The 56498-nt window shown below is 60.0% G+C and carries 59 protein-coding genes and 1 tRNA gene (2 of these 60 only partly in view); 29 read left to right on the top strand and 31 right to left on the bottom strand.

Features of this window, described 5'->3' with window-relative positions; all coding sequences use genetic code 11:
* The 3 genes in view from K3728_16720 to murQ are tightly spaced (at most 37 nt apart) and all read right to left on the bottom strand, a layout consistent with a single transcriptional unit that may run on beyond the window.
* Positions 1-632, bottom strand: partial view of an ABC transporter permease gene (locus tag K3728_16720; protein UWQ95302.1) — the 5' portion only. The gene continues 331 nt to the left of window position 1, outside the view; the window shows 632 of its 963 coding nt (coding positions 1-632); the start codon lies at positions 630-632; its stop codon lies beyond the left edge, outside the window.
* A gap of 27 nt (positions 633-659) precedes the next feature.
* Positions 660-2177 carry an ABC transporter substrate-binding protein gene (locus tag K3728_16715; GenBank protein ID UWQ95301.1) on the bottom strand — a complete coding sequence of 506 codons (1518 nt, stop codon included), beginning with the start codon at positions 2175-2177 and terminating at the stop codon, positions 660-662.
* Positions 2178-2214: 37 nt separating this feature from the next.
* Entirely contained in the window at positions 2215-3147 is a 933-nt protein-coding gene (gene murQ, locus K3728_16710) for an N-acetylmuramic acid 6-phosphate etherase (GenBank protein ID UWQ95300.1), read from the bottom strand.
* A gap of 28 nt (positions 3148-3175) precedes the next feature.
* Between murQ and K3728_16705 the strand changes: the two genes are divergently transcribed.
* Positions 3176-4096 (top strand): MurR/RpiR family transcriptional regulator, encoded by a 921-nt coding sequence (locus tag K3728_16705; GenBank protein UWQ95299.1) that lies wholly within the window; start codon positions 3176-3178, stop codon positions 4094-4096.
* Between the two features lie 80 nt (positions 4097-4176).
* Here K3728_16705 and ccrA read toward each other — a convergent pair whose 3' ends face one another.
* From ccrA to K3728_16690, 3 genes are all read right to left on the bottom strand, one after another.
* On the bottom strand, positions 4177-5472 hold the full coding sequence (ccrA, locus tag K3728_16700) for a crotonyl-CoA carboxylase/reductase (protein UWQ95298.1): 1296 nt from the start codon (positions 5470-5472) through the stop codon (positions 4177-4179).
* Between the two features lie 123 nt (positions 5473-5595).
* Positions 5596-6072 (bottom strand): hypothetical protein, encoded by a 477-nt coding sequence (locus tag K3728_16695; GenBank protein UWQ95297.1) that lies wholly within the window; start codon positions 6070-6072, stop codon positions 5596-5598.
* The gene (locus tag K3728_16690; GenBank protein UWQ95296.1) at positions 6069-7487 is read right to left on the bottom strand and encodes a 1-acyl-sn-glycerol-3-phosphate acyltransferase; all 1419 of its coding nucleotides are present in this window, start codon (positions 7485-7487) and stop codon (positions 6069-6071) included. The genes K3728_16695 and K3728_16690 overlap by 4 nt, the downstream gene beginning before the upstream one ends.
* A 292-nt stretch (positions 7488-7779) precedes the next feature.
* On the opposite strand from K3728_16690, the gene K3728_16685 reads away from it, so the two are divergent.
* The 4 genes from K3728_16685 to K3728_16670 all read left to right on the top strand — a co-directional run bounded on the left by K3728_16685 (position 7780) and on the right by K3728_16670 (position 11848).
* Positions 7780-9744, top strand: coding sequence for a protein meaA (locus tag K3728_16685; GenBank protein UWQ95295.1), 1965 nt, complete (start codon positions 7780-7782; stop codon positions 9742-9744).
* Between the two features lie 111 nt (positions 9745-9855).
* Complete coding sequence (locus tag K3728_16680; protein UWQ95294.1) at positions 9856-10173, top strand: H-NS histone family protein; 318 nt, start codon at positions 9856-9858, stop codon at positions 10171-10173.
* Positions 10173-10877 (top strand): purine-nucleoside phosphorylase, encoded by a 705-nt coding sequence (gene deoD, locus K3728_16675; protein UWQ95293.1) that lies wholly within the window; start codon positions 10173-10175, stop codon positions 10875-10877. Before K3728_16680 ends, deoD begins: the two co-directional genes overlap by 1 nt.
* Complete coding sequence (locus K3728_16670; protein ID UWQ95292.1) at positions 10874-11848, top strand: aldo/keto reductase; 975 nt, start codon at positions 10874-10876, stop codon at positions 11846-11848. Before deoD ends, K3728_16670 begins: the two co-directional genes overlap by 4 nt.
* 120 nt (positions 11849-11968) lie before the next feature.
* Here K3728_16670 and K3728_16665 read toward each other — a convergent pair whose 3' ends face one another.
* Together K3728_16665 and K3728_16660 are read right to left on the bottom strand one after the other, a co-directional pair.
* On the bottom strand, positions 11969-13138 hold the full coding sequence (locus tag K3728_16665) for a type III PLP-dependent enzyme (protein ID UWQ95291.1): 1170 nt from the start codon (positions 13136-13138) through the stop codon (positions 11969-11971).
* Positions 13139-13495: 357 nt separating this feature from the next.
* Positions 13496-14350: a DUF1989 domain-containing protein gene (locus tag K3728_16660; protein UWQ95290.1), complete on the bottom strand. Its 855-nt coding sequence runs from the start codon at positions 14348-14350 to the stop codon at positions 13496-13498.
* A 62-nt stretch (positions 14351-14412) separates the two neighbouring features.
* Between K3728_16660 and K3728_16655 the strand changes: the two genes are divergently transcribed.
* On the top strand, positions 14413-15096 hold the full coding sequence (locus K3728_16655) for a DUF1868 domain-containing protein (protein ID UWQ97600.1): 684 nt from the start codon (positions 14413-14415) through the stop codon (positions 15094-15096).
* A 2-nt stretch (positions 15097-15098) separates the two neighbouring features.
* Here the strand turns inward: K3728_16655 and K3728_16650 are convergent, their stop codons facing one another.
* The 11 genes from K3728_16650 to K3728_16600 all read right to left on the bottom strand — a co-directional run bounded on the left by K3728_16650 (position 15099) and on the right by K3728_16600 (position 23964).
* Complete coding sequence (locus K3728_16650) at positions 15099-15746, bottom strand: divalent cation transporter (GenBank protein ID UWQ97599.1); 648 nt, start codon at positions 15744-15746, stop codon at positions 15099-15101.
* Positions 15747-15800: 54 nt separating this feature from the next.
* Positions 15801-16595, bottom strand: a complete 795-nt coding sequence (locus K3728_16645; protein ID UWQ95289.1) for a succinate dehydrogenase iron-sulfur subunit — start codon at positions 16593-16595, stop codon at positions 15801-15803.
* Positions 16596-16598: 3 nt separating this feature from the next.
* Positions 16599-17939: an O-antigen ligase family protein gene (locus K3728_16640; GenBank protein ID UWQ95288.1), complete on the bottom strand. Its 1341-nt coding sequence runs from the start codon at positions 17937-17939 to the stop codon at positions 16599-16601.
* A gap of 13 nt (positions 17940-17952) precedes the next feature.
* Entirely contained in the window at positions 17953-19785 is a 1833-nt protein-coding gene (sdhA, locus tag K3728_16635) for a succinate dehydrogenase flavoprotein subunit (GenBank protein UWQ95287.1), read from the bottom strand.
* 10 nt (positions 19786-19795) lie between these two features.
* Complete coding sequence (gene sdhD, locus K3728_16630) at positions 19796-20167, bottom strand: succinate dehydrogenase, hydrophobic membrane anchor protein (GenBank protein ID UWQ95286.1); 372 nt, start codon at positions 20165-20167, stop codon at positions 19796-19798.
* A gap of 11 nt (positions 20168-20178) precedes the next feature.
* A complete protein-coding gene (gene sdhC / locus K3728_16625) occupies positions 20179-20562 on the bottom strand; it encodes a succinate dehydrogenase, cytochrome b556 subunit (GenBank protein UWQ95285.1) in 384 nt (127 codons plus the stop codon).
* 230 nt (positions 20563-20792) lie between these two features.
* A complete protein-coding gene (locus K3728_16620; GenBank protein ID UWQ95284.1) occupies positions 20793-21215 on the bottom strand; it encodes a DoxX family protein in 423 nt (140 codons plus the stop codon).
* Between the two features lie 90 nt (positions 21216-21305).
* Positions 21306-22337 (bottom strand): MaoC family dehydratase, encoded by a 1032-nt coding sequence (locus K3728_16615; protein ID UWQ95283.1) that lies wholly within the window; start codon positions 22335-22337, stop codon positions 21306-21308.
* Positions 22337-22540, bottom strand: a complete 204-nt coding sequence (locus K3728_16610) for a DUF1737 domain-containing protein (GenBank protein UWQ95282.1) — start codon at positions 22538-22540, stop codon at positions 22337-22339. The genes K3728_16615 and K3728_16610 overlap by 1 nt, the downstream gene beginning before the upstream one ends.
* Positions 22541-22543: 3 nt before the next feature.
* On the bottom strand, positions 22544-23095 hold the full coding sequence (locus K3728_16605; GenBank protein UWQ97598.1) for an NnrU family protein: 552 nt from the start codon (positions 23093-23095) through the stop codon (positions 22544-22546).
* Positions 23095-23964 (bottom strand): CoA ester lyase, encoded by an 870-nt coding sequence (locus K3728_16600; GenBank protein ID UWQ95281.1) that lies wholly within the window; start codon positions 23962-23964, stop codon positions 23095-23097. Before K3728_16600 ends, K3728_16605 begins: the two co-directional genes overlap by 1 nt.
* A 254-nt stretch (positions 23965-24218) precedes the next feature.
* Here K3728_16600 and K3728_16595 point away from each other — a divergent pair, with 254 nt between their 5' ends.
* Both K3728_16595 and mdh read left to right on the top strand, forming a co-directional pair.
* A complete protein-coding gene (locus tag K3728_16595) occupies positions 24219-24533 on the top strand; it encodes a hypothetical protein (GenBank protein UWQ95280.1) in 315 nt (104 codons plus the stop codon).
* A gap of 116 nt (positions 24534-24649) precedes the next feature.
* Positions 24650-25612, top strand: a complete 963-nt coding sequence (mdh, locus tag K3728_16590) for a malate dehydrogenase (protein UWQ95279.1) — start codon at positions 24650-24652, stop codon at positions 25610-25612.
* A 31-nt stretch (positions 25613-25643) separates the two neighbouring features.
* Here mdh and K3728_16585 read toward each other — a convergent pair whose 3' ends face one another.
* Both K3728_16585 and K3728_16580 read right to left on the bottom strand, forming a co-directional pair.
* Positions 25644-26258 carry a sulfotransferase family protein gene (locus K3728_16585; GenBank protein UWQ95278.1) on the bottom strand — a complete coding sequence of 205 codons (615 nt, stop codon included), beginning with the start codon at positions 26256-26258 and terminating at the stop codon, positions 25644-25646.
* A gap of 62 nt (positions 26259-26320) precedes the next feature.
* On the bottom strand, positions 26321-27358 hold the full coding sequence (locus K3728_16580; protein UWQ95277.1) for a glycosyltransferase family 2 protein: 1038 nt from the start codon (positions 27356-27358) through the stop codon (positions 26321-26323).
* Positions 27359-27605: 247 nt separating this feature from the next.
* Between K3728_16580 and sucC the strand changes: the two genes are divergently transcribed.
* The 13 genes from sucC to K3728_16515 all read left to right on the top strand — a co-directional run bounded on the left by sucC (position 27606) and on the right by K3728_16515 (position 40735).
* The gene (gene sucC / locus K3728_16575) at positions 27606-28799 is read left to right on the top strand and encodes an ADP-forming succinate--CoA ligase subunit beta (GenBank protein UWQ95276.1); all 1194 of its coding nucleotides are present in this window, start codon (positions 27606-27608) and stop codon (positions 28797-28799) included.
* 3 nt (positions 28800-28802) lie between these two features.
* Positions 28803-29633, top strand: coding sequence for a glycosyltransferase family 25 protein (locus K3728_16570; GenBank protein ID UWQ95275.1), 831 nt, complete (start codon positions 28803-28805; stop codon positions 29631-29633).
* 89 nt (positions 29634-29722) lie between these two features.
* A complete protein-coding gene (locus K3728_16565) occupies positions 29723-30157 on the top strand; it encodes a succinyl-CoA synthetase subunit beta (protein UWQ95274.1) in 435 nt (144 codons plus the stop codon).
* A complete protein-coding gene (locus tag K3728_16560; protein UWQ95273.1) occupies positions 30154-30714 on the top strand; it encodes a hypothetical protein in 561 nt (186 codons plus the stop codon). Before K3728_16565 ends, K3728_16560 begins: the two co-directional genes overlap by 4 nt.
* A 36-nt stretch (positions 30715-30750) precedes the next feature.
* On the top strand, positions 30751-31632 hold the full coding sequence (sucD, locus tag K3728_16555) for a succinate--CoA ligase subunit alpha (protein ID UWQ95272.1): 882 nt from the start codon (positions 30751-30753) through the stop codon (positions 31630-31632).
* Entirely contained in the window at positions 31632-32096 is a 465-nt protein-coding gene (locus K3728_16550) for a DUF805 domain-containing protein (protein ID UWQ95271.1), read from the top strand. The genes sucD and K3728_16550 overlap by 1 nt, the downstream gene beginning before the upstream one ends.
* Entirely contained in the window at positions 32096-32680 is a 585-nt protein-coding gene (locus tag K3728_16545) for a DUF805 domain-containing protein (GenBank protein ID UWQ95270.1), read from the top strand. The genes K3728_16550 and K3728_16545 overlap by 1 nt, the downstream gene beginning before the upstream one ends.
* 79 nt (positions 32681-32759) lie before the next feature.
* On the top strand, positions 32760-35714 hold the full coding sequence (locus K3728_16540; GenBank protein ID UWQ95269.1) for a 2-oxoglutarate dehydrogenase E1 component: 2955 nt from the start codon (positions 32760-32762) through the stop codon (positions 35712-35714).
* 5 nt (positions 35715-35719) lie between these two features.
* Positions 35720-37237: a 2-oxoglutarate dehydrogenase complex dihydrolipoyllysine-residue succinyltransferase gene (odhB, locus tag K3728_16535; protein ID UWQ95268.1), complete on the top strand. Its 1518-nt coding sequence runs from the start codon at positions 35720-35722 to the stop codon at positions 37235-37237.
* A gap of 4 nt (positions 37238-37241) precedes the next feature.
* Complete coding sequence (locus K3728_16530; GenBank protein UWQ95267.1) at positions 37242-37724, top strand: hypothetical protein; 483 nt, start codon at positions 37242-37244, stop codon at positions 37722-37724.
* A 37-nt stretch (positions 37725-37761) separates the two neighbouring features.
* Positions 37762-38157 carry an MAPEG family protein gene (locus tag K3728_16525; GenBank protein UWQ95266.1) on the top strand — a complete coding sequence of 132 codons (396 nt, stop codon included), beginning with the start codon at positions 37762-37764 and terminating at the stop codon, positions 38155-38157.
* Between the two features lie 100 nt (positions 38158-38257).
* Positions 38258-39646, top strand: a complete 1389-nt coding sequence (lpdA, locus tag K3728_16520; GenBank protein UWQ95265.1) for a dihydrolipoyl dehydrogenase — start codon at positions 38258-38260, stop codon at positions 39644-39646.
* Between the two features lie 108 nt (positions 39647-39754).
* The gene (locus K3728_16515) at positions 39755-40735 is read left to right on the top strand and encodes a Hint domain-containing protein (GenBank protein UWQ95264.1); all 981 of its coding nucleotides are present in this window, start codon (positions 39755-39757) and stop codon (positions 40733-40735) included.
* Here the strand turns inward: K3728_16515 and K3728_16510 are convergent.
* Together K3728_16510 and K3728_16505 are read right to left on the bottom strand one after the other, a co-directional pair.
* Positions 40732-41382 carry a GntR family transcriptional regulator gene (locus K3728_16510; protein ID UWQ97597.1) on the bottom strand — a complete coding sequence of 217 codons (651 nt, stop codon included), beginning with the start codon at positions 41380-41382 and terminating at the stop codon, positions 40732-40734. The genes K3728_16515 and K3728_16510 overlap by 4 nt on opposite strands.
* Before the next feature lie 7 nt (positions 41383-41389).
* Complete coding sequence (locus tag K3728_16505) at positions 41390-42103, bottom strand: M48 family metallopeptidase (protein UWQ95263.1); 714 nt, start codon at positions 42101-42103, stop codon at positions 41390-41392.
* A gap of 126 nt (positions 42104-42229) precedes the next feature.
* Here K3728_16505 and K3728_16500 point away from each other — a divergent pair, with 126 nt between their 5' ends.
* From K3728_16500 to K3728_16490, 3 genes are all read left to right on the top strand, one after another.
* Positions 42230-42568 (top strand): FYDLN acid domain-containing protein, encoded by a 339-nt coding sequence (locus tag K3728_16500; GenBank protein UWQ95262.1) that lies wholly within the window; start codon positions 42230-42232, stop codon positions 42566-42568.
* A 90-nt stretch (positions 42569-42658) separates the two neighbouring features.
* Positions 42659-42734: transfer RNA gene (locus K3728_16495), tRNA-Ala, on the top strand.
* A 306-nt stretch (positions 42735-43040) separates the two neighbouring features.
* Entirely contained in the window at positions 43041-43661 is a 621-nt protein-coding gene (locus tag K3728_16490; protein ID UWQ95261.1) for a YdeI/OmpD-associated family protein, read from the top strand.
* Between the two features lie 46 nt (positions 43662-43707).
* Here the strand turns inward: K3728_16490 and K3728_16485 are convergent, their stop codons facing one another.
* Complete coding sequence (locus K3728_16485; GenBank protein ID UWQ95260.1) at positions 43708-45780, bottom strand: von Willebrand factor type A domain-containing protein; 2073 nt, start codon at positions 45778-45780, stop codon at positions 43708-43710.
* Positions 45777-46313 carry an RNA polymerase sigma factor gene (locus K3728_16480; GenBank protein UWQ95259.1) on the bottom strand — a complete coding sequence of 179 codons (537 nt, stop codon included), beginning with the start codon at positions 46311-46313 and terminating at the stop codon, positions 45777-45779. Before K3728_16480 ends, K3728_16485 begins: the two co-directional genes overlap by 4 nt.
* Before the next feature lie 248 nt (positions 46314-46561).
* Here K3728_16480 and K3728_16475 point away from each other — a divergent pair, with 248 nt between their 5' ends.
* The 3 genes from K3728_16475 to K3728_16465 are packed head-to-tail and all read left to right on the top strand — an operon-like array spanning position 46562 to position 48646.
* A complete protein-coding gene (locus tag K3728_16475) occupies positions 46562-47485 on the top strand; it encodes a sulfite exporter TauE/SafE family protein (protein ID UWQ95258.1) in 924 nt (307 codons plus the stop codon).
* The gene (locus K3728_16470) at positions 47482-48237 is read left to right on the top strand and encodes a TIGR02186 family protein (GenBank protein UWQ95257.1); all 756 of its coding nucleotides are present in this window, start codon (positions 47482-47484) and stop codon (positions 48235-48237) included. The genes K3728_16475 and K3728_16470 overlap by 4 nt, the downstream gene beginning before the upstream one ends.
* Before the next feature lie 25 nt (positions 48238-48262).
* On the top strand, positions 48263-48646 hold the full coding sequence (locus K3728_16465; GenBank protein UWQ95256.1) for a nuclear transport factor 2 family protein: 384 nt from the start codon (positions 48263-48265) through the stop codon (positions 48644-48646).
* A gap of 91 nt (positions 48647-48737) precedes the next feature.
* Here K3728_16465 and K3728_16460 read toward each other — a convergent pair whose 3' ends face one another.
* From K3728_16460 to K3728_16435, 6 genes are all read right to left on the bottom strand, one after another.
* Positions 48738-49466 (bottom strand): SDR family oxidoreductase, encoded by a 729-nt coding sequence (locus tag K3728_16460; protein ID UWQ95255.1) that lies wholly within the window; start codon positions 49464-49466, stop codon positions 48738-48740.
* Between the two features lie 82 nt (positions 49467-49548).
* Positions 49549-51096, bottom strand: coding sequence for an AAA family ATPase (locus K3728_16455; GenBank protein ID UWQ95254.1), 1548 nt, complete (start codon positions 51094-51096; stop codon positions 49549-49551).
* A 63-nt stretch (positions 51097-51159) separates the two neighbouring features.
* Positions 51160-51465, bottom strand: coding sequence for a hypothetical protein (locus tag K3728_16450; protein UWQ95253.1), 306 nt, complete (start codon positions 51463-51465; stop codon positions 51160-51162).
* 193 nt (positions 51466-51658) lie between these two features.
* Entirely contained in the window at positions 51659-52639 is a 981-nt protein-coding gene (locus K3728_16445; GenBank protein ID UWQ95252.1) for a succinylglutamate desuccinylase/aspartoacylase family protein, read from the bottom strand.
* Positions 52640-52715: 76 nt separating this feature from the next.
* Entirely contained in the window at positions 52716-53894 is a 1179-nt protein-coding gene (locus K3728_16440) for a M24 family metallopeptidase (GenBank protein UWQ95251.1), read from the bottom strand.
* A gap of 108 nt (positions 53895-54002) precedes the next feature.
* The gene (locus tag K3728_16435) at positions 54003-54518 is read right to left on the bottom strand and encodes a hypothetical protein (GenBank protein UWQ97632.1); all 516 of its coding nucleotides are present in this window, start codon (positions 54516-54518) and stop codon (positions 54003-54005) included.
* Positions 54519-54726: 208 nt separating this feature from the next.
* On the opposite strand from K3728_16435, the gene K3728_16430 reads away from it, so the two are divergent.
* Together K3728_16430 and K3728_16425 are read left to right on the top strand one after the other, a co-directional pair.
* The gene (locus K3728_16430) at positions 54727-56097 is read left to right on the top strand and encodes an aspartate aminotransferase family protein (protein UWQ95250.1); all 1371 of its coding nucleotides are present in this window, start codon (positions 54727-54729) and stop codon (positions 56095-56097) included.
* Between the two features lie 144 nt (positions 56098-56241).
* A protein-coding gene (locus K3728_16425) for a DUF4178 domain-containing protein (GenBank protein UWQ95249.1) crosses the window boundary here: on the top strand, positions 56242-56498 show its 5' end (the start). The gene runs 379 nt beyond the window's last position; 257 of the gene's 636 nt are visible here — the first part of the coding sequence; it begins with the start codon at positions 56242-56244; its stop codon lies off the right edge, out of view.

Raw genomic sequence — 56498 nt, 5'->3', positions numbered from 1 at the left:
AGAATATCCATCATGGCGGCCCGCGTGATACGGGTCACGGCGGCGGCGAAGGCGGTGCCAAGGGCGATGGAGGGCAAGATCATTTGGGCCAGATTGCCCAATGGGTTTTCCGAGAAAGTCACGAAGCGGCCCATCGTGGGCAAAACGCCGAAGCCCACGGAAAGGATATAGATCGACAGAAGCGCGACCACGAAATTGGGCATGGATTGCCCCATCATGGCGAAGATGCGCACAATCAGGTCAGACGGCTTGTTGGCCCGCGTCGCCGCGAAAACGCCTGCGGGTAGGCCAATGGCAAGGGCCACAACCATCGACATCAGCGCCAATTGCAGCGTCAGGGGGAAGCGTTCGAGGATGATATCCAGCACCGGCTGGCCGTAGGTGACCGAGATGCCAAGATCGCCCCGGAACAAGCCGCCAAGCCAGCGGAAATATTGCACGGCCCAGTTCTGATCGAGGCCGAAGTAGGCGGCAAGCGCCTCACGTTGGGCGGGGGTTAGCATCCCACCTTCGGTGCCCAACATTGCCGTGATGGCATCGCCGGGCACCAATCTGATGGCGACAAAGACGAAGACGGAGACACCCAACATGACCAGCGGAAAAACCGCGAGGCGTCCGAGAAGATATTTCATGTTGGGTGCCCTGCCTTTGCTTGCCGTCTATTCCGCCAACGTCACATCGACGAGGCCGAACAGCGTACCCGTGGGGGACGACACGAAGCCCGAAACACCTTCGGTCTGCGCGGTGTAGGTGTTGCCGGTGAACAGCCAGATCCAAGGCGACATTTCGGCCAGATGGCTTTCGAAGTTGCCAAAGATCTCGGCGCGGGCGGCCTCATCGGTTTCGGCGCGACCCTCATTCATCAACGTGTCCAAGGTGTCGTCGATGTAGTTGGCGACCCCTTGCAAGTTCCCGTCCCGTGTCCAGTAGCGGTTGTACATGGTGTAGGGGTCTACGCGGCCGCCGTTCAGGGCCACGGCCATGTCGAAGTCAGCGGCCAACCAGCGGTCAATATAAACGCTGAGTTCCAGCATCTCGATCTCGAGGTTGATGCCCACTTCGGATAGCTGCGACTGGATCACCTGCGCCACGGCCGAGGCGGTGGGCGGCTCGCCGTTGGCGGCAATCACGGTGGCGGTGAAACCATCGGCGTAGCCCGCTTCGGCCAGCAACTCGCGGGCCCGGTCCTGATCCTGCTCGTAACAGAACAAGCCGCTTGGGTCGGTGCGGTATGCCGGAGAGGTCAGCGGACCCGTCACTTCGCCTTCACCCAAAAGCGCTGCATCCAGCACGTCTTGACGATCAATGGCGCAGCCGATGGCTTGGCGCAGGGCCAATTCACCCATTGGCTCACGCGCTGCGTTCAATTGCAAAACGTAGTAGCTCAGCGTCGGGGCCGCGTTCAGTTGCAGGCCCTCGGTGCGGGGCACCAACGTGGCAACCAGCGGGTCGTTGATAAGCGCGAAATCCGCCTGACCGGCGCGCAGGGCGGCCAGCAAAGCGGTCTCGTCCGGCAGAACGGAGATGTTGATGCCGTCGTATGCCACATCGCCGCCGTGCCATGCGTCAAAGGCCGACAGGTTGGCGCTGGCGTTAGGTGTGCGTGCGTCCAGCGTGAACGGGCCAGAGCCGATAACTTGCGTGCCGAGTGTACCCGCTTCAATGGCCGAGGCCGGAACCACAGCCGCGTTGACGGAAGCCAAACCGTTGAGAAGCGGCGCGTTGGGGGCGTCCAGTTCAAAAATCACGGTGGCGTCGTCGGGCGTTTCGATATTGATGATTGAGGTGTAGTTCGCCCGCGCAATCGCGCCGGTTTCCTCGTCCAGAATACGCTCGAACGACGCGCGCACGTCGGCAGAAGTCACAGGCGTCCCGTCGTGGAACATCGCGTCGCCGTCCAGTTGGAAGGTCAGCTGCAAACCATCGTCGGAAAAGCTCCAGCTTTCGGCCAGCGCGGGTTGCAGCTCCAGTCCTTCGTCCAGACGCACCAGCGGCTCATACATCAGTTCCAACAGGCGGATCGTGGCAAAGCCCGGCTGCGTGTGCGGGTCAAGGCCCGTGGCGTCCTGAGACCATGCAAGGTCAAGGGTCTGCGCCGACAGCGGGGCCGCGAGCGCGGTGCTAAGCAACGCCAGTGCCCGTGCCGTTGTCTTGGCGGTGGATGTGATCGTTTTCATTCCAGATGTCTCCCTTAGGTTCATGTCATGAGTGAAGTCAGGCGGCGGAATTCTCTCCCGCTCGTTCAATAGCTTTGCGAAGGAAGCCCTGTTCGGACTCCAGATTGGCCCGTGCCGTGTCGGCATCAAGCCCGGTGATCTGCATCAAAATGGCCAGCTTCACGCTACCGCCGCTTTGGCGCAACAACTCTTGCGCTTCTTCCGCGCCGCAGCCGGTGGCATCGCACAGCATATCCGCCGCGCGGTCTGCGAGTTTTTGGTTCGAGATCGTGACATCCACCATCCGGTTGCCCCAAGTCTTGCCCAAGCGGATCATGCTGGCGGTGGTTAGCATATTCAGTACCATTTTCTGCGCGGTGCCGGACTTCAGCCTTGTTGATCCGGTCACGACTTCGGGTCCTACCACAGGCGAAATCGCGGCATCGGCAATATGCGCGATGGCCGATCCGGGGTTACACGACAGCGCTGCGGTGAAGGCGCCAAGATCCTTGGCATAGCGCAACGCGCCGATCACATAGGGCGTGCGGCCACTAACGGCGATGCCAACCACCACATCGCGGGAGGTCAGGTCGATGGCTTTCAGATCATCCGCACCCTTGGCTGCGTCATCTTCGGCGGCCTCTACCGGATGACGCAGGGCGGTGTCGCCACCTGCGATCAAGCCCACGACCATCTCGGGCGGCACCGAGAACGTCGGCGGACATTCCGAGGCGTCCAGCACCCCCAAACGCCCGCTTGTACCCGCGCCGATATAGATCAGCCGCCCGCCTTGGGTGATGGCGTCCACGATCCGATCGACGGTGGTGGCAATGGCTGGAAGGGTCTTGGCGACGGCATCGGCAACGCCGCGGTCTTCGTCGTTCATACACGCCACAATCTGCGCGGCGGACATCAGGTCGATGTCAGCGGTGCGCGGATTGCTCGCTTCTGACACAAGCGATGCAAGGTCTGTTTTGGCGGCGGTAGACACGGCAGCGACTCCCCTTCGTTGTCTTAGGGTGAATTTTTTATTCCACTATGTCAAATTTTTTGTGATAAGTTATTCCAAAGCGAGCAAACCCGAGGGCCCATCCTTGTCTATACTCACCTTGATGCAGGCCCAGTTGGGCACGTTGTCCGCTGGCGAGCAGCAAATTGCGAATACGATTCTAGGTGATCCCGATGCGATGGCGCGGCTGACCTCGATCGAACTGGCGCGAAAGTCGGGGCGGAGCCAATCTTCGGTGGTGAAGTTTTGCCAGAAGCTGGGGTTCTCGGGCTATCAGGACTTGCGGATGGAAATCACCCGGGCCGCAGCCGCGCAGGCAGTGCCCATTGATGCGGTGCACAGCACGATTGATACTGGCGACGACGCCCTGATGACGGCGCAAAAACTGCTGTCGAGCAAGATCAAGTCGTTGCAGGAAACCCTTGGAATCAATCCGCCCGCTCAACTAGATGCCGCGCGAGATGCGCTGAATGCAGCAGCAAGGGTGCAGCTTTCGGGGGTTGGGGCGTCATCGCTGGTGGCCCGTGACTTTGCCTATAAACTTCAGAAGCTTGGCATACCCGTTTTGTTTGATGCTGATAGCCACATCCAGATGGCCCATGCCGCAACGTTGACGCCCAAAGATGTGCTTGTGTCCCTATCGCAATCGGGCACCAGCCTAGAGACTTTACGGGTGGCGGAGACGGCGCTTCATCGGGGCGCGAGTATTCTGACCGTAACGGGATTGCAGCCGAACCCGCTGGCGGATTTAGCGGGCAATGCCCTGCGCACCGTGACCGATGAGGAGCGGGTGCGGTCATCGGCCATCACGTCGCGGGACGCGCAATTGATCCTTCTGGATCTGGTGTTTCTGCGTCTTGTACAAATCCGCGATGGAGCGGTCGATTTAATCAGCGGCGCGGCCGAGGCTGTGGCCCCACTAAAGGTCTGACCCGCTTCTGCCCCCCCACAAAAAAACCAAAGCCCGCGCGGGTGCACGGGCCTTGGCCAAGTGAACAACTTGAAGCGGCTTTACCCCGCGTTGGGGCCCGCCTCTAGCACGTCTTCCAACGTGCGCAGGCCCGTGCGGGGGGCTTGCACCAGCACCGACATATTGCCGGGCTTATGTTCGTTCCGCAGCATTTTCAGATGCGCGCCGGGCAGTTCATCCCATGGGAAAACCTCGGACATGCAGGGGTCCAGCCGCTGCTCGCACATCAGCTTGTTGGCAGAAGATGCTTGCTTGAGGTGCGCAAAGTGGCTGCCCTGCAAACGCTTCTGGTGCATCCACATGTAGCGCACGTCGAAAGTGCAGTTGAAGCCCGAGGTGCCCGCGCAAATCACCACCATGCCGCCCTTCTTGCAGACCAAGGTGGATACCGGGAAGGTCGCCTCGCCGGGGTGTTCAAACACCATATCAACGTTGTTGCCCTTGCCGGTGATGTCCCAGATCGCCTTGCCGAACTTGCGGGCGTCCTTGAACCACTCGGCATACTCGGGTGTGTTGACCGTGGGCAATTGCCCCCAGCAGTTGAAGTCGCGCCGGTTGATGACGCCCTTCGCGCCAAGCCCCATGACGAAATCACGTTTATCTTCGTCGGAGATCACGCCAATAGCGTTCGCGCCCGCCGTGTTAATCAGCTGGATCGCGTAAGAGCCAAGTCCGCCGGACGCGCCCCAGACCAGCACATTTTGGCCGGGCTTGAGGTCGTGGGGTTCATGGCCAAACAACATCCGGTAAGCGGTGGCGAGCGTCAGGGTGTAGCACGCGCTTTCTTCCCAAGTCAGATGCTTGGGGCGCGGCATCAGTTGCTGCGCCTGCACATTGGTGAACTGTGCGAAAGAGCCGTCCGGCGTCTCGTAGCCCCAGATTCGTTGAGAGGTCGAGAACATAGGATCGCCGCCGTTGCACTCCTCATCATCGCCGTCGTCCTGGTTGCAGTGGATGACGACTTCATCACCGACTTTCCAACGCTTCACCTTGTCACCTACGGCCCAAACGATGCCTGACGCATCGGAGCCCGCAATGTGGTAAGGTGCGCCGTGGCCGTCAAAGGGGCTGATCGGCTGGCCAAGGCCCGCCCAAACGCCATTATAGTTCACGCCTGCGGCCATCACGAGGACGAGCACTTCGTAGCTATCCAATACGGGCGTATCTACGACCTCAACCTCGAACGCCTTATCGGGCTCGCCGTGACGTTCGCGGCGGATCGTCCAAGCGTACATCTTGGGCGGGACATACCCCATGGGGGGCATTTCGCCCATCTCGTAGAGGTCTTTCATGGGCGCATCATAGGGCGCGGCTTGCGTGGGTGCGTCTAGGGCCATGGTACTCTCCGTCATATCTATGTCCTCGGCGTGATGCCGCGGTGCGGAATCAAATGCTGCTTGTGCGAGGGATATTGACGAGAGGGTAATATTGCAACCAAAAACTAGGGTAGTTACGTAATTTTATGTCGCGCTCGAATTGTTCTGGCGGAACCAGGCATTCATATGTCCGGCCATGACGGCGGCTTCAGGATTGCCAGAATAGCCCTTTTCCAGAATGACTTCGCTTCTGTCGGTCAGCACTATTTTCACGGTCTGGCATTCGTCGCTGTCGTGCAGCACGATCCGGGAGATTTCTGCAAAGGGGATGATTTTCACCTCTCGCCCCTTCAGCGCACGCCATTGGATCGTGGCGGTCTGGGTGGTGGCGTCAAACGTGGCAATCGTGGAGGCGTGGTAGAGGGCGATCAGTATTCCTACTCCCGTGAATAGGACGCCGAAGGCAAAAAGGATGGTCCTTCCAGTGCCGGGTTCCGACAAGATCGCCGAAAAAATCGGAGCGACACCGAAGACGGTGAATGCGAAAGCAAACACATCACCGATGAGGCGGCGTGGAAAGAAGACGCTCAAGACTGCTGGCGTATCGGTGGTGACTTTCATCGCCCTATTACTTTCTCCGTCTGGACGGGGGAGGGGGGCGTTTCGTGCGGGGGGTGATCCAGCAAGTGCGCCACGCTGGCCGCGTAGTAATCCACCACGGAGACGCCGCGTTCGGTCACGGTCAGCGTCTCGCCGTCCTGCTCCACGAAGCCGCGTTCCATCAAGGCGCGAAGGCCCGCTTCGATGGTGTAGTCCAGATCGTCGCGCGCGAGGTGTACGTTGGTTTCCCGGGCCAAGGCCCGGTCTACGCGCGTCTGGACGGCGTTCTTGAGCGAGGCGGCGGTACGGGCACCGCTTTTGAGGGCATGAGCCACAAGGGGGACGGGAACAATCGGGGTGACGGAGGCGATGCGCGCCATCAGCGCCTCGCCCAGGGCTTCTGCGTCGTCGGTGTGCTTGTGAGAGAGAAAGTCGTTCAGCGACAGGGGGGCGCCGAAGCTGACGGCGGCATAGCCGTAGCGGTGAAACTTGCCGGTGATCCGGTGCCAGATTTGGCGGCGCAGGTAGCGGTAGATCGGCAAGAGCGTGAAACGAAAGCCCGCAGTGCCGCCGGATTGCGCGGCGATCAGGTTCCGGTCCTCCATCACGCGGTCATAGTTGATTGCGACTGGTACAAAGGTCACGTTGCGCGATTTTCCCGGCGTGAAGCCGTCAAGAATATAAGAAATGAGCCCGAGTTTCGGAGGCCCCAATCCGCCGGTCCGAGACAGGCCACCTTCAGGGAACACCGCTTGGGTCACGCCGGCCTCGGTCGCCATCTGCACGTAGCGGGCGAGCACTTTGCGATACAGCGGGTTATTGTGGCGGCGGCGGATAAAGTAACCGCCGAGCGCGCGGACGAGGCCCCGCAGAGGCCAGACTCGGGCCCATTCACCGACGGCATAGGCAAGGGCAGAGCGTTCAGCGACAAGCCAGGTAACCAACACGTAATCCATATTGGAGCGGTGGTTCATCACGAAAATTACCGTGTCGTCAGCAGGTATGCCTTCAAGGGCATCGGCATTGGGGTCGGTCAGACGCACCCGGTAGAGCGATTGGCTCAGGAAACGCGCCGCCCGGATGGCGAAAGCAAAATAGGTGAAGGCCGAGAAGCCGGGAACGATTTCACGGGCGTAGCGCTCGGCCTGTTGCGCGGCGACATCTTCGCGAACACCCTTGGATTTGGCGTGCTCGATGATGGCGGCGGCGACCTCGGGGTCATAGACGAGGCGGCGCACGGTATCCATGCGGCGGGCCAGTTTGAACGGTTGGATCGGGGTCTTGAGCCGCTTGTTCAATTCGGCCACGGCATTTTCGAGGCGACGGCGCAGGAACCAGCGGACCGAGGGAAAGAGGAAGTGAGACGCGAAGGTGACGGCCGCGAACAGGAGGATCAGCACGAATAGCCAGAGGGGAAGTGTGATGGGCGTCGTCATATGCGGACGGTGTCAGGAAATGAGGGGCTGCGCAATTGGTGCAGGGGGTCTTGGTGCGGGGAAAATTTCTTTCCTTGTGGAGGTGTCGGCGGGGCGTAGAGAGGGGCTCTGCCCCTACGCCTCCCCCGGGGAGGCGTTTACCCCGGAGGTGTATGGCCAAGGTGAACGGGGCTGTTGCGCTGGTCAGCGCCGCGGTGCAGCTTTGCGCGCGCAGCGAATTGACAGAGACATTTTATTCCGCATACATGCGGATAGACGAAATGATATTGCTGATAGCGAGTCGGAGCCTCCCATGTCCCAAGCCCCTAAAGATCGCCCGTGGTTGATCCGAACCTATGCGGGACATTCCACGGCGGAGGCGTCGAACGCGCTGTATCGGGGCAATTTGGCGAAGGGGCAGACGGGGCTTTCCGTGGCCTTCGATTTGCCGACACAGACGGGCTACGACAGCGATCATGTTTTGGCCCGGGGCGAAGTTGGAAAAGTGGGCGTGCCGGTGAGCCATTTGGGCGACATGAGGGCGTTGTTCAAAGATATTCCGCTGGAGCAGATGAACACCTCGATGACGATCAACGCGACGGCGCCTTGGTTGTTGTCGCTTTATATCGCGGTGGCTGAGGAGCAGGGGGCGGATGTGCGCGCTTTGCAAGGGACGGTCCAGAACGATTTGATGAAAGAATACCTGTCGCGCGGCACCTATATTTGCCCCCCCAAGCCTTCGATGGCGATGATCGCGGATGTGGCTGAATATTGTTACAAAGAGGTTCCGAAGTGGAACCCAATGAATGTGTGTTCCTATCACCTGCAAGAGGCCGGCGCGACACCTGAGCAGGAACTGGCATTTGCCTTGGCGACAGCGGTTTCCGTCTTGGATGAATTGCGCCCAAGGGTGCCGGAGGAGGATTTCCCGACGCTGGTGGGGCGGATATCGTTCTTTGTGAATGCCGGCATTCGCTTCGTGACCGAGATGTGCAAAATGCGCGCCTTTGTCGATCTATGGGATGAAATTTGCGAACAGCGCTATGGGGTAAGCGACCCGAAGTTTCGGCGTTTCCGGTACGGTGTGCAGGTGAACTCTTTGGGGCTGACGGAACAGCAGCCAGAAAATAACGTCTACCGCATTTTGATCGAGATGTTGGCTGTGACGCTTTCCAAGAAGGCCCGCGCACGGGCAGTGCAATTGCCCGCATGGAATGAGGCGTTGGGGCTTCCGCGCCCTTGGGATCAGCAATGGTCCATGCGGATGCAGCAGATCATGGCGTTTGAAACGGACCTGCTGGAATACGGCGACTTGTTTGATGGTAACCCGGTTGTCGATGGCAAGGTCGAGGAATTGAAGCATGGAGCAAGGGCGGAATTGGCGAACTTGCAGGGCATGGGCGGTGCCATTTCGGCCATTGACTATATGAAGGGTCGATTGGTGGATTCCAACGCGGAGAGGGTCAATCGGATCGAGCGGGGGGAAACCGTGGTCGTTGGGGTGAATAAATACACCGCCTCCGAGCCGTCGCCCCTATTGGGAGAAGACGGCGGCATCATGGTGGTCGATCCGGCGGTGGAGCAGGATCAAATCGCCCGATTGGAAGAGTGGCGCAATAGCCGCGATGACAGCGCCGTAAAGGCGGCGCTGGAGGAGCTGGCGGTTGCAGCGCGGGAGGGGCGCAATGTGATGCCAGCCTCGATATCTGCTGCGAAAGCGGGGGTTACCACGGGTGAATGGGCCGGGGTTATGCGAACGGTTCACGGAGAATACCGGGGTCCGACAGGTGTTTCGGGGGCCGTTTCCAACAAGACGGAAGGACTCGAAGGTATCCGCGATGCTGTGGATGTAGTGAGTGACAAATTGGGACGGCGCCTCAAGTTTTTGGTGGGGAAGCCGGGGCTGGATGGCCATTCCAATGGCGCCGAACAAATCGCATTCCGGGCGCGCGATTGCGGCATGGATATAAGCTATGAGGGTATTCGCCTGACCCCGGCCGAGATCGTCGCCAGCGCAATAGCCGACAGCGCCCATGTGATCGGCCTTTCGATTCTATCGGGAAGCCATGTCCCGTTGATCAAAGAGGTGATGGAGCGGTTGCATCAGGAAGGAGTAGATATTCCCGTTTTGGTCGGAGGTATTATTCCCGATGAGGATCGCGCAACGCTATTGGGATATGGTGTGGCAAAGGTCTATACGCCCAAGGATTTTGAGCTGAACACGATCATGATGGATATCGTGGCTTTGGTTGATCCTTCCGCAATCGCCGCCCAGTAGCCTAGGCTTGACGCTGCTCAAAAAAGGACATGTCCTTTTGTTTACTTGCTTTTGAGAATTGAAAACGGCAAACGCCTTTCACTGGAAGCCAATAGTGAAGGGGAATTCGTTATGGCAACATCACTTGAAACAATGAGCCTGGAAGAGCTGCAAGCCCATCAACGGGAAGTGGAGGCTACGATTAAAGGCTATGAAAAGAAGCGCAAAGCAGATTGTCTTGCCGAACTGAAAGCCGTCGCCAAGAAGCACGGTTTCTCGCTTGATGAGTTTTTGGGCGGAAAAGCGTCATCGAAATCTGGTCCTAAAGGCGCGGCCAAATATGCTAATCCCGCGGACGCGAACCAAACCTGGACAGGTCGTGGTCGTCAGCCCAATTGGATCAAAGACGCATTGGCCTCGGGCAAATCTCTAGACGAGTTTGCGATCTGATGACGGTTCATATCGGAGCAAAGCCCGGAGATATCGCTGAAACTGTCTTGATGCCGGGCGATCCGCTGCGGGCGAAATGGGCGGCAGAGCGGTTTTTGGAAGATCCGGTCTGCATCAATGAAGTCCGAGGTATGTTGGGTTTCACGGGGACGTGGCGTGGAAATCGCGTCACGATTCACGGGTCCGGCATGGGCATGCCAAGCCTCTCGATCTATGCCAATGAATTGCTTCGCGATTACGGGGCGAAGACGTTGATACGGATCGGCTCGTGTGGGGCGATGCAGAAATCTGTGAAGCTAAGGGACGTGATCCTGGCGATGACGGCCTCGACCTTGTCGACGCCATCCTCGGGCATTTTCCGAGAACTGAATTATGCACCTTGCGCGGATTACGGTCTGCTTCAAGCAGCCTATCAGGCGGCGGAAGGCAAGGGCGCGGGCATTCATGTGGGCGGGATCTATTCGTCTGACGTGTTCTATGATGAGCGCCCTGATCTGAACGAGCAAATGGTGCGCCACGGAGTCTTGGCCGTGGAGATGGAAGCGGCAGAACTTTACACCTTGGCAGCACGCTATGATGCGCGGGCCTTGGCGGTTCTGACGGTGTCTGACCATCTGTTAACGGAGGAGGCGTTGCCGTCGGAAGATCGGCAATCCAGCTTCTCGGATATGGTCGAAATTGCGTTGGAAGCCGCGTTTTCATGATCAGGCGATTGGCCGGACATAACGTCGGGCCAATCGGCCTTGGATGCATGAGTTTCGGGGGCATTTATGGCGCCACCGACGAAAAAGAGAGCTTCGCCTGTATGCAGGCGGCGCTCGATCTGGGCGTGACCCATTGGGACGTGGCCGAAATCTACGGCGGCGGGGTGAGTGAAACGGTCATCGGAAGGTTTCTTGCCGCGACCGACGCGAAGGTCACGCTTGCCACCAAGGCGGGCATTTACACGAAACCGACCCGGCATTTCAGCAACGCCGCCAGCGATTTGCGGCGATCCCTTGAGGGGTCTTTGGCGCGTTTGGGCCGGGACCGGGTGGAGCTGTTCTATATCCATCGGCGCGAACACTCCCGCCCCGTGGAAGAGGTGATGGAGATCTTGGCGGGCTTCATGGCAGAGGGGTTGATCGGGGGCATCGGTTTCTCCGAAATCTCACCCGCGACCCTGAAACGTGCAGCGGCCGTGGGGCCAGTAGCGGCGGTGCAATCAGAGTATTCGCTTTGGTCGCGTCAGCCCGAGTTGGGCATGATCCAGGCTTGCGCTGAAGTAGGGGCCGCCTTTGTGGCGTTTTCGCCGTTAGGGCGCGGTATATTGAGCGATCATTTCCAAGGGAGAGAGAATTTTCCCGAAGGTGATTTCCGTTCGGGACAGCCAAGATTCCAAGACCCGAATTATCAGGCGAATTTGGCGGCGATTGAGGGCTTCAAGGCGCTTTGCACTGCGAAGGGTTGGTCCACGGCGGCGGTTGCCTTGGCGTGGACCTTGGCGCAGGGCGATCACGTGATCCCGATCCCAGGTACTCGGACTGAGGCACATTTGGCGGAACTGGCCGGAGCGGTGGAGATAGTGTTGAGCGCCGAGGATTTGGCCGAAATTGAGCGGATTTTGCCTGCGGGATTTGCCCATGGGGCAAGATATGCAGAGGCGCAATGGGCGGCTGTGGAGATCTACGGATAGCGTGGGTCTTGGGGCTGGTTTGGGCTCTTTGAGTTGTATTTGCCAAGATGAAGGCGAGCCGTAGTGCTCCCACGGAGAGGGGCGCGCGTTAACCTTAGCGGAGGGTTAACGCGCTTTTTGTTAGACGATCACGACATCGAGCGGCGGGAAGCCGTTGAAGCCGATGGAGGCGTAGGTTGTTGTGTAGGCACCGCAGTTTCTGATCCAGATACGATCCCCGGCTTTGAGGCCGAGGGGAAGGGCCACGGGGCGCTTTTCGTAGAGGACGTCGGCGCTGTCGCAAGAGGGGCCCGCCAAGATGCAGGGGCCGGTTGTTTCATGATCACGGTCGGTGGCGAATTGGTAGCGGATTGCCTCGTCCATGGTTTCGGCGAGGCCGGAGAATTTACCGATGTCCAAGTAGACCCAACGGTGCAGGTCATCGGGGGATTTGCGCGACACAAGGAGAACCTCCGCCGCGATCATGCCGGCTTCGGCAACGAGGCCACGGCCGGGTTCGGCCATGATGCGAGGCACGTCTTTGAAACGGGCGTGGACGAGTTCCATCACCTTGGCGGCGTAAGCCGTGGGGTGGGGGATGTCATCACCGTAGAAGGCGGGGAAGCCGCCGCCGATGTTCAGCAGGTCGAGCGCGAAACCAGCGGCATGGGCCGCGTCCCAGACGGCAGCAATGCCATCGAGGACCGGGGCCCACATCATGGGGTCACGGGTTTGCGAACCGACGTGGAAGCTGAGGCCCACGGGGCGCAGGCCGAGCACGCGGGCGTGGGCCATCAGGGCCAGGGCGTTGTCGCGGGTGGTGCCGAATTTGCGGGTCAGGGGCCAATCGGCGCCGGAGGCTTCCACCAACAGGCGGATGTAGACCTGAGCGCCGGGGGCGTGCGCCGCGATTTTGTCCAGTTCTTCGGTGGCATCTGCGGCGAAGACATCGACGCCGACGGCATGGGCGAAGGCGATGTCGGAGGGCTTTTTGACCGTGTTGCCGAAGGAGATATGTGAGGGGGCAGCACCTGCATCGAGGCACATCTGGATTTCCACGCGGGAAGCGGCGTCGAAACCGGAGCCTAGGGCGACGAGCCGAGAGAGGATCTCGGGCGCGGGGTTGGCTTTGACGGCGTAGTGGATGTGCGCTTGGCCCAAGCCTGCGGCGAGGGCGGTATATTGGTGCGCGACGTGGTTCACATCGAGGATCAGCGTTGGACGCTCGAACGTATGGGCGCGGGCGTAAGCCTCGGTCCGGGAAGGGGATGCAGAATGGGCGGGCGAAAGCCCGGGGAAAGTAGCGGTCATCACGTTCTCCAAGTGGACGGAACGCCCCATTCAAGGGGACGCGTTGCATACAAAGGGAGACGTTACCGTCGCTACGTAACTGCGATGGTTATCCCGATACGTCCCAAGAGAGGGAGCTACCGACTTACCATCCGTGACAGAGGCGCGTGCGTTGGCGTCTATCTCGCGCATTTGGGGCAAGTCTGGATTCGGATCAAGAGATTTTTTTCGTGTCGCGAAAATTCTTGGGAGGCGGGTCAAATCGGGCGCGGATCGAGGGCCGTTGGGGAGGTCAGGGGCGCTGCCCCTTATGCGCCCTCAGGGGTGCAAACCCCGGAGGTGTATTGCCAAGATGAAGGAGCGGCACAGTAGCGGTACTTAGCGGCCGTGGGTGCGGTCGTAGGGGTTGGCCGGTGGGGATTTATGGTGGGGCGTGTGAAGCGTGTCGAAGACCTCGATCCGGAGGGGGTAGCAGGGGGTGGAGTCCGACGAATGCTCGGCGCCGCAATCGCCACCGGGGCAGGCGGAGAGGGCGCCGAGCAGGTCGATCTCGGCCCGGAATTCGAGCGTATCGCCGGGGCGCACGGGCGAGGCTTTCATGAAGTACTGACCGGTGTCACGGGTAAAGCCGGTGCACATGAAGACGTTCAACACATCGTGGACGTGAAGCTCTGCCTCATGCAGGGGGATTTGCGCGGCCTCGGCTAGGGCGCGGGTCAGGTTGGAATGGCAGCAGTGGTGGTATTGATCGCCGCTGTTCAGGAGCGCGTTGGTGTAGGGATCGCAGCGGGTGCCGATGACATCGTGGACAGCGCCGCCGAAGCTATCGATGCCGTACCAATCGAGGCTGTCGTGGGTGATGGTGGCCATGGGGCGCAGGTAGGGCAGGTTAGACCAGAGCGTATCGCCTGTGGTCACATGGGTGCCGTGAAGAGCGCGGGTCTTGCCGGAAAAGAAGCGCTCGGAGAGGTCATGGGCGTTCCAGAGGTTAAGGTCCCCGACCTGGGGGCCATCGACCGAGGTGATGCGGATCGTTTGGCCTGCTTTGGCGTGGAAGCTGGCGGCCTCTCGCGGGGCGGCGGTGTGGGTTGTGACGGGCCCCGTGGGTGTGGCGGGGCCGAGGTTTTGCGGCTCTGGCAAGGTCTCGGGCGGATAGCAAACGACCGGTTTGACGGCTCGGCGCGTGGCAGCATCGGAAGGGGCGGGCGATTGTTTGGGACGGCGGTTGGGCATGGGCGGCTCCGTTTCTTTGGGCTAGGGTCACCCACGAAACCCGGAGGTGCAAGACCATGAAGTTGGAAGACTTTTCGCAAGGCGCGAATACGAAGCCGCCAAGTCGGTTAGGCCAGCGATACGATCACCAACGCTTCCTGCCGGATCCGGGGAATACAGTCGTGTGTCATCTGGATTTGGACACGGCGGGGGGCGCGGCGGTTCTGCTCGCCCGTCAGCGGATGCGGGCTTTGCCGGGGGCAGAGCGGTTGCTGTTCACCCCAGAAGACAGCATCCACATGACGGTGTTTGAGGGGGTCTTGGACGCGCGCCGTACGGCAGATGCGTGGCCTGCGGATATGGCGCGCGATGCTGATGTGGCCGAGGTGACAGCGGCGATGTGCCAGCGGTTGGCGACGTTCGATGCGCCAGCGCCTTTTGCCGTCGCAGTGGACGAGGTGCGGCTTGGCGGATTGGAGCTGCGCGGCGCGACCCCGGCCGATGAAGTCGCCTTGCTGGAATGGAGAGAGGCGCTGTCGAGGGCATTTGGGTATCGGCAAGCGGCCCATGACACCTATCGGCATCATATGACCTTCGCCTACATGCTGGATTGGTTGCCCGATGCTATTCTTCCCGACTGGAAGCAGGGATTGGCCGATATCCAAGCGGAATTACAGGCCGCTGCGCCGATCTTGCCATTGCGCCCCCCGGCCTTTTGCACGTTCAATGATATGACGTGGTTCGAGGAATTGCTGCCCCTCGCCTAGCGCTATCCGGCGGCCAGATGTCCGGCGAGGCCAAGGGCGAAGCCCGCTACGGCACCCAGGGCGGGCCGCGCCTCGTCCGTGCCTTTGGCGGCGGGGGCCACGTCTTGGAACACCAGATATAGGATGCCGCCGGCGGCGAATATCATGATGCCGCCAAGCAAGGCGCGTTGATCCGATAGCAGGGTCAGGCCGACGACGGCGCAAACTGGTCCGGTTAGGGCGAGGGCCGTAAATAGAAGCAAGGCGCGTGCCTTGGGGAAGGTGCCTGCGCGCAGAACCTCGCGGAAGGCCGAATAGCCCTCAGGCAGGTTTTGCAGGAAGATCATTGCCGCCAACACCCACGCTGTCGCCCGGTCGATCACGATCATCGCGCCAAGGGCGGCAGCTTCGGGCAGGTAATCCAGCAGCATCGCCAGAAGCTGAGCCCCCGCGCCTCCGGACCGGGCCACAAACTTGTCCACGAAAAAGAACGTCACGCCCCCGGTCAGCAGCAAAAGGCATGATAGCCAGGGCGGTAGGGTTTCGGCCCCTTCAGGGACCAGCACCAGAGCCACGGCGGAAACCAATGCGCCGCCGCCAAAGGCCGTGACCGCGTGGTTGATCGGCTCGGGCTCGTCCTTGCGAGAGGCCAGCCACGCCCCAAGGGGCATGGACAGGCCCGCAACACCCGCCAGAAGGACCGCAAGAAGAAGCGGCTCCACGGCTTAGATCGTCCGTTCGACCATCATCTTCTTGATCGAAGAAATGGCCTTGGCCGGGTTCAGACCCTTGGGGCAGGTCTTTGTGCAGTTCATGATCGTATGGCAGCGGTACAGCTTGAAGGGATCTTCCAGCTCATCCAGACGTTCGCCCGTGGCCTCGTCACGGCTGTCGATGATCCAACGGTAGGCGTGCAGCAGGGCGGCTGGCCCAAGATAGCGGTCGCCATTCCACCAGTAAGACGGGCAAGAGGTGGAGCAGCAGGCGCACATGACACACTCATAAAGACCATCGAGCTTTTCGCGATCTTCAATGGATTGCTTCCACTCTTTCTCGGGGCGGCTGGTCTTGGTTTCCAGCCATGGCATGATGGAGGCGTGCTGCGCGTAGAAATGCGTCAGGTCGGGGATCAAATCCTTAACCACGGGCATGTGTGGCAACGGATAAATCGCCACGTCGCCGCTGATTTCGTCCATCCCGTAGATGCAGGCGAGCGTGTTGATCCCTTTGGTCTTCACGCCGCCGATGTTCATGGCGCAAGAGCCGCAAATACCTTCGCGGCAGGACCGACGGAAGGTCAGCGTGGGGTCGATCTCGTTCTTGATCTTGATGAGCGCGTCCAGAACCATCGGGCCGCAGGTGTCCATATCGACCCAATAGGTGTCGAGAGAAGGATTTTTGCCGTCGTCGGGGTTCCAACGATAAATCTGGAACTTGCGTAGGTTGGTGGCACCCTCGGGCTTCGGCCACGTCTTGCCGCGCGTGATACGAGAGTTCTTGGGGAGGGTGAGTTCAACCATGATCTAGGTCTCCACTTGGGATGATGAATTTCGGCCCGCGCCGTACGCGCCAGTTTTGTCGAGCCGCAAACCAATTGGTGCGCCCTGGTCACTCGCGTCTCTCTCGCCGCGGAGCAGGTTTGCTTGTTGCGTCGTTTCAGAAAGCATTTTGGCAAGCAGCAGTGATACGAATACGTAAATCGGTAGGATGTCATCGGAACGTAAGAAAGTATCGCCAAGAATCGCGAGCGGCATAGGGAGTACAATGGCCAAACGGATCGTGTCTACACGAAGCCCCGCATTATGATTGCGCCCAGCAACAAGCGGGGCAAGCACAAATAATGTTCCAGACACGAGTGCTACTATGCCGCCCCAAATTGTCCAAGAGAGGTATTGATTGTGAACATGCGTGTGGTTGAAGGGGGCTGCCGCGTTTTCCTCCGCCCACATGCCATTGCCGAACCAAAGCGCCTCCCTTGCTGCGTCCAAACCAGCTTGAAGAAGGGCTACCCTAACCGAAACACTCGCGTCTAGTGTTGGTGGCACTGCATCCGCCCCTGTTTGCGCTGAGAAGCCCATGAAATGAGAAAGCGCCTCTAGCGCTGACACTAAGCGCTCGGCATTCCCGCATGAGTTGAGTCCATTTGCCATCACCGCCCAAGCAAGGCCAACAAAAACTGCGCCCAAAACGGAGATGGCACTCAAAAGCCCGTGTGCTCTACTGCGACGCCAAAGCGTAATGGCAAGAAACAGAAAGATCACCATTTGCCCAAGTGCAATGAAGCGAGATCCAGTATAGCCGAATGAGATAGCGATCGACATCGCAACAAGTCCCAGTCGGAGCCCTTGGCCAAAGCGGCTCGCTACTGACCAACTTGAGAACGACATCAGGGCGAATACTGATGCGAAAAGAGCGGGTACAAATACCATGCTTGATAAGCCGGCCACTCGACATTGCTCACCGTGGAGTTCCGTAAGGAAGTCGACGGTGAGGTAAGCAAATGCCAAAGCCGCCGCCGTGGGAACCAAGCGGTCAACTGACCCAGTCACATCCTTCATCGTAAGTGCGCTAGCCGCAATCAGTACCATTACGGCAAATGCAATTAGCCAAAAGGACAGATCGGCCGCATGATCGTTGGCGGTAACGCCTTCTGGGGGCGCATTCACCACCAGTAAAGCAGCCATAACCAAAGGATATTGAAGGATGGCCGCCCCCGTGACGAGAAGTCTTCCGTCGAGGGCTAAAGTGGTTCTAAGCCGCGTGACCGAAACCAAACTGGCCATGAACAGGATTGCGAATAGGCCATGCCCGTAGTTTCCGAGCGAGGGCCAGAAAGGAGAAAGCCCTACGGTAATCGCATTCAACCAACTCACAGGTTCAATACACCCGTGCCTTCGGCTTGATCTTGTCCATATCAATGCCGCCAGCATCTGTGCCGCTCAAGGGTTCTAGCCCCACGGCGCGGTAGCTACGCTCGACCTTGTTGCCATCGACCACGGCCAGCGAATGCTTGCGCCAGTTTTTGTCGTCGCGATCTGGGTAGTCCTCGTGGGCATGGGCGCCGCGGCTTTCCTTGCGTGCTTCTGCTCCGGCGATTGTGGCCAAGGCATTGGGCATCAGGTTTGTCAGCTCCAGCGATTCCATCAGGTCCGAGTTCCAGACCAATGACCGGTCCGTCACAGCGATGTCGTCCATCTTACCCGCCACGACTGTCATTTTCTCTAACCCTTCGGCCAGCGTCTTGTCGGTACGGAACACGGCAGCGTCGGCCTGCATGGTCTTCTGCATCTCCAACCGCAACTCGGCCGTTGGGATTGCACCATTGGCGTAGCGGACATCGTCAAACCGCGCGAGTGCCTTGTCGATCTGGCTTTGCGGCACATCGGGGTTCGGCGCGTTCGGGTCCACGATTTCACCGGCTTTGATTGCCGCCGCGCGGCCAAAGACCACCAAATCGATCAGCGAGTTCGAGCCCAACCGGTTTGCCCCATGGACCGAGGCACAGCCCGCCTCGCCCACAGCCATCAGGCCGGGGACGACTTGGTCAGGATTATCTGCGGTGGGGTTCAAGACCTCGCCCAGATAGTTCGTGGGGATGCCGCCCATGTTGTAGTGAACTGTTGGCAGAACCGGGATCGGCTCTTTCGTCAGGTCAACTCCCGCAAAGATTCGAGCACTTTCGGAGATGCCGGGCAGACGCAGGTCCAGCGTTTCCTTGGGCAGGTGGTTCAGGTGCAAGTGGATGTGATCCTTGCCCGCGCCCACACCGCGCCCTTCGCGGATTTCCATCGTCATGCAGCGCGAAACAACATCGCGCGACGCGAGATCTTTATAGGTAGGCGCATAGCGTTCCATGAAACGCTCACCCTCAGAGTTGGTCAGGTAACCGCCTTCGCCCCGTGCGCCTTCAGTGATCAGGCAGCCAGATCCGAAGATGCCCGTGGGGTGGAATTGTACGAATTCCATGTCTTGCAGGGGCAGACCCGCGCGGGCAACCATGCCGCCGCCGTCGCCGGTACAGGTATGCGCCGAGGTGGCCGAGAAATAAGCCCGGCCATAACCGCCGGTGGCCAGTACGCACATCTTGGAATGGAAAACGTGCATTGTGCCGTCGTCCAGTTTCCAAGCCACGACGCCCACACATTGGCCGTCTTCGTCCATCAGCAGATCGGTGGCGAAATACTCGATGAAGAACTCAGCGTTGTTCTTCAGGGATTGGCCGTAAAGCGTGTGCAAGATCGCATGGCCAGTCCGGTCCGCAGCGGCGCAGGTCCGCTGCACCGGGGGGCCTTCGCCGAATTCCGTGGTGTGACCGCCAAAGGGGCGCTGGTAGATCTTGCCGTCTTCGGTGCGCGAGAACGGCACACCGTAGTGCTCCAGCTCATAGACCGCCTTTGGGGCTTCACGCGCCAGATATTCCATTGCATCCGTGTCGCCCAACCAGTCCGAGCCCTTCACGGTGTCGTACATATGCCAGTGCCAGTGATCGGGGCCCATGTTGGACAGCGAGGCCGCGATACCGCCCTGCGCCGCAACGGTGTGCGACCGCGTCGGGAACACCTTGGAGATACAGGCCGTCTTCAAGCCCTGCTCGGCCATGCCAAGGGTCGCCCGCAGGCCGGAGCCGCCCGCGCCGACGACAACAACGTCATAGGTGTGATGGGTCAGCGCGTATGCGGGGCCCGTTGCCGGGGATGTCGTGTCATTCATCGTGGAAACCTCAAAGCGCGATTTGCATCAGGGCAACAAGACCACCAGCGGCCAGCCCGTAACAGATAATGGTGGTCGCGATGATCGCGGCCTTTTTGGTCATGCCGTGGGTGTAATCCTCGATCATGATCTGCATCCCGAAACGCAGGTGATGCATCCCCACCACCAGATATGCGGCGACGATCAGCGCGGGGACCGGCTTGCCCAGGGTCGCAATAACCTCGGCGTGGTCGCTGCCAAGGGCAGAGCCGATGATGCCCAGAAAGAAAGGTGTCAGAACCAGAAGCGCCACGGAGGTGACAGTCATCGTCCAATGTTGCGCGGTGCCGCCCTTAGCAGAGCCGAGGCCGGAAACGCGCTTGCGGTCAGTAAGAAATGCCATGTCGATGCCCCTTAAATCGCGATCAGCGTCAGGAAGGTGAGGGCGACAGAGCCAATCAACATGCCCCAGCCCATCTTGTCAGACGTATCCGCGTCCAATCCGTAGCCCGCGTCCCAAACCAGATGCCGAACCCCTCCGAGGGCGTGGTACCAAAGGCCAAGAACGGACAATGTCATGACGATATCGCCAAGGACGCTGGTGACGAGGCCATCAATCGTGGCGAAATACTCTGGCCCCGAAGCGGCGGCCATTAGCCACCAAACCACAAGAAACGCGGAAACAAGCATCGCGTTGCCGGTGATCCGCACGAGAATCGACGTCATCGAGTTCAGTTGCGGTTTGTAGATGGTAAGATGAGGTGAAAGCGGACGATTGCCGCGGTTGACGTCGGCCATAGCTAGAGTCCCCCTTGATTGCGCCGTCAGGTCTGGCTGGTTCCGGTCGTTACCATATCAATAGCGGGTTTTCGGCTGTAGTCACGTCCCTGCGGGGTAAAATTCTAGGCAATTGTGGGGCTTAACGCCGCAGAAAGTGATCTTGTGATCACACGTTTGGCGAGTGTGATCACAAGGTGGGCGCCCGTGCCGAAGGCGAGGCGCCCTTTCCGTTTCAGTGTTGCGCCAAGTTAGGCGCGATTCCCGCGCAGCACGAAAAACGCGCCCACAGCCAGCAGCAGGGTTTGGAACTCCATCCCGCCACCGGGGTGAGTCTCGGACGGAGACGCGCTCCACTGGCCCCAATGCACCAACACGATTGCGCCGATCATGACGACGATGATGGATAGGCCGCCCAGACGAGTGACCAGATCGCCGATCTGGTTACGCAAGGCACCGCCGCCGATCAGAGCAACACCGGCAAAAATCTCGGCCAGTGCGACAAGGGTCCAAAGCCAAACAGGCATCCCCATGAACGCCGCTGCCGCTTCTAGAGAGGGCAGTTTGTCGATGCCGTGGTAAAGGAAAGTCGCCGCGGTGGACAGGCGGATCAGCCAATGAGCGTGGGTACTAAGCGCAGTGTCGGTCAGGGTATTAGTGGTTAGCGTTGCCATGATGTGGCCTCCGGTGAATCAAAGATGACCGGGGATTATTCGCGCATGGTGTATTAGGCAAAGCACAGGGAAGGTGCGTAAATGTGGGGGCTATTTCGGCAGAAGCGCCCAATAGTCCAGATCCAGCAAAACCTCGGGCAGGTACTTCCCGTCCTCGCCGCGTAGGGCCCCAACCTCGCCCTTGGTGGCGACAAGGCGCAGGCGCAGGGCTCCGACGTGGGAATTGGACGTGGGCGCGGTGTCGAGAACCTCGGACCACGCCCGGATCGTGTCGCCCGCCATGGCCGGATTGGCATGGGCGCCAGAGTTAATCGCCGCCAGAAGTTGCGCATTCGCAAGCCCGTTGAACGAGAGGGCGCGGGCGAGGCTGATGATGTGCCCGCCATAGATCAGCCGCTTGCCATCGGGGCGCGCGGTCACGTCGAAGTGGACCTTTGCCGTGTTCTGCCACAGGCGGGTGGCCATCATGTGCTCGGGGTCTGTCAGGGTGACACCATCGACGTGGTCAATGATCTCACCGACGGCATAATCGCCGTGGCGGTGCGGTTCTCCGCTGGCGGCAAAGTCGTAAGTGGACCAGTCCAACGTTTCGGGCACGTGAAGTTCTTCCGCCGCCACGACCTGCGCCAAATCTGGCACCACGGTTTCCGGGGCAGGGGCTGCGGCGTCGCGTTTGCGGACCATGACCCAGCGGACATACTCCAGCACCGGCACATCGAAATTGGAGAACCCGCGGGTGCGAACCCAGACAATGCCTGTCTTACCGTTGGAGTTCTCTTTCAGGCCGATGACCTCGGACATCGCGTGGATCGTATCGCCGGATTCCACCCGTGTCAGGAACCGACCTTCGGCATAGCCCAGATTGGCCACAGCGTTCAGCGAGATATCGGGAACCGTTTTGCCAAATACCGTGTGGAACGTAATCAGATCATCCATCACCGGGTTGCGCAGGCGACTGCCCGGCGCGGCGAAATCCCAAGACGATTGCAGCGCAAACCGAGGGCCATATAGCGCCTGATACATCGCCACATCCCCATCATGCAGCGTGCGCGGCGTGGCATGTTTCAACACCTGCCCGACGCGGTAATCCTCGAAAAAATAGCCTTGGCTCGTCTTCGACATTACTGCTGTCCCAGCTTCATATCCGGGGAATAGGGCGTGTCGATATCCTTCACGACCGCCTGCCCGCAGCGCATCACGCCGCGCGCCGCGTCAAAGGACATGGTGGGATCGCCATGAAGGCTCCACCCTTTGGCGATGGCGTCAGATACCTTATGGCAAAAGGCGGACGTGTCATCTTCGGTAAGCAGTCGGTAAATCAGCATGGTCTAGCCCCAAGGTTGCACGCCAAGGGCGTAGTGAATGCCCATGACGATGATAACGACCACGATCGTGGCGATAATTGCTGTAATTTCCTTTTTGACCGGCACCGGATGTGGCGGTACCCAAGGCGCGCCGCGCCGTTTAAGGATAATGACCTGTCCCACGGCCCAAGCCAGTAACCCGCCAAACAGCACGAAAGACGCCAAATCGCCGTTCACTAACAGATGTGCCACGGCCCAAATCTTGAAGCCGGTCAACTGTGGGTTCTTGATTTTCGTGGTGATCCAGGTCTTTGCGCCCGAAGCCGCAAAAAGGTAGAAGGCGAAGATCATCAGGAGGTTATTGATCCCCACCAAGGCAGGAGAACGCCCCCACCACACCGGGCCATACGCCCCCCGGTAGCCAAGCACCATCAGCACAATGGACAAGATAACAAGCCCCGCCACGATGCCTTTGCCCTTGTCGCCGAAACCGGCCCGGCTGTCGGGGGCGAGCCGCTTCCAATAGTGGGCTCCGGACCAGAGGGCGAGCCCCACAAGAAGTAGTATCCAAGCCATCATAGGGCCTCCAATGCGGCGATCGCTTCGGCCTTCGCCAAGGTCGCCCGTGCGGTTTCAATGTGCAGGTTCTCGACGATTCTTCCGTCCACAACGGCCACGCCTTCGCCCTTGGCGAGGGCCTCGGTATAGGCTGAAATCTGGCGACGCGCGAGGTCGATATCGTCCGATGTCGGGCCAAAGGCCGCATTCGCAATGGCCACCTGCGCCGGGTGAATCAGGGTCTTTCCGTCAAAGCCAAAATCGCGGCCCTGTTGGCATTCATCGCGCAGGCCGTCTTCGTCCTTGAAGGCGTTGTAGACGCCATCAACGCAGAAAATTCCATGGGCGCGGGCGGCGAGGAGGCAGATTTGCAGGGCCGACGTCATCGCCTCACGGGTGCGGGCGTTCAGGTCTTTGGCAAGGTCGTTGGTCCCCATCACAAAGCCTGCCATCCGCGGCGCGGCTGCAATCTCAGCGGCGTTGAGGATACCCAGAGGTGTCTCCATCATCGCCCAAATCTGGGTTTCCTTGGTCTTGGGGTTCGCATCCAGAAGGGCGGCGAGTGCCTTGATGTCCTGGGCGCTGTTGACCTTGGGCAGAAGCACAGCCTGGGGGGCGGCATCCGCTACTCTGGCGACATCATCTGCGCCCCATTCGGTATCAAACCCGTTAATCCTGACGATCTGCAACCTTGGTCCAAAACCGCCTTCTTGCAGCGCCTCGGTCAGCGTATCGCGGGCGGCAATCTTTTCATCGGCGGCAACCGCATCCTCCAAGTCGAAGATGATTGCGTCGATCGGCAGGGTCTTGGCCTTCTCCATCGCGCGGGCACGGGACGCGGGGATATACAGGACGGAACGGCAGGGCTGTGACTTCGGTTGGGACATGGCTGGCTTTGCGACTTACTTGTTTCGCCCATTTGGGACCACATGCAGAGCGCAAGCGCAAGGGTCTTGCTGCAATGCAGAATGTCGCGCAACAAAATTTCGCGGCAATTTTACCGAATGTTAACGCCTGAACGCGCAATATCACGAAGTCAGGCACCCCCAGAGGTGCAGCATGGTTGGAGGGGAAGTCCACTTGGACAGGGTCGCCTCGAGCATGTCTGTGACGCGTCCCGCATTGGAAAGGGGACATCACCATGAAGAGAATCGCATTAATCGTTGGCGCCATTTTGGCGGGATTAACGGCCTCACCCGCCGCTGCCCAAAATCAAGCCGTAAATATGTTATGTGCGGATCGCAGCATCATTGTGGGGGAGCTTACGGGTCGCTACGGCGAAGAGGTTCACGGGATGGGGTTGGCCAATCAAAACCGCATTGTAGAGGTCTATGTCTCAGCAGAAACAGGGTCTTGGACCATTGCGGTGACGTCTGCCGACGGGACAATGTGCTTGATGGCTGCCGGGCAGCACTTTGCCCAAATGACCCCAAGTATCCCCGGTGAAGATCTGTAGAAAAAAGCGGCGTTCCTCGGATTGGGGCTATCCGCCGCGCACAGGCTCCTTGCGCCGGGGCCGTGCTAGGTCTACCCCTCCGCCCGACAAAACTCTGAATCCGAGGATCTTGAGATATGGCCAGACCCAAAATCGCGCTGATCGGCGCAGGTAACATCGGCGGCACACTTGCCCACCTTGCAGCGGTAAAGGAATTGGGGGACGTCGTCCTCTTCGACATCGCAGACGGCTTGCCCCAGGGCAAAGCGCTCGACATCGCGGAATCGGGCCCTTCCGAGAAGTTTGATGCCCGCTTGAGCGGCACCAGCGACTACGCCGACATCGCAGGCGCGGACGTTTGCATCGTGACCGCCGGCGTTGCGCGTAAGCCCGGCATGAGCCGTGATGACCTTCTGGGGATCAACCTGAAAGTGATGAAATCCGTTGGCGAAGGCATCCGCGACCACGCGCCAGACGCCTTTGTGATCTGCATCACCAACCCGCTGGACGCCATGGTTTGGGCGCTGCGCGAATTCTCTGGCCTGCCGCACCACAAGGTTTGCGGCATGGCAGGCGTTCTCGACTCTGCTCGTTTCCGTCACTTCCTTGCGGAAGAATTCGACGTATCCATGAAGGACGTGACCGCCTTCGTTCTGGGTGGCCACGGTGACACAATGGTGCCGCTGACACGCTATTCCACCGTTGCCGGTATCCCTCTGCCTGACCTGATCGAGATGGGTTGGACCACGAAAGAAAAGATGGACGCGATCGTTCAGCGTACCCGTGACGGCGGTGCCGAGATCGTTGGCCTGCTGAAGACAGGGTCCGCTTTCTACGCCCCCGCAACTTCGGCGATTGAGATGGCCGAAGCCTACCTCAACGACCAGAAGCGCGTTCTGCCATGTGCCGCCTATGTTGACGGCGCCTTTGGCCTGAAAGGAATGTACGTTGGTGTTCCAACCGTGATCGGCGCCGGCGGTGTTGAGCGCATCGTGGACATCAAAATGACCAAGGACGAGCAGGCGATGTTCGACAATTCTGTCGCCGCTGTGAACGGCCTTGTGGATGCCTGCAAAGCGATCGACGAAACGCTTAGCTAAGGCGGCGGGCTGCTAGCCCGTCTACAAAAACTTACGCGGCCGGGTTCAACGCCCGGCCGTTTTCCGTCATGGCATCTAATACTGCGTAATCCGCTTTGTAGAAGGCGATAATTTCGTCGCGAATGGTGTCGTTCACCTCAATCTTGTTGGCGACTGAGCGTTTTTCCCAGATTTCTCGGGATGCCGTTTCAGTTCCGGTCACGGCATCGACCCAGTCAAAGACCGCCTCCATCCCCATTTCCAGCCGGAACAAGACCATGCCGGGCCGCAAAAACTCGGCCTGAGGGCGGATGTGGTTGTCGTAGACGTAGCCATCGCGGCCATAGGCATCGAAGGCCGCGCGGACCCAATCGTCGAAACTGCGCTGGCCTTCAAACCGGTCCAGCCGATAGCGATATTCGCTCACCATGCGCGCCACCGGATCACGTAGAACTGCAAAGCTTTCATCGTAAAAACCGTCCGGGACAAGGCGCGTGTGGACCCGCGCCTCCATATGCTGTGCCGTGGTTTCCGACCATCCAAGACGGCGCTTGAAGCGCAGCGCGACCGGGCCCTTGGCGTCTAGATAGGTTTCAACGCTCGACCCGCCGGTCTTGGGGATATGCGCGAAGAAAAGGAGCTTGTCGGCAATTCTCGCCAGAGGCATCGGCGTTGTCCTTAGTGACTTTTCACCACCCTACGCGGCACGAAGGACAGTCGTAAAGGCACCTAAATCTCCACGCCGTTGCGCCGCGCGATCTTGCGCCACGCGGTCATGCGGGGGCGCAGGAGGGCGTCGAAAGCGTCGGGCGAAAGGTCCACGGTTTGTCCTGGGAAGACGGCCTCCAAGGCGGGGGTAAGGTTGAAGCTGTCGCGCGTGATGTAGCCGTCTTCCTCTAGCGCGTCGACCTGCTCTGGGGTGTATCCGTTGATCTCGTCATAGAGCAGGCGCAGGGCGTCCGGGTCATCGAGGCAGGCAAAAATGCGTTGCCATTGCGCGATGCGGAACGGCGGCAATTGTTGCAACCGGTCGGGGATCAACGCCGCCTGACGCACGAATTTGGCCGCCCAGTGCAGCGGTGTCATGCCGTCGAAATGCACCAGCTCCACCTGATCTGCGGGGTAATGCGGGGGAACCACACGGGCCTTAATGTGGCCGTGGCGCGGAACGTGGATGCCGATGTTCATGCCGATCTTCGTGCGCACGAAAGGTTTGCCCGCCGCGTGCCCGGTAAAGCCCATCGGCGTCATGTCCGAGGTATTTAGGGGCGTGCTGCGTTGACCTTGGTAGAAGACCTTGAATACCCCCTCGAATATCGAGGCTTGGGCCGCACCGCGCACCATGGCGCGTTCGAGGTTGAAGATCTTGGCCCAGGTCAGATGCTCGGGCACCTCGGCCAGTTGCGCAGCTACATTCGAGCGCGGGCGCAGGAATTCATCCGCGTCGCAATGCAGGAGAAACGGCACCTTGCATTGGCTTTGGGCGTGGGTAGCGTTGGCGGATTGTCGGTTATTGTGACGTTTGGGTTTCCATGTCACCGTATTGCGCCAATAGCCCATGTCGCAGCGGGTGACGTGAACGGGGGGAAGCCATTCCAGAATGTCGGCCACCGGGTCATGGGGGTCGTCGCAATAGATGTGGATTTCAGAGGCACCAAGGGACAGATGGTGGGCCACAAAAGCCATAACGAGGGGGGCGGGCTCTGCCACCGTCGCCACGATCCCCCATCGGGCTTTGTCTGGCCCCCATCGGACTTTGTCTGGCATGAGCGCCCCGCATCTTGGCCTGAGGCCCAAGATTGCGCCGGATTACAGGGGCACGCAAGCCTTTGACGCTTGCTGAGTCGGGTTGCCCGGGGAGGTTGGGTAAGATTTGTGATCACACAAAAAAATCCGTGATCACAAATGTGCGTTTATACCGCAAATCCTATGTATTAGGGCATATTCTCGTTCCCTTGACCGGAAGGGTTGTGTTTACGTGAGGCGAACATGACCAAAAGAATGGACTTTTTTCATGAACATTCATGAGTACCAGGCGAAAGCCCTCCTCGCGCAATACGGCGCTCCTGTGTCTGACGGACGCGTCGTTTTGAAGGCAGAGGATGCCAAGACCGCAGCGGGCGAAATGGACGGGCCGCTTTGGGTCGTGAAAGCGCAGATCCACGCAGGTGGTCGCGGTAAAGGTAGCTTCAAGGAAGCAGACGCCGGCGAAGCAGGCGGCGTACGCCTTGCGAAATCCGCACAGGAAGCTGCGGAAGAAGCCAAGAAAATGCTCGGCCGCACGCTGGTTACGCACCAGACCGGCCCCGCCGGCAAGCAAGTGAACCGCATCTATATCGAAGACGGCTCCGGCATCGAGACCGAGATGTACCTGGCTCTTCTGGTGGACCGCCAGACCAGCCGCATCAGCTTCGTCTGCTCGACCGAGGGCGGCATGGACATCGAAGAGGTCGCCGCCGCGACGCCTGAGAAAATCCTGTCGTTCTCTGTTGATCCGGCTACAGGCTACCAGCCTTACCACGGTCGCCGCGTTGCGTTCTCGCTTGGTCTGGAAGGCCAGCAGGTCAAGCAATGCGTCAAGCTGATGGGGCAACTGTTCCAAGCCTTCCAAGAGAAGGACATGGAGATGCTGGAGATCAACCCGCTGATCGTTACCGATGAGGGCAACCTCAAGGTGTTGGACGCGAAGGTTTCTTTCGACGGCAATGCCGTTTACCGCCACGCCGATGTGGCATCCCTGCGCGACGAGACTGAAGAAGACGCCAAGGAACTGGCAGCGTCCAAGTTCGACCTCAACTACATCGCGCTGGACGGCGAGATCGGCTGCATGGTCAACGGCGCGGGCCTTGCGATGGCGACGATGGACATCATCAAGCTGTACGGCGCCGAGCCTGCCAACTTCCTTGACGTGGGCGGCGGTGCCACCAAAGAAAAAGTGACCGAAGCGTTCAAGATCATCACCAGCGACCCCCAGGTCAAAGGCATCTTCGTGAACATCTTCGGCGGCATCATGCGCTGCGACATCATCGCGGAAGGCGTGATTGCGGCTGTGAAAGAGGTTGGTCTGAAAATGCCACTGGTCGTGCGGCTCGAAGGCACCAACGTCGAGAAAGGCAAAGAGATCATCAACTCTTCCGGTCTCGATGTGATTGCTGCCGACGACCTCAAGGACGGCGCGCAGAAAATCGTGAAGGCTGTGAAAGGCTAAACGGTGTCAGCGACGATCGAGACATCCATGCGCGCTCAATGCGTTCCTATTTTTGCTGTCAATCTGCTCCGGGCAAATGCTCGACGCGAGTTGATGGAAAAACAAGCCGCGCGCGTGGGTGTAACGCTACAGTTCGTCGAAGCAATCGATTCACATAGTGATGTCGGTGCACTGGAGATAGACCGCTTGCCGGATTTTGGCCCGTGGGGCGTATTCCACCGCCATGATCGTGCCTGCACGCTGAGTCACTTAAAGGCTTTGGAATGCTTCTTGGAAAGCGGCGCTTCGCATGGGATGATAATGGAAGATGATGTCTTCTTGTCACCCGATTTAGGTGCGTGGCTGGCGGATATTTCGTGGTGGCCGGAAGGCGCAGACGTCGTGAAGTTAGAACGCTGGCGCGATGACCGGCTTTTGGTGGCTTTGGACAAGGCGGCGCTCCCCGTCTTGGGGCGCACGTTGCGGCGTATGCGGTCTCGGCACTCCGGGGGGGCGGGCTACATCGTTACCAAGAAAGCGGCCCGTGACATTCTGAAGGCGCCGTCGCCGAATGTGCCCATTGATCACCTTCTGTTTAGCCCCAACGTTTCGGCAATCGCTCGTGACAGTATCACCTTTCAGGTCACGCCAGCACTTGTTGTTCAGGGAAACGAGCCGCCGAAAGACCCAGCGGCATTGCCAGTGGATCGCGGTACGCTACCGGAAAGCAAACTCCGCAAGGATTTGTTGCGCGGCTGGCAGGAGGTCAAAGTCATGCCCCGTTTGTTGGCGCTTTGGGCTCTGGGGCGCGTGAGCCTAGAAAAAATTACCTATATCGAGCGGGAAGAACTCTGATGCTTCGAGCGCCGCTCATTTTTGTATTGGCCTCGGCAACGAGTCTCTTTGCAATACCCGCACAGGCGCAAGACGATGGCGTTGCCGCGATGGCAAGCATGGCTTTCGCGCGGAATTGCTTTAGCCCTTTCATGACCGCTGCCCGCGCGGAAGAGGTTTTGGCCTCGACCGGCGCAAGGGTGGATTTCTATGATCTGGACCCTCTGTCTAACGGTCCGACCTCTCCGGTTGTGGGGCGTGCTGCGACGCAGGGCACGGATCGCCGCTGTGAAGTGGCCTTTGATGGCGATTATGCGCCCCTTGCTACAAGCGCGGCCACTACAGGGCTGGACATGGAGGGGATCACGACCGAGGCCGCCGTGCCCGAAAACTACACTCCGACCGAAGGCACCGCGCTTCTGGCTGCCCGCCAGTTGAACCCAAGCCGCGTGGCCGTGGTTCATGTGGGTACGCGCCCCGGACCCAACGGCACAGAAACCTTCCTTTTGGTTGAGCGTTTGACACCGTCGGAGGCGACGCAATGAGTGCGCCCACTTCCCATCGGATCAACCCGCAAGAGGAAACCGTACTTTTCGCTCGGGCCATTGGATGGAAGCTGATTCTTGGTTGCATCGCGATTGCGGCCCTTGGCGCTGTGGTGCTGCCGATCGCATGGCAAAGCGGTGAATGGGTGCCGTTTGGCGCGGGCGTCTTTTTGCTCTTTCTGGGCGTCGTGCTCAGCGTTGCTTTGCTGCGCAAGCGCGCAAAAGCAGAACCCGGCCCCGCCGTAACCCTATCCCCCAATGGGTTGGAGATGCACCAGAACGCTGTGGGCGTCGTTCCTTGGAGCGATGTGGAACGGCTCAGCTATATGAACGTCAAAGCCACCCAACTGATGTTGGTCCATATTGCGCCCGCCGCCATGGCGCGGTTGGCGCAAAGTAACTTCCTACGAAAAGCGCGCAAGCTGGACACCGCCGTCGGTGTCAGCGCGTTGACTTTCCACCAGCAGAATCTGGAGATCCCTCTGCCGGATTTCGAGACCATGCTTCACACCTATTCCGTCACCCATGGCGGCCCCGCTTTGCAGGCCGCGCCATGACTAATTCCTATACTCAAACGACCACAGGAGGCCCCGATGGCCGTACTCGTTGATGAAAACACCAAGGTAATCTGCCAAGGTTTTACCGGTTCCCAAGGCACGTTCCACTCGGAGCAAGCCATTGCCTACGGCACCAAGATGGTCGGCGGCGTGACACCCGGCAAAGGTGGCATGACGCACCTTGACCTGCCCGTGTTCAACTCGGTCCACGAGGCCAAGCACGTGACCGAAGCGAATGCTTCCGTGATCTACGTGCCGCCCCCCTTTGCGGCCGACTCGATCCTCGAGGCGATTGACGCCGAGATGGAGCTGATTATCTGCATCACCGAAGGCATCCCGGTGCTCGACATGATGCGCGTGAAGCGCGCGCTGGAAGGCTCTTCCTCCAAGCTGATCGGCCCCAACTGCCCCGGCGTTATTACCCCTGACGCCTGCAAGATCGGCATCATGCCCGGTCACATCCACAAGCGCGGCTCTTGCGGTGTTGTCAGCCGTTCCGGCACGCTGACCTATGAAGCGGTGAAGCAGACAACGGATGTGGGCCTTGGCCAATCCACCTGCGTGGGAATCGGCGGCGACCCGATCAAAGGGACCGAGCATATCGACGTGCTGGAATGGTTCCTGGCCGATGATGAAACCGAAAGCATCATCATGATCGGTGAAATCGGCGGTTCCGCCGAGGAAGAGGCCGCTCAGTTCCTTGCCGATGAAAAGAAAAAGGGCCGTTGGAAGCCTACCGCGGGCTTTATTGCCGGTCGCACGGCCCCTCCCGGTCGCCGCATGGGTCACGCGGGCGCGATTGTCGCCGGCGGCAAAGGCGGTGCGGAAGACAAGATCGAAGCGATGAAGTCTGCGGGCATCATCGTGGCCGATAGCCCCGCCACCTTGGGCGAGGCCGTGTTGCAGGCGATTGGCTAATGATCGGGTTCGGCGCGGCAGTCAAAACGTGTTTTCGGAAGTACTTCCGAATATCGGGACGGGCTAGTCGCGCCGAATACTGGTGGTTTGCGCTGTTCACCGGGCTGTTGGTATTGGTTGCCTCTGTCGTGGAGGTGCTACTTATCGGGCCGCACACGCTGGAAGGCAGTGGTGGGCCGGTTGTGGCACTGGCAAATTTGGCAACGATCTGCCCTTCTTTGACGGTGTTAATCAGGCGAATGCACGACATTGGAAAGCGCGGGTACGTTATTCTGGTGCCGCTGCTCTTTGCGGCTGTTGGCATCGCGATCGGGGCGGCCTTCGGTCCCGCCTTGGGGGCAGGCGCGGGTTGGATCGTTGGCATTACGATTCTAATGGGCGTTTTGTTGCAGTTTTACTGGCTGGTGAAGCCGTCGGATCATGGGGAAAACGCCTTTGGTCCCTCTCCCTTGGAGCAATTTTAATGACCTTTAAAGAAGCCATCCGAACCAACATCGTTGAATGCCTCAACTTTCAGGGCCGGTCCCCGCGCTCGGCCTATTGGTGGTACGTCCTTTTCATCACGCTCGGGTCGATCGTGACATTCATCCTCGACATTGTATTCTTTTGGCCACCCATGGCCGAAATGGGCCCTTTCTTTATCGAAAGCTTCGGCTCGATCAGCGATTTCTACATCAAGGTCATGCCGATCACGACGTTTTGGTACTTGCTGAACTACCTGCCGGTTCTGGCCGTAGGGGTCCGCCGGATGCATGATTGCGACCGTCCGGGCTGGTGGTTCATTGCCACGGTGATTTTCGTCACGATTTTCTCGTTGATTGTTTTTCAGGTTGTCGGGCCACAATCGGCCGAGATGATGTCGGTACTGTTTGATCCCACCGCATCCGCCAGCGAGATCAACGCGATCTTGCTTCAGGCCGAGGATATGAACCGAACCTCCTCGATCCTGTCGGGCATTCAAACCCTGCCGAGCCTGCTGATTATCATCTGGATGGCCAGCAAAGGCACCGATGGCCCCAACCAATATGGAGAGGACCCCTTGCAATGACGTCTTCTTCATCTTTGCTTCTTAAGAGGGCCTGCGCGGCCCACCCAAGCGCGTCACAGTCACACCGGAGCGACTACCCATGAACGACCAATCTCCCAACGATCAGCTCCATGCCTCTAGCTTCATGCAGGGGCACAACGCCGAATACTTGGAACAACTCTACGCGCAATACGCCAAAGACCCCGCCGCGGTAGATGCCGCATGGGCGGATTTCTTTGCGCAACTGGGCGATAGTGAGGATGCGCAAGCGCCCGCAGCTGGCCCGTCGTGGGCCCGCAGGGATTGGCCGCCTGTTCCCGGCGACGACCTGACTGCGGCGCTGACCGGTGAATATCCCGCTGCCGATGAAGGCAAGGAAGCGGGCAAAAAGATCAAGGCAAAGGCCGAAGCCAAAGGCATCGAGCTGACCGACGATCAAGTGCAACGCGCCGTGCTGGACAGTATCCGTGCGCTGATGATTATCCGCGCCTACCGCATTCGCGGCCATCTGGTGGCGGACCTTGATCCCTTGGGGATGCGCGACCAGACCCCTCATCCCGAGCTGGACCCTGCGTCCTACGGCTTTGCCGATGCGGATATGGACCGTCCGATTTTCATCGACAACGTGCTGGGGCTGCAAATGGCCTCCATGCGGCAGATCATCGAGATCGTGCGCCGCACCTATTGCGGCACCTTTGCCCTGCAATACATGCATATTTCCAACCCCGAGGAATCGGCGTGGCTGAAAGAACGGATTGAGGGCTACGGCAAGGAAATCCAGTTCACCAAGGAAGGCCGCAAGGCGATCCTGAACAAGATGGTCGAAGCGGAGGGGTTCGAGAAATTCCTTCACGTCAAATACATGGGCACCAAGCGTTTCGGGCTGGATGGCGGCGAAAGCTTGATCCCGGCGATGGAACAGATCATCAAACGCGGTGGTCAGTTGGGCATTGAAGAAATCATCGTCGGCATGCCTCACCGGGGCCGCCTGTCGGTATTGGCCAACGTGATGGCCAAGCCCTACCGGGCGATTTTCAATGAGTTCCAAGGCGGATCGTTCAAGCCTGAAGATGTCGATGGGTCGGGCGATGTGAAATACCACCTCGGCGCGTCTAGCGACCGGGAATTTGACGGAAACTCTGTCCACCTGTCGCTGACGGCAAACCCCTCGCACCTAGAGGCGGTGAACCCGGTTGTCTTGGGTAAGGTCCGTGCCAAGCAGGATCAGAAGAAAGACACAGAGCGCACGAAGGTCATGGGAGTTCTGCTGCACGGTGATGCGGCCTTTGCGGGCCAGGGCGTTGTGGCCGAAGGCTTTGGCCTATCAGGTCTGCGCGGGCACAAGACCGGCGGCACGATCCATATCGTTGTGAACAACCAGATCGGCTTCACCACCGCGCCGCATTTCTCGCGCTCGTCCCCTTATCCCACGGACATCGCGCTGATGGTGGAAGCACCGATTTTCCATGTGAACGGCGATGATCCTGAAGCGGTCGTTCACGCCGCCCGCGTGGCAACGGAATTCCGCCAGAAGTTCCACAAGGACGTGGTGCTGGATATCTTCTGCTACCGCCGGTTTGGTCATAACGAGGGTGATGAGCCCATGTTCACCAACCCGATCATGTACAAGAAGATCAAGGCCCAGAAGACCACCCTTCAGCTCTATACCGAGCGTTTGATCAAGGACGGCCTGATCCCCGAGGGCGAGATTGAGGACATGAAAGCCTCGTTCCAGTCTCACCTGAACGGAGAGTTCGAGGCCGGGAAAGAGTATAAGCCCAACAAGGCCGACTGGCTGGATGGGCGTTGGTCGCATCTGGATAAGGAAAAGGGCGAGTATGACCGCGGCACAACCGCGATCTCGCCCGAGACCTTTGCGGAAGTGGGCAAGGCCCTGTCCACCGCGCCCGAGGGCGTGAGCCTGCACAAGACCGTGGGCCGTCTGTTGGACACCAAGGCCAAGATGTTTGAGACCGGCAAAGGGTTTGACTGGGCCACCGGCGAGGCGCTGGCCTTTGGGTCGTTGATGACCGAAGGCTATCCCGTGCGTTTGTCGGGCCAAGACAGTACCCGCGGCACGTTTAGCCAACGGCATTCGGGCCTGATCGACCAGAACACCGAGGAACGGTATTACCCCCTCAACAACATCCGGGAGGGGCAGGCGCATTACGAAGTCATCGACTCGATGCTGTCGGAATATGCCGTGCTTGGGTTTGAATACGGCTACACACTGGCAGAGCCCAACGCGCTGACCCTTTGGGAAGCCCAGTTCGGTGATTTCGCCAATGGCGCGCAGATCATGTTCGACCAGTTCATCTCATCGGGCGAAAGCAAGTGGCTGCGGATGTCCGGCCTCGTGATGCTGTTGCCCCATGGCTATGAAGGGCAGGGGCCAGAGCATTCTTCCGCCCGGTTGGAGCGGTTCTTGCAGATGTGTGGGCAGGATAACTGGATCGTTGCAAACTGTACGACGCCAGCGAACTACTTCCACATCCTGCGCCGCCAAATCCACCGCGATTTCCGCAAGCCGCTGGTCCTGATGACGCCAAAGTCTTTGCTGCGTCACAAGATGGCGATTTCCGAGGCCGAGGATTTCACCACCGGGTCCAGTTTCCACCGGGTGCTGTGGGACGATGCCCAGAAAGGCAATTCGGACACCGAGCTGAAGCCCGACGACAAGATCAAACAGGTCGTGATCTGTTCCGGCAAGGTCTACTACGACCTGTTGGAAGAACGTGACAGCCGCGGGATCGACGACGTGTATCTTCTGCGTCTTGAACAATTCTACCCGTTCCCCGCTCTGGCTCTCACGAAAGAGCTGGAACGCTTCAAGAAAGCCAAAATCGTCTGGTGTCAGGAGGAGCCTAAGAACCAAGGTGCTTGGTCCTTCATCGAGCCTAATCTGGAATGGGTGCTGACGCGTATCGGCGCCGAAACCACCCGCCCGCGTTATGCGGGTCGCAGTGCCTCGGCCTCACCCGCGACGGGTCTGGCCTCCGCCCACAAATCCCAACAAGCAGCACTCATCGACAGTGCGCTGACCATCGAAGGGTAATTGAGATGTCTGTAGAAGTTCGTGTGCCCACTCTGGGCGAATCCGTGACCGAGGCGACCGTGGCGACATGGTTCAAAAAGCCCGGCGATGCCGTCGCAGTGGATGAAATGCTGTGTGAGCTGGAAACCGATAAGGTCACGGTTGAGGTGCCTTCGCCCTCTGCCGGGACACTTGGTGAGATTGTTGCAGCCGAAGGCGAGACGGTGGGCGTGGATGCGCTGCTGGCTACGTTGAGCGAAGGCGAAGGGGCTGCCCCTTCGGCGGCACCTGCCGCGGAAGCTGCACCGGCCGCCGCGGCTGATGCTGCGCCGTCGGGTGACGCGGTTGACGTGATGGTGCCGACACTTGGCGAAAGCGTCACCGAAGCCACGGTTTCCACATGGTTCAAGAAAGTCGGCGAAACCGTCGCGCAGGACGAAATGCTGTGCGAGTTGGAAACGGATAAAGTCTCAGTCGAAGTGCCCTCGCCTGCGGCGGGTGTGCTGTCTGAGATCCTGGCGGAAGAAGGCGCGACGGTCGAGGCCTCGGCCAAATTGGCGGTAATCGGTGGCAGCGCCGGCGCCGTCGCACCGTCTGCCAATGGCGGGCCGGATGTGGCTGCCCCCAATGCCCCCGCAGCGAAGGACGCAGGTAAAGGGGTCAAGAACGCCCCCTCAGCGGAAAAGCTGATGGCCGACAAAGGCTTGTCGGCGGATCAGGTCACGGGCACGGGCCGTGATGGCCGGATCATGAAGGAAGACGTACTGAAAGCGGGCAACGCGCCAGCGGCGGCTCCGGCCCCCGCGGCCGCGGCGCCACGTGCGCCAGTTGCAGCAAGCGATGAGGCACGGGAAGAGCGGGTCAAGATGACCCGCCTGCGCCAAACCATTGCGCGTCGCCTGAAGGATGCCCAGAACACGGCCGCCATTCTGACGACCTATAACGAGGTCGACATGACCGAAGTTATGGCGCTGCGGAACGAGTACAAAGACCTGTTCCTGAAGAAGCATGGCGTGAAACTCGGCTTCATGTCCTTCTTCACTAAGGCCTGTGTCCACGCCCTGCGCGAGGTGCCAGAGGTCAACGCGGAAATCGACGGCACGGACATTGTTTATAAGAACTTCGTCCACATGGGCATCGCTGCGGGCACGCCGCAGGGCCTTGTGGTTCCGGTGATCCGCGACGTCGATCAGATGAGCTTTGCGGATATCGAAAAAGCCATCGGTGAGAAGGGCGCCCGCGCCCGTGATGGTAAGCTGTCCATGGCAGAGATGCAGGGCGGTACGTTCACGATCTCCAACGGCGGTGTCTACGGCTCGCTAATGTCTTCGCCCATCCTCAATCCGCCACAGTCTGGCATTTTGGGGATGCACAAGATCCAGGACCGTCCCATGGCAATCGGAGGAGAGGTCGTGATCCGCCCGATGATGTATCTGGCCCTGTCTTATGACCACCGGATCGTGGACGGCAAAGGCGCGGTGACGTTCCTTGTTCGCGTGAAGGAAGCGTTGGAAGATCCGCGGCGGCTGCTGATGGATTTGTAAGCCAGTGCGTGGTCCGACTGCATTGGTTTTGGCGCTCGCGGGATTTGCTCCTGCGGGGGCCGCCCATGCGGATTTCATCCCTGATTTCTTCCAATCAACCGAAGAACTCTTTTGTCAGGTATGCGAAGCGCAGATGGTTGAGCGGCTGCGGTCTCCGTCCTCTTATGAACGGCTGGAGTGCGAACACTTCGATCTTGAGCCGATGGATGAGGCAGCCTATGCGACGTGGCGCGGGGTCGAATCTTTCGATGCCCTTGAAGAAACGGACCGTCGAATATTCTCCTATGGCACCAGCTATGTGGCGTCTATTTTTCTGAGCTACGAAGCGGCGAACGGCTTTGGTGCTCAGATCAGAGGCGTAGCTCAATGCCAGGCCCGTGTGACGGATGAAAGCGCTGCCCGTGACGTCCGCCCCTATGCGATGCGGGTGAACGGTGAAACGAACATTGATTGGATGACGGGGCGCGTGTTGGATCGCTTGGAATAATCCAGTCGCGCCCCTTTCCTGAAAACTGAGCCAGAACATGACCCCCGAACTCACTGCCCTCGCCCTCGCCAGCTTGCTACAGGTTGTGCAATTCGCGCTCTACGCCATTCCGGCGAATATGGAGCTCGGCACCGGCTACACCAGCTCTGCCCGGGATAGGGAACCATCGCGTGCCATGTCGGACCGGACGGGGCGCCTGGGGCGGGCCTTTGATAACCATTTCGAAGGGCTAATCCTGTTTACGATTGCCGTGGTGGTCGTGACCCTTGCAGATCAATCAAGCGCCGTGACAGCGGCCTGCGGTTGGATCTATCTGGCGGCCCGCGTGGCCTATGTGCCCGCTTATGCCTTTGGCTTGCGTCCTTGGCGAAGCCTCATCTGGTTCGTGGGCCTGCTTGCGACCATCATAATGACCGTTGCGGCGCTGATCTGAATGCGCCGCTGCGCCCCCTAAAGAACCCCTGTGCTGCGGTTGTTTGCTGACCTCAGCGCCCCTATTATATGCCCTAACCAACGACCTTTGGAGGCCTTCCATGTCCAGCTATGACGTTATCGTAATCGGCTCCGGCCCCGGCGGCTATGTCTGCGCCATTCGCTGTGCGCAACTGGGCCTGAAAACGGCCGTGGTAGAGGGGCGCGATACCCTCGGCGGGACGTGCCTGAACATCGGCTGTATCCCCTCCAAGGCGCTGCTGCATGCGTCCCATATGCTGCACGAGGCGGAACATAACTTCGCCAAGATGGGTCTGAAGGGGAAATCCCCCTCCGTGGATTGGCCGCAGATGCAGGCCTACAAAGACGATGTGATTGGGCAGAACACCAAGGGCGTGGAGTTTCTTCTGAAGAAGAACAAAGTTGACTGGCTGAAAGGCTGGGGCAGCATCCCCGAGGCTGGCAAGGTCAAGGTCGGTGATGAGGTGCATAGCGCCAAGAACATCATCGTGGCCTCTGGGTCTGAACCGACAAGCTTGCCGGGGATCGAGATTGACCAGAAGGTCGTCGTGGATAGCGAAGGCGCGTTGAGCCTTCCGAAAGTACCCAAAAAGATGGTTGTGATCGGCGCGGGCGTGATCGGGCTTGAACTGGGCTCGGTCTACAGCCGTTTGGGCACGCAGGTAGAGGTGATTGAATTCCTCGACCATGTAACACCCGGCATGGATGCAGAGGTGTCCAAGGTCTTCCAGCGCACCCTGAAAAAGCAGGGCATCGGCTTCACCATGGGCGCGGCGGTGCAATCTGTGGCCGCAACGAAGACCAAGGCAAAGGTCACCTACAAGCTGCGCAAGGACGATAGCGAAGTAACCGTGGACGCCGATGTCGTTCTGGTCGCCACCGGGCGCAAGGCCTACACCGACGGCTTGGGGCTGGAGGCGCTTGGCGTGAAGCTGTCCGAGCGTGGTCAGGTCGAGGTCGATGGCCAGTACCGTACCAACGTGCCGGGCATCATGGCGATCGGCGACGCGATCAAAGGCCCGATGCTGGCCCACAAGGCCGAGGATGAAGGCATGGCGGCCGCCGAAGTGGCCGCGGGCAAGCATGGTCACGTGAACTATGGTGTGATCCCCGGCGTGATCTACACCCACCCCGAGGTCTCCACCGTCGGCGCAACCGAAGAAGCCCTGAAAGAAGCGGGCCAAGCTTACAAGGTTGGTAAATTCAGCTTCATGGGTAATGGCCGCGCGAAGGCGAACTTCGCCGGGGAAGGCTTTGTAAAACTTCTCGTGGATGCTGAAACGGACCGTATTCTTGGCGCGCATATCATCGGCCCGATGGCAGGTGATCTGATCCACGAGGTCTGCGTTGCGATGGAATTCGGCGCTTCGGCTCAAGACCTCGCCATGACGTGCCATGCGCATCCAACATATTCGGAAGCCGTGCGCGAAGCAGCGCTGGCCTGCGGCGATGGCGCAATCCACGCCTGACACAGCGTGAAGCATAGGGGGCGTTTGCCATGAACGCCCCCCTCTACGGCCACACTTTCGAACGATTTTAAGGGAATTAAGGGGACAAGTTTTGCCCTAAGGATTCCCATGCCCGTCTATTACCTGTACGTCTACAGCCCCTCGGACTTCGTTACTGCTCCACCAATCGAAGACGGTGCGCAGGCGGCGGGGAGCCCCACGTTCACGCTGCAACTCAAGCCCGGTGCCGTTCCTACGTTGATCGAGGTCAACGATGACGAGGCAGTGTTTGATGAGGTTGATGGCACGCAAAGCCTTAACCAAGCGGTGAACATCGATGGCAATGCCTACGCGGCAGGCACTACGATCAATACCGCCTATGACCTGATTAACACCACCACGGGCCATAAGGTGACGAGCTTCCATTTCGGCGGCGACGGCTATCAGCAGGGCGCCGTGGATGGCATTGTCTCGACGGTCGAGATGGTGCCGGGCACGTCATACACCTTCAACACGGAACGGACCTCTCATCAGCAGGCCAATGCTTACGACGATTATGTTGCGTGCTTTGTGGCCGGCACCCGGCTGAGCACCGCGCGTGGCTGGGTCGCGGTCGAGGACTTGGCGGTGGGCGATATGGTACGCACATTGGACGCAGGTGATCAGCCGTTGCGGTGGGTCGGCAAGCGTCAGGTGCCTGGCATGGGCGCCTTTGCTCCGGTGCGCATTCCTGCCGGTTGGAACGGCCTGAAACGCGATCTTCTGGTGTCGCCACATCACCGCATGTTGGTTTCTGGCGCGGGGTGTGAACTGGCCTTGGGGGCCGATAGTGCCCTCGTTTCGGCACGGCAGATGACGCAGATGGGCCTCGCCCATCAGGCCCCGCAACCGCGCGTCACTTATCACCACATCATGTTTGACACCCATCAGATCGTCATCGCTGAAGGCGCGCCAAGCGAAAGCCTTCTGGCCAATGATGAAACCCTTACCGGATTTGACCTGAGCGTCGCCGAGGAAATTCGTGAGTTGTTTCCAGAGCTTAGTGCAAACCCCATGGCCGTCGCCCGTTCCGTGTTGCGCGGGCACGAAGCATTCTTGGCCCTGCGCTAAGCCGCCAGAAGCCTTAGTCCTTGGGTCACATCGGCCCGCAGGGCAAGGCGCAGACCCGGTTCATCGCCTGCTTTCAGGGCCGCAAGGATCAAGCGATGGTGGGGCGGCGATTCCGTGCGCCCCAACCGCCCATAAAGCGCCCGCATCGTCGGCCCCATCTGCAACCAAACCGTTTCCGCCAGCGCCAGCATCGCCGGGGCTTGGGCCCGCAGGTACAGCGTCCGGTGAAATTCGAGGTTCAGCTTGATGTAACCCACCGCATCGCGTTTCGCGATTACATGGGCGATTTGACCGTTGATCGCCTCCATCCTCTCGATCAGCGCGGGGTGGGCGCGGGGCAACGCGCGCGAGGCGAGTTCCGGCTCTAACAGCGCCCGTAGCGATGCCAATTCCTCAATCCGTTCATTCGACAGCTCGGGCGTCGATACCCGCCCCGAGGTGGACAGAAACAACGCCCCCTCGCTGACCAGCCGACGCACCGCTTCGCGGGCCGGGGTCATGGAGACGCCGAATTCACGCCCCACACCGCGCAGGGTCATGGCTTGGCCGGGACTGACCTCTCCGTACATGATCCGGGATCGCAACGCGCGATAGACCCGGTCATGGGCCACAGCGGCGCCGGTCTCGGTCGGCCGAGGGTTCATCAACATGGCACTACTCCTGCGCGTCAAAGCGCCAAGCCAGCAGATCCGCACCATTGGCGCGCATCCAGCGGCGGTGCTGGTCAGTGGTGGGGCAAAGCTGCTTGCACAGCGCCCAGAAGCGGGCTGAGTGGTTCATCTCGACCAAATGCGCAACTTCATGGGCCGCAACGTAGTCCAGCACCTCTGGCGGGGCCATAATCAACCGCCAGGAAAACATCAGATCGCCCTTGGAAGAACAACTGCCCCAACGCGACCGGGGGTCCCGCAGGGTGATCTTGCCATACCGCTTGCCAATCGCGCCTGCGTGGATCGCCACGGCGGTGCTAAGCCGTTCACGGGCCATTGCAGTCAGAAGCGCCTTGATGCGCGGCCCTTCGCGGGGGCCTTCGGGCACATGAAGCGCCCCGTCTTTGAATTGCGCGGCCCGTCCCGATCCGGCGACGACAGGTCGCGGCACGCCACAAATGGGAACATCCGCGCCAATTCTCGCGGCTTTCAAACCGGGATAGCGATCCAGATGTTCTCTTACCCATGGCTCACGTGCACGAAGAAAAGCCAAAGCCTCGGCTTCGGGCGCCCAACTGGGAAGGCTCAGCGATACACGTCCATCCGAGCGGCTGACCCGCAGGGAAAACCGCTTTGCACGGGCGTTGCGACGCATCAAAACCTCAACCGGAGGGTCTCCGGGAAGAACATGGGTTGAAACCGACGATTGAGCGGCCAAATGTGTAGCTCCATACTGCGAGACGGCGCGCACGGCCGGAAAGGCTTTGACAGCCTGACCCCACTATGGCAGAGCGCGAGTTCCCGCGATAGCGATGATTGAAGCCCGTGAAATAAGGGGGGTATCATGCCCAAAGAGGAATGGGGCGTTAAGCGCGTCTGTCCCACGACCGGAAAACGGTTCTACGACTTGGGTGCAAGCCCGATTGTCAGCCCATATACGGGCGAAGTCGTTGTGCTTGAAACCGGCAAGGGCGGTGCCCAAAGCCTGGTGGCCGATAAGGCCGCGACAAAAGCCAAAGAGACTGATTCGGACGATGAGGATCTGGTCCTCGACGACGACATCGACATCGAAGATGACGATGACGCCGATCTGCCCGATGATGATGTGCTAGACGATGACGACGAGGACACAGTTGCCCTCGACGATATCGCAGACGTAGCCTCGGAAGAGAGCGAAGACTGACCTAGCAACGGACGGTTAGGCCGGGAAATGACGCTCAAGCAGATTTTTCGCTTGCGCGGCCTGCGCCCCGGCCTTACACCGCCCGCCAATGGGGCCTTAGCTCAGCTGGGAGAGCGCCTGCATGGCATGCAGGAGGTCAGCGGTTCGATCCCGCTAGGCTCCACCATTTTTCCAATGGTTCATTTGATACCTCGGTCCTGCCCGACCGATGGCGCATGACCCTTGCGGTGCTACGCACGCGCTTGGGATCAGCGGTTCGATCCCGCTAGGCTCCACCGTAAGCTCTTTGCATTGCAAAGAGCGCAGGCCCCACAGGCTATTTTCCGCAGGAAGATGTCCCGAAAGGGCAAAAGCTCCCTAGTCTAAGAAGTCCCGAGAGCAATCCTCCCGCTCGCCTTAGCTCTCCCGCGTTGAATTGATCGTCGCCATCTCTCTGGGCTACCGTTGATCGAAACCTGCGGGACCAACCACCATGATCTCTGACATTGACGACTATTTTGCCCAGGGCTGCGGTCGGTGCGATCGCTTTGCGACGCCGGCCTGCTCCGTCCATCAATGGGCCGAAGGCTTGGCCTATTTGCGCCAACTCTGCCAGGAGGCCGGGCTGGGGGAAACAGTGAAATGGGGTCATCCTTGCTACGTCCATGCGGGCCGGAACATCGTGATTCTCGGGGCGTTTCGGTCCGATTTTCGGCTGACGTTTTTCAACCCCGCCTTGATGAAAGACCCAGAAGCGGTGTTCGAGCGCAAGGGCCCCAACACCCGCCACCCCAGTGTGATCCGATTCTATTCAAGCTCCGACGTTACAAGGATGGCATCGATCATCGCCGCCTATCTGGCCGAGGCGAAGGAGTATGCCACCAAGGGGATCAAGCCGCCCAAGGAAGATCACGCGATAGAACTTCCCGCTGAGTTGCTAAAGGCGCTCGACGGTGACCCCGATCTTGCCGAGGCCTTTGCGGCGCTCACGCCTGGACGCCAGAAAAGCTACGCCATCGCTATTGGATCAGCGAAAAAGCCAGAGACCCGGTTCGCGCGGATCGAGAAATTCCGAGACAAGATTTTTGCCGGGAAGGGCGCGATGGATCGGTGACGTACCGTCGGTTGCCCCCGCACAATGGAGCGCGAGGGCACGGGTTCTATTGGCGCGCCAGACTTTCGGCCAGACGCATCAGTTGCACGGCCTCGGTCCGGTAGCCGAATTCATCTTCGCCCCGGTTTGCGTTGGCCAGCGCGATCGCGTCCGCGTAGTCCCAATCGCCCAAGAAGTCCGAGCCGCGTAGAAGCTGCCCGAAACCTGCAATAGCGGCGGCGAATTGTGCCTCTGTGCCCGGCTCTGCAACAGCAGCGGCGATGGGGAAGTCGATCAGGGTGCTGTCTTCCTCGCCCGGTTCTTTCCACCGCAACGAGATGAAGCCCAGTTCTTCGCCATAACGCGCTTCTGTTCCATCATCGGAAGCATACCGCAGAGGGGCCACCAACACGGCGGGGGAACCTACGGGCGTCACCTCGTAGATCGCCGTCACCGAATGGCCCGCCCCGATGTCGCCCGCGTCTACGGCGTCGTTGGCGAAATCTTCTCGGGCCAAGGCGCGGGTCTCATAGCCGATCAGGCGATACTCGGCGATCACTTCGGGATTGAACTCAACCTGCACTTTCAGATCGTCCGCGATGGGGAACAATGCGCCCGCCATTTGGTCCACCAACACCCGCTGAGCCTCGTGGAGGGTGTCGATATAGGCGGCGGTGCCGTTGCCGTTCTGCGCCAAGGCCTGCATCGTGTCGTCTTGCAGGTTACCGCGCCCGAACCCCAACACGCTGAGGTAGATGCCCGTCTCGCGCTGCTCGGCGATGTAGTTCTCCAACGCAGTGGGGTCGTTGATGCCGACGTTGAAATCCCCGTCCGTGGCCAGCAAGACGCGGCTTACATCGCCGTCATCCGTCATCTCGGCGGCAAGGCGGTAGGCTTCTTCCAGCCCGCCGACGCCGTTGGTACCGCCACCCGCTTGCAGGGCCGTCAGCGCGGCCGAAATCGTGGCTGTGTCGCTGGCTGGTGTGGGCGCCAGCGCCACGCCTGCACTGCCGGCATAGGTCACGATGGCGACCTCATCATCGGGGGCGAGGCGATCCAACATCAGCCGGAAGGACTGGATCAGCAGCGGCAGTTTCGCAGGGTCATTCATGGAGCCCGACGTGTCGATCAATAACACGAGGTTCAGGGGCGGCCGGTCGTCAATGGCGGGCATCTCGCCCTGAATGCCGATGTGCAAAAGCTGCGTGTCAGGGTTCCAAGGGGTCTGGAACACTTGCACCGTAGGGCGGAACGGGCTGATGTCGTCAGCCGTGGGGGCAGGGTAGTCGTAGGGGAAGTAGTTCACCATCTCTTCGATCCGCACGGCATCGGGCGCGGGCAATTGCCCTTGGTTTAGGGTCGAGCGCAGCAACGCGTAAGAGGCCGTGTCCACATCAATCGAGAAGGTCGAAACCGGGTCTTCGGCGACCACCTGCAAGGGATTGGCATCGGCATTGGCGTATTCTTCACTCAGCGGCGCGGGGGCGGGGGCGAGGTCCTGCACAAGCGGCGCGATACGCCCTTGCGGCAGCGCAGCCACCGCAGCGGAATTGCCGTAACCTTGCTGGGAAATCGCCCCCAGCGGTGCGGCAATTCCGGCAAGACCGCCCTGATCCGAATCCCCGGCGACAGGGGCGGCAGGCATCGCGGTGAGGGGGCGCGGGGCGGCGGGGGGCGCGAGTTCCGCCTCCGCATCGGTATCGGCCATTTCAGCCACGATCATCGGCGCCGCAACAAGCGCGTCGTCGGCCACATCCACCTCGGCTTGGGCCGGAGCGGTAACAGGGGGCGCGGAAGTGATTGGTGCAGGCACCTCTGACGGGGCTTGCAGCAATTCTTGGCCCTGTGGGCTCAGAAATAAAAGACCGACCCCGACAAGGGCGGTGGTGGCGGTCAATGCGCCGCCGGTTTTTAGAATGGGGGTCTTGGAAATCAACATGTCAAAAGCTCCTCTGAAAAAGCCCCGATCTTTCGGGGTCTCAGAGGTTTGACGCGCCGCATCCTGCGATCCTTGGGCGCGGTTGAAGATTTCTAGCGAGCGCGCCATCGCCTCGGCCTTGCGGGCAGCATCGGGCGTAGGCGTGGCTTCGGCCATCGCGCGCTTCAGGTCGTCTAGATCGTTGAAATTATTGGAGGTCATTGGTCCTCCTCCTCTGCTTTCAATGCCCGTAGCTTCTTCTTGGCTTCTGCAACGCGCCACGAAATTGTGCCCTCGGAAACGCCCAGAATCTCCGCCGCCTCGGTGTGGGTGACGTCGTCCAGCACCAGCGCCAGCGTGTCCCGAAGCGAGGGCGACAGTTCCGCCAGCGCGCGATACAGCCACGCCGTTGCCTCGGTGGCTTCCTGCGCCGATTGCACACGGTCCACCTCCCAATCGGCCCACCCATCGGTGGCCCGCGTGTAACTGGCTTGCCGCCTGCGCCGATCCGTGGCGGCATTCACCGCGACCCGGTAAAGCCACGTCGTCACTTTTGCCTGCGCCCGGTATCCCGATAGCTTTCCGGGTAGCGCGAGGCAGATGTCTTGGGTCAAGTCTTCCGCCTCGGCCCGGCTTCCGGTGAGTCGGAAACACAGTCCAAACAGGCGATCATAGACGCGGCTCAGCAACAGCTGATACGCGGCCCCATCGCCGCCTGCTGCCGCTAGGGCCAGGTTTTCATCACTCACGTTCATGCGCATCTCATACCTTATGACGGGGCTCGTTCGGCAACCCTTGGCAGGGGGAAGACATTTTTTTGGTGCGCGATGAATGCCGATCGGATTTTGAGACCCATATTCTCAAAACGCCCTTGAATCTGGTCGCGAATTGGGTGCAGTGAAAGTCAACATCCGGCTATGGCTTTTCGCCGCAGCCGCTGCACTGGCATTTGCAGGGCAAGCCGGGTTACACGCAATCACAGCGACAAAAAGGTCCGACCGACATGCAAATCTACCTACCGATTGCCGAGGTGAGCGTGAATGCGTTCCTTCTGCTGGGGTTGGGCGGACTTGTGGGTATCCTTTCGGGGATGTTTGGTGTCGGTGGCGGGTTCTTGATGACCCCGCTTTTGTTCTTCATCGGTATTCCGCCCGCCGTGGCCGTTGCGACCGAGGCGAACCAGATTGTCGCGTCGTCCTTCTCGGGCGTGTTGGCGCATTTCAAGCGCAAGACCGTTGATCTGAAGATGGGCGGGGTGCTGCTTGTCGGCGGTCTGATTGGCGCCGCGATCGGCGTCCAGGTCTTTGCAATGCTCACCGCGATTGGCCAAGTCGATCTGCTGGTGAAGCTTTGTTACGTTGTGTTCCTTGGGATCATCGGCGGGTTGATGTTCTTCGAAAGCCTCAACGCGATCCGCAAAGCCCGTAGCGCCGGGGGCGTTGTGCCACCCAAGCGCCGTCAGCGCGGCTGGATTCATGCGTTGCCGCTCAAGATGCGGTTTCGGACTTCGGGGTTATATGTATCGGTGATCCCGCCGCTGATCGTGGGGCTGTTCGTGGGCGTTTTATCGGCGATCATGGGTGTCGGCGGTGGCTTCATCATGGTGCCTGCGATGATCTACCTGTTGGGCATGCCGACCAAGGTTGTTGTTGGGACATCGCTGTTTCAGATCATCTTCGTCACGGCGTTTTCTACGCTGATGCACGCCACGACGAACTACACGGTAGATATGGTTTTGGCCGTCCTGCTTCTGGTGGGCGGCGTCGTAGGCGCCCAGATTGGCGCGCGTATCGGAACGAAGCTGAAGGCCGAGCAGTTGCGGATTCTGTTGGCGATCATGGTATTGGCAGTGTGCGGGAAACTTGGTTTTGACCTGCTGGTTATGCCGGCAGAGTTGTATTCCGTTGGCGCGGGGGCAAGCCATTGAGAGTGATCGCGCTTCTCCTCGCTACGCTCCTCGCAGGTGTCTCTGCTGCTGACGCAGAAGAGGTGGTGGCAGGGCTGTCGCAAGATGCCATCAACATTACCGCGAACTTTGAAGGCTCGGAGATCATGATCTTCGGCGCCGTTAGCCGGACCGCGCCCGCACCTGAGGGCGACCTGGAGGTGATTATCACCGTGGAAGGTCCGTCGATGCCCGTGGCCGTGCGCCGGAAGGATCGCCGCTTTGGTATCTGGGTGAACACCGACGCCGTCGAAGTGGATTCCGCCCCGTCGTTCTACGCTGTGGCAACCACGGCAGGTTTTGGGGCCACGATTTCTGATACAGAGGATTTGCGCCACAGGGTGTCGATCCCAAGAGCGATCCGCGCTGTGGGGCTTGGGGTGGCGGATGCCGAAAACTTCACCGAGGCGTTGATCCGCATCAGAGAATCCGAGGATTTGTACCAGTTGAACGAAAGCAGCGTGAGGCTGCGTAACGAAACTTTGTTCGACACAGTGATCCAATTGCCTGCGAACTTGGTTGAAGGTGACTACCGCACGCGCATATTCTTGACCCGTGGGGGCGAAGTCCTCGACGTGTATGAGCAAGATATCGCGGTGCGGAAAGTCGGTTTGGAACGGTTCATCTATAATCTCGCCCATGAGCGGCCCTTGGTCTACGGCATCTTGTCGTTGGCGATCGCCATTCTGGCAGGATGGATGGCCTCTGCCGTATTCCGCTATATTCGCGCGTGAGTTCGGCGGCCCGTAGGGGGCTCCTATGAGCTCAGCTTCCCAGAAGGTCGTGCGCGGATTCTGGAAGGCTATGGCCAGCAATGATTTCCATGCGGCAAGCCTTTGTTTGACAGAAGATTTTCGACTTCAGTGGCCGCAATCCGATGAGGTGATTGAAGGCCGTGAGAACTTTGCTGCGGTGAACTCGGCCTACCCGTCCAAGGGGCTGTGGACCTTCGATCTTCGGCGCATCGTGGGGCAGGGACATCAGATTGTAACGGAGGTCTGCGTGAGCGACGGGGACGTGCGTGCCACGGCGCTGACGTTTCACACGGTGAGAGGCAATTTGATCGCTTTGCAACGAGAGTTTTGGCCTGATCCGTTTGAGGCGCCGACCTGGAGGTCGGAATGGGTGCGGACGCCGGATTGAGTCTTTTTAGAAGTTGGGGGGCGCTGCCCCCAAGACGGCCCCGAAGGGCCCGCCTTTCCCCCGCGATATTTTTGAAAAGATGAAGCTGGGACTAGCCGCGCCCCACGTAGGGCATGTTGGTGGCGAGGATGGTTTGGAACAGCACATTGGCGGAGGCAGGCATGTTTGCCATATGCAGGACCGCTTGGGCGGCCTCGGCCACATTCATCATATCCATCAAGGGTTTGCCGTCTGAGATACGGCGTTCATTCAGGGCATCGACGAGGTCGGTGCGGGCGTTGCCGATGTCGATTTGGCCCGCTGCGATGCCGAAGGGGCGGCCATCGAGGCTGAGGGTTTTGGTCAGGCCTGTGACGCCGTGTTTTGTGGTCGTGTAGCAGATCGAGCCTTCGCGGGGGGAGTGTGCGGAGAGGGAGCCGTTGTTGATGATCCGGCCGCCCTGGGGGTCTTGGGCACGCATCTGAGCGAAGGCGGCGCGCGCGGTGTTGAACATGCCCGTGAGGTTTACAGAAACGCTTTGATGCCAGTCATTTACGTCGATTTCGTCAATGGTGCCCTGGGGCGAGAAGATACCGGCGTTGTTGAACACGGCGTCCAGGCGGCCCCATTTTGCCACCACTTCGGCCACGGCGTTTTCCATGTCTTCCAGGCGTGTCACGTCGCCCGGCAGGGCGAGGGCATTCTCATGCCCACGGGTCACATCTGCGAGGAGCGCGCGGCGGCGCGCGAGGAGGGCGACGCGCCAGCCGTCGGCCAAGAAAGCTTCGGCTGTGGCGCGGCCGATGCCGGAACTGGCGCCGGTGATGAGAATGGTTTTCATGGGGTATTCTCCTACAGCAAGATCGGCCTGTGACATCTGTACACCGGAGCGTACACACCGCGTACACTGAAAAGCATCTTTGTCAGCCCGGCGTCGTCCCGTCGGGATTGTCCTCGGATTCCAGCGCCAGAGGGGCGGCCTTCACGATCAGGTCGTCGGTGTTGAGGTCATTTTCCGGGCGAGACAGCATGTAGCGTGTCACCCAGATCAGCCGCTCTTCCGCGCGCGTGATCGCCACATAGGCCAGCCGTTTCCACAGCGCCTGTCCTGCCTCCATCCTGCCCGCCCGAGAGGCGGCATAGAGATCGGGGGCGAAGACCTGCACTTCGGGCCATTGTGAACCCTGCGCCTTGTGCATCGTTACCGCCGCGCCATGAAGGAACGCGGCCCCCATGCGGGCGGCGTAGGGGAGGAAGGGTTCCTCTTCCCCTGGTTTCTCGATCTTCACGATCGAGGCGGCGGAAAAGCGAGGAGTTTCCGCGCCCATGACATGCAATCGGGAAAAGCCCGGTTTGTTGCCCGGTCCCAGATAGATCACCGGCGCGCCTTTGATCAGGCCACGCGCCTCTAGGTCGATGCGTTTCTTGCGGTGTTTGAGGGGCAACTCGATGCCGTCGCAGATCAGCGGCTCGCCGGGCAGGATCTCATCATCGCCCGCGCCGAACGCGGATCGGAACGCGGCAATCAGCCGGATGCGCGTGGCGTTACGCCAGACCAGTACCGGGGACCGCGCCATCATATCGGAATTGGCCCGAGGGCTGACGACCACCCGGTCGTCGCGGGCGGCGGCCTCTTCTATCATCTGCTCGAAGTCGCGGAATTCCAGTTGCGGGTCTCCCAGCGCGTGAGCCAGATCGAGGATCGGGTTATCGGCGTCTTGGCGGTGGACCCGGCCCAGATGCAGCAGGTTGTCGCCTTTGAAACGGTCGAAGATCATCGCGCCCGATTGGCCCACGGGGGCAAGTTGGGCCGGGTCGCCGAACAGGACGAGGGTGGGGAAGATCTCTTTCAGATCCTGGAACTGCTTGTCATCGAGCATGGAGGATTCATCGATCAGCCCGATATCCAGCCCATCTTCGCGCCGCTTCCATCCGGTGATGAAGTCGGACCCGCGCAGGCCCGCAGAGGCAAGGGCAGCGGGGACGGATTTGGTGGCCTCGTAGACCTCTTTCGCGCGGTCCATGGCGGCATCGGTCAGGGCCTCGATCACCGGGCGCTCCCCTTGACCTGCCAGCCATTCGGCGACCTTCTCGAATTCCGGGTCGTACATCGGCGTATAGAGGATGCGGTGGATCGTTGTGGCCGGAACGCCTCGGTTCCGAAGCACAGAGGCCGCTTTGTTGGTCGGCGCAAGAACCGCCACGGTGCGCCGTTCCTTACGGCGTTTGCCTTCCCAATCGCCTGAGACGATTTCCACCCCGGTGCGTTCCAGCGCTTTGACCAGTTCGGCCAGCAACAGCGTTTTGCCTGACCCCGCCTTGCCGGTCACGGCGAGCACCTGAGAGTGGGTGTCTTTGGCAGGCACGAGGGTATCGTTGTCGATATCCACACCCATTTCCCGCAAAACCTCGGTTATGCGGTCGTGGGCTTGGGCCTGATCGTCGGAGAAAGTGGGGGCGAGCGTGGTCATGGGCGGACCCTACCTGCGCCCCGGGGCGAGGGGTAGAGGCGAGGCACGCTTGAGCCGCGTTTTCTAGAGTAGAAGATCGCTAAGCCGGACGCGGTTGCGATCCTTGCGAATGTGGGAAAGGTCGTCGGCGGCTTTCACAAGGGTAAACGCCAAAGAGCGGGCGAGTTCTGCATCGGCGCGCCCCGTTGAGGTGCCCGCGAAGGTTTCCAGTATCACCTGATCCGCCGCCAGTAGCGCCCGGATTACGGCAATTGCCGGGGCATCGGCCAACGTGTTGCGAAGGGTCGTGGCGAGGGTAAGGGCATCGGTTTTGGGGGCCATGACGGCCGCAAGAACAGTTTCCAGAAGGGCTTCGGTGTCTTTACGCATAGGTTTTAGGGTCCGTGGCGGTCCGTTTGGACCGATGAATTGACCGGGTTCTCCCGCGCGGTGGTCTGTTTCATCGACATCAATGTTGAAATTTGAACATGACGTAGTCGCGCCGGGGGGCACGGACAAGATCGGGATTGGAAACAGATAATTTTAGGTAATTGGTTAAGGTGCTTGGAACACGGTTAACGCTCTAGGGGCCTTCGACTGTGCCTAAAACAAAGGCACAATCACCGGGTTTGATCAGGCCCGGAACGTGGCGAGCAGAAACCAGCCCTGATCGCTGAGCATAGAGGGTCTGCGGCGGGCTTTGCAGGTCCTGGGTCGCGTAGATATGGGCGAGGGGTTGGTCTTGGGCAACCATATCCCCAAGGGTCGCAAGGGGGTGGAACAGCCCGCCGCGCGTGGCGAAGTGAAAGCCCAAAGGGTCGGACAGGTCGAGGCCACGGGTCGGCGCGGGCGCGGGAGCGGTAGAAAGAATGCCGTGATGGGCCAGCGTGCGAAGCAACCCGTCGAGGGCCACCGAAGCAGAGGCGGGCGTAGAGGTGCCCGCGCCGCCGATTTCGGTCGTCACAAAGGTTTTGCCGGCCCGCTCGGCCGCGCCATCGAACATGCCAGTGTCGTCGATTTCCCGAAGGCGGGCTGTATAGGGAGCGCTAAAGGCCCGCGCGGCAGCGGCACAGCGGGTGTCTTGGGCCGTGTCATCGAGGATATGGCTGATGGCCATAGGCAGAAAGTCGAGGGTTTTGCCACCGGAGTGGAAGTCGATAACCAGATCAGCCGGAGGAATAAGGTGGTCATTCACGAAAGCCGCAAGGCGTTGGGTGAGCGTCCCGGTGGGATTGCCGGGGAAGGCCCGGTTGAGGTTCACGCCGTCGATGGGGGAGGTGCGGGTTGCGGCCTCAAACGCGGGCATGTTGAGTTGAGGGATCAGGATCAGGCGGCCTGTGGTTGTCTCGGGCGTGGCGGTGTTGATCAGTTGGCGAATGGCGATCGGCCCCTCGTATTCATCCCCGTGGTTGGCGCCCGTCACCAGTGCCGTGGGGCCGGGGCCGCCGTTGACCACGCAGACCGGCACCATGACATGGCCCCAGGCACTGTCGTCGGCAGAATGGGGCAGGCGGATGTGGCCGTAATGTTTGCCGGGCGTGTCGAGGGGAACGGTGAGGGTCATGGTAAAGCCCTTCGGGCATTGGCGGCGTCGTCTCGTCCGGCCCGACGGGCCGTCCTCGCAGCGGTGAACGGATGGGTCATTTAACGAAGACTTCCCGTGGGAGGGAAGATAGGCATTCAACGCCGGTCTCCGTAATCAGGATCGGTTCGGTGATCTCGATCCCGCCATCGTCCAGCCAAAGGGCAGGCATGAAATGGAAGGTCATGCCCGGTTCCAGCACCGTCGTATCGCCGGACCGGAAGGACATCGTCCGCTCGCCCCAATCGGGCGGATAGCTGAGACCGATGGCGTAGCCGCAGCGGCTGTCCTTCTCGTAGCCCAAGCGGTTGAGCGTGGTGTTGAACGCGTGGGCGATATCTTCGCAGGTGTTGCCCGGTTTGGCCGCCGAAAGCGCCTGTGCGCTGGCTTCGAGCACCGCCGCTTCGGCGCGTTTGTAGCTGTCGGGCATGTTGCCCAGAAACAGCGTGCGAGACTGGGGGCAATGGTAGCGGCGGTAGACGCCAGCGATCTCGAAGAACGTGGCCTCTCCCTGCGCCATGGGTTTGTCATCCCACGTCAGATGCGGCGCAGTGGCATCCATGCCCGAGGGCGTCAGGGGCACAATAGCGGGGTAATCGCCCCAAGCCTCGTCGGTGCCCAGAACCGAGGTGCGCAAGATTTCAGCCACGAGATGATGCTTGGGCAGGCCCGGTTCGGCCACCTCCAGAATGCGGCGGTGCATGGCCTCGACAATGCCCGCCGCTTTGCGCATGCGGTCAATCTCGGCGGGGGATTTCACCGCGCGTTGCCAGTTCACAAGACCCGTGGCGTCAACCAAAGTGGCATCGGGCAGATGCGCCAGAAGCGTATTATGGGCGGCGGCGGAGTAGTAGTAATTGTCCAACTCCACCCCGATACGCGCCTTCCCTGCACCGCGTTCCAGCAGCAAGGCGGCTAAAGTCCCATGGGGATGCTTGGCAGGGTTCTGGACGTAGGTGTCATCATAGCCGACCACATGATCGTCGGGCATATAGACGGTGCGCAGCGCCCCCAGCGCATCCATTGCGCGGCCCCACCAGACCGGCAGACCGGTGGGGCCCACAACCACCGCTTGATGGACGTAAAACGACCAGCCGTCATAGCCCGATATCCATGCCATGTTCGACGGGTCGGTGATAATCAGCCAATCCAGTCCGTGCCCGTCCATCGCCGCGCGTAGCTTGGCCAGACGGGCGTGATAATCTTTATCGGCGAAATTGAGATTGTTGCTGGCCATTGCCATGTTCCCCATATTGCGGGCTCTGCTGCAAGAGCCTCGGTTTTTTGGGGAGTGTGGGCGGGGCGTCGTGATGCGTCCCGCCCATTTGCGACACTTTAGGGAGCTCTACAAACTGCTGCTGCTGCTCTCGAAACGGCCGCGCAATTCGGCGGCAGTTTGGTTGCCTGCGGGAACTTCAATTCCGCGATCAATCATGATCTGCTCTTGCACCGCGACATAGTCGGCACGGGTCCGCGTTTCCTGAGAGAAAGCAGATTGCGTCGTGGCGTATTCATAATTGGCGGCATATTGGGTCTGAAGGGCGGCGTCGCTCAGAATGTTGGGGTCAGACCAGCCTGCATAGGTGCTTTCCGCCCAATTGCGGCCCTCGGAATCGGTGCCCCAAGAGGCGCCGTGTTGGTTGGCAAGATTGGCATAGCTCCCCCAGTCTACTCCCACCGATGCAGAGGTGAATTCAGCTTGAAGAGTCAATTCGTTGCTGATGTCGTACGAAAGATCCTCGATCCCTGTAGTGACGATGGCGGCTGATACAAAGCCCAAGCCTACCATTGCCGAGGTCAGAACGACCCAATCGACTGTGACAGCGCCGCTGTCGGATTTGATAAATGCCTTGAAATTCATACTGTCTGTCCCGTTTGGTGTTCTATGTTGCCCAATGGTTTGACGGCGAAATGTGGCGAGGATCAGCGCATTTGTGTGAATTTTTGTGTGAATTCACATCAAGGAATGTGACTTGCAAAAGGCCACAGGGTGCGCGTGAACTGCGCGTAGGTAAACGGCCCCCTGCGAGGGCGGGCCGTCAAACACTTTCAGCTTAAGGAGTGGCGCAATGCTGACGAACGACCAACTAAGCCAGTGGGATCAGGACCACTTCTTTCACCCTTCCACCGCGCTGGGTGCCCATGCGCGGGGTGAAGCGCAGGGGATGATCGTCAAGACGGCTGAGGGCTGTCACCTCGTAGACCGCGACGGTAACCGGATGCTGGACGCTTTCGCCGGGCTTTACTGTGTGAACATTGGTTATGGCCGCCAAGAAGTAGCTGAAGCCATCGCCGCCCAAGCGCGCGAGTTGGCCTATTATCATTCCTACGTGGGCAATGGCACAGAGGCCTCGGTCACGTTGGCCAAGATGGTGGCGGATCGCGCGCCTGAGGGATTGAACCGCGTGTTCTTTGGGCAAGGCGGATCTGACGCGAACGAGACCAACATCAAACTGGTTTGGTACTACAACAACATCCTTGGACGGCCCCAGAAAAAGAAAATCATCTCGCGCTGGCGGGGATATCACGGGTCGGGGTTGATGAGCGGTTCCCTGACGGGTCTTAGCCTGTTCCACAAGAAGTTTGACCTTCCGTTGGACACGGTGCGCCACACGACAGCGCCGTACTATTACCAACGCGAAGACGCCAATCAGTCCGAGGCCGATTTCGTCGCCATGTGCGTGGCGGACCTGGAGCAGATGATTGCAGATGAGGGCGCGGACACCATCGCAGCCTTCATCGCAGAGCCGGTGATTGGCACCGGTGGGATCGTGCCCCCGCCTGAGGGCTATTGGGCCGCAATCCAGAAGGTGCTGAAGCAGCACGACATCCTGTTGATCGCCGATGAGGTCATCACCGGCTTTGGGCGGATGGGCACCATGTTTGGGTCAACCCATTACGATATGGACCCTGATATCATCACCATCGCCAAGGGCCTTACCAGCGCCTACGCGCCGTTGTCGGGTTCCATCGTTCATGACCGCGTGTTCGAGGTTCTGGCCAGAGGCACCGATGAGAACGGGCCTTTGGGCCACGGCTGGACATATTCCGCCCACCCCATCGGCGCGGCGGCGGGGGTAGCCAACCTGAAGCTGCTCGACAGCCTAGGGCTGGTGCAGAACGCCGGCGAAGTCGGCCCCTACCTGACACAGCAGATGCGCAACGCGTTTGAGGGCCACGACCACGTGGGCGACATTCGCGGCGTGGGCATGATGACGGCGCTGGAGCTGGTCGCGGACCGAGACAGCCGCGCGGGGTTTGACCCGGCGGCCAAGGTGGTGCCGCAGATCTCGGCGGCGATGGCCAAGCGTGGGGTGATTGCGCGGGCGATGCCGCAGGCCGATATCGTGGGCTATTCCCCGCCCTTCTGCCTGACCCGCGAGGAAGCCGACACCATCGTCGGCGTCACCGTCGAGGCTGTGGCCGAGGTTTTGGGCTAGAGCGGCCCGGCGCACGGAGCGGCGCGCAGTGGTAAGGAAATCCAGCGGGGGAGGTGCGAATAGCGCTTCCCCCTTTACGCATTGGCATTGGTCCGACTAGTATCAACCCATTCATGATTAACCCGATTTCGGACCCACGCCTTTATGACTGACACGCACGTCACATGCCCCAATTGCGGCTACGGCCACGATAACCTCCGAAAATCGACGCGGATGTTTGATTGCCCCGCCTGTGGCACCACTTTGTTCCGAGAGAATGAGACGGTCGCGCCGGTCGGCAATAGCGGCGAAATGCACGACTATCCGATGTTGTTCGGGATCGGGGACACAGTCCACGCCGACGGCCAGAAATACGTCATCCAAGGCCATGCCCGCTACGATTACGGGCGCGGAACATGGGA

Source organism: Rhodobacteraceae bacterium M385 (assembly GCA_025141835.1).
Classification (GTDB): Bacteria; Pseudomonadota; Alphaproteobacteria; order Rhodobacterales; family Rhodobacteraceae; genus Gymnodinialimonas.
Note: the sequence above shows the minus strand (reverse complement) of the source record. Positions and strands in the feature narration are given on the sequence as shown.

Bases quoted from the DNA above. Each gene is read 5' to 3' on its own strand.
- K3728_16565 (UWQ95274.1), top strand. From the start codon at position 29,723: ATGGCAAGCATGGCTTTCGCGCGGAATTGCTTTAGCCCTTTCATGACC.
- K3728_16480 (UWQ95259.1), bottom strand. From the start codon at position 46,313: ATGAACGTGAGTGATGAAAACCTGGCCCTAGCGGCAGCAGGCGGCGAT.
- K3728_16660 (UWQ95290.1), bottom strand. From the start codon at position 14,350: ATGCCCAACCGCCGTCCCAAACAATCGCCCGCCCCTTCCGATGCTGCC.
- sucC (UWQ95276.1), top strand. From the start codon at position 27,606: ATGAACATTCATGAGTACCAGGCGAAAGCCCTCCTCGCGCAATACGGC.
- K3728_16455 (UWQ95254.1), bottom strand. From the start codon at position 51,096: ATGACCACGCTCGCCCCCACTTTCTCCGACGATCAGGCCCAAGCCCAC.
- K3728_16540 (UWQ95269.1), top strand. From the start codon at position 32,760: ATGAACGACCAATCTCCCAACGATCAGCTCCATGCCTCTAGCTTCATG.
- K3728_16690 (UWQ95296.1), bottom strand. From the start codon at position 7,487: ATGACGACGCCCATCACACTTCCCCTCTGGCTATTCGTGCTGATCCTC.
- K3728_16545 (UWQ95270.1), top strand. From the start codon at position 32,096: ATGACCTTTAAAGAAGCCATCCGAACCAACATCGTTGAATGCCTCAAC.
- ccrA (UWQ95298.1), bottom strand. From the start codon at position 5,472: ATGGCCCTAGACGCACCCACGCAAGCCGCGCCCTATGATGCGCCCATG.
- K3728_16450 (UWQ95253.1), bottom strand. From the start codon at position 51,465: ATGCGTAAAGACACCGAAGCCCTTCTGGAAACTGTTCTTGCGGCCGTC.
- K3728_16715 (UWQ95301.1), bottom strand. From the start codon at position 2,177: ATGAAAACGATCACATCCACCGCCAAGACAACGGCACGGGCACTGGCG.
- K3728_16560 (UWQ95273.1), top strand. From the start codon at position 30,154: ATGAGTGCGCCCACTTCCCATCGGATCAACCCGCAAGAGGAAACCGTA.
- K3728_16500 (UWQ95262.1), top strand. From the start codon at position 42,230: ATGCCCAAAGAGGAATGGGGCGTTAAGCGCGTCTGTCCCACGACCGGA.
- lpdA (UWQ95265.1), top strand. From the start codon at position 38,258: ATGTCCAGCTATGACGTTATCGTAATCGGCTCCGGCCCCGGCGGCTAT.
- mdh (UWQ95279.1), top strand. From the start codon at position 24,650: ATGGCCAGACCCAAAATCGCGCTGATCGGCGCAGGTAACATCGGCGGC.
- sdhC (UWQ95285.1), bottom strand. From the start codon at position 20,562: ATGGCCGACGTCAACCGCGGCAATCGTCCGCTTTCACCTCATCTTACC.
- K3728_16610 (UWQ95282.1), bottom strand. From the start codon at position 22,540: ATGCTGATTTACCGACTGCTTACCGAAGATGACACGTCCGCCTTTTGC.
- K3728_16515 (UWQ95264.1), top strand. From the start codon at position 39,755: ATGCCCGTCTATTACCTGTACGTCTACAGCCCCTCGGACTTCGTTACT.
- K3728_16600 (UWQ95281.1), bottom strand. From the start codon at position 23,964: ATGTCCCAACCGAAGTCACAGCCCTGCCGTTCCGTCCTGTATATCCCC.
- K3728_16440 (UWQ95251.1), bottom strand. From the start codon at position 53,894: ATGGCCAGCAACAATCTCAATTTCGCCGATAAAGATTATCACGCCCGT.
- sdhD (UWQ95286.1), bottom strand. From the start codon at position 20,167: ATGGCATTTCTTACTGACCGCAAGCGCGTTTCCGGCCTCGGCTCTGCT.
- K3728_16435 (UWQ97632.1), bottom strand. From the start codon at position 54,518: ATGAATTTCAAGGCATTTATCAAATCCGACAGCGGCGCTGTCACAGTC.
- K3728_16585 (UWQ95278.1), bottom strand. From the start codon at position 26,258: ATGCCTCTGGCGAGAATTGCCGACAAGCTCCTTTTCTTCGCGCATATC.
- K3728_16680 (UWQ95294.1), top strand. From the start codon at position 9,856: ATGGCAACATCACTTGAAACAATGAGCCTGGAAGAGCTGCAAGCCCAT.
- K3728_16695 (UWQ95297.1), bottom strand. From the start codon at position 6,072: ATGAAAGTCACCACCGATACGCCAGCAGTCTTGAGCGTCTTCTTTCCA.
- K3728_16430 (UWQ95250.1), top strand. From the start codon at position 54,727: ATGCTGACGAACGACCAACTAAGCCAGTGGGATCAGGACCACTTCTTT.
- K3728_16485 (UWQ95260.1), bottom strand. From the start codon at position 45,780: ATGACCTCCAATAATTTCAACGATCTAGACGACCTGAAGCGCGCGATG.
- K3728_16445 (UWQ95252.1), bottom strand. From the start codon at position 52,639: ATGACCCTCACCGTTCCCCTCGACACGCCCGGCAAACATTACGGCCAC.
- sdhA (UWQ95287.1), bottom strand. From the start codon at position 19,785: ATGAATGACACGACATCCCCGGCAACGGGCCCCGCATACGCGCTGACC.
- K3728_16550 (UWQ95271.1), top strand. From the start codon at position 31,632: ATGATCGGGTTCGGCGCGGCAGTCAAAACGTGTTTTCGGAAGTACTTC.
- K3728_16665 (UWQ95291.1), bottom strand. From the start codon at position 13,138: ATGACCGCTACTTTCCCCGGGCTTTCGCCCGCCCATTCTGCATCCCCT.
- K3728_16595 (UWQ95280.1), top strand. From the start codon at position 24,219: ATGAAGAGAATCGCATTAATCGTTGGCGCCATTTTGGCGGGATTAACG.
- K3728_16475 (UWQ95258.1), top strand. From the start codon at position 46,562: ATGCAAATCTACCTACCGATTGCCGAGGTGAGCGTGAATGCGTTCCTT.
- K3728_16605 (UWQ97598.1), bottom strand. From the start codon at position 23,095: ATGGCTTGGATACTACTTCTTGTGGGGCTCGCCCTCTGGTCCGGAGCC.
- K3728_16685 (UWQ95295.1), top strand. From the start codon at position 7,780: ATGTCCCAAGCCCCTAAAGATCGCCCGTGGTTGATCCGAACCTATGCG.
- K3728_16580 (UWQ95277.1), bottom strand. From the start codon at position 27,358: ATGCCAGACAAAGTCCGATGGGGGCCAGACAAAGCCCGATGGGGGATC.
- sucD (UWQ95272.1), top strand. From the start codon at position 30,751: ATGGCCGTACTCGTTGATGAAAACACCAAGGTAATCTGCCAAGGTTTT.
- K3728_16620 (UWQ95284.1), bottom strand. From the start codon at position 21,215: ATGGCAACGCTAACCACTAATACCCTGACCGACACTGCGCTTAGTACC.
- K3728_16670 (UWQ95292.1), top strand. From the start codon at position 10,874: ATGATCAGGCGATTGGCCGGACATAACGTCGGGCCAATCGGCCTTGGA.
- K3728_16525 (UWQ95266.1), top strand. From the start codon at position 37,762: ATGACCCCCGAACTCACTGCCCTCGCCCTCGCCAGCTTGCTACAGGTT.
- deoD (UWQ95293.1), top strand. From the start codon at position 10,173: ATGACGGTTCATATCGGAGCAAAGCCCGGAGATATCGCTGAAACTGTC.
- K3728_16645 (UWQ95289.1), bottom strand. From the start codon at position 16,595: ATGGTTGAACTCACCCTCCCCAAGAACTCTCGTATCACGCGCGGCAAG.
- odhB (UWQ95268.1), top strand. From the start codon at position 35,720: ATGTCTGTAGAAGTTCGTGTGCCCACTCTGGGCGAATCCGTGACCGAG.
- K3728_16490 (UWQ95261.1), top strand. From the start codon at position 43,041: ATGATCTCTGACATTGACGACTATTTTGCCCAGGGCTGCGGTCGGTGC.
- K3728_16615 (UWQ95283.1), bottom strand. From the start codon at position 22,337: ATGTCGAAGACGAGCCAAGGCTATTTTTTCGAGGATTACCGCGTCGGG.
- K3728_16650 (UWQ97599.1), bottom strand. From the start codon at position 15,746: ATGCCCCTTGGGGCGTGGCTGGCCTCTCGCAAGGACGAGCCCGAGCCG.
- K3728_16465 (UWQ95256.1), top strand. From the start codon at position 48,263: ATGAGCTCAGCTTCCCAGAAGGTCGTGCGCGGATTCTGGAAGGCTATG.
- K3728_16460 (UWQ95255.1), bottom strand. From the start codon at position 49,466: ATGAAAACCATTCTCATCACCGGCGCCAGTTCCGGCATCGGCCGCGCC.